The sequence below is a fragment of the Janthinobacterium sp. FT14W genome, assembly GCF_009208755.1.
Taxonomy (GTDB): domain Bacteria; phylum Pseudomonadota; class Gammaproteobacteria; order Burkholderiales; family Burkholderiaceae_D; genus Janthinobacterium; species Janthinobacterium violaceinigrum.
The window spans coordinates 1-56,567 of record NZ_WFLL01000034.1 but is presented as its reverse complement, the minus strand read 5'-3'; the positions used below and the strand labels follow the sequence as shown (position 1 = coordinate 56,567).

The 56,567-nt window shown below is 65.4% G+C and carries 54 protein-coding genes and 1 riboswitch (1 of these 55 running past the window's edge); of the genes, 26 read left to right on the top strand and 28 right to left on the bottom strand.

The features are described from left to right. Positions 1-26 carry the start of a DUF4105 domain-containing protein gene (locus tag GCN74_RS20695; RefSeq protein WP_193317183.1) on the bottom strand. 1,033 nt of this gene lie to the left of the window's left edge, so only the first 26 of its 1,059 coding nucleotides appear in the window; its start codon is at positions 24-26; its stop codon lies beyond the left edge, outside the window. Between the two features lie 183 nt (positions 27-209). On the opposite strand from GCN74_RS20695, the gene GCN74_RS20690 reads away from it, so the two are divergent. After that, on the top strand, positions 210-914 hold the full coding sequence (locus GCN74_RS20690) for a hypothetical protein (protein WP_152258413.1): 705 nt from the start codon (positions 210-212) through the stop codon (positions 912-914). 40 nt (positions 915-954) lie between these two features. Next, entirely contained in the window at positions 955-1,311 is a 357-nt protein-coding gene (locus GCN74_RS20685; RefSeq protein WP_152258412.1) for a glyoxalase superfamily protein, read from the top strand. A 1-nt stretch (position 1,312) separates the two neighbouring features. Here GCN74_RS20685 and GCN74_RS20680 read toward each other — a convergent pair whose 3' ends face one another. Continuing rightward, a complete protein-coding gene (locus GCN74_RS20680) occupies positions 1,313-2,482 on the bottom strand; it encodes a mandelate racemase/muconate lactonizing enzyme family protein (protein WP_152258411.1) in 1,170 nt (389 codons plus the stop codon). Positions 2,483-2,587: 105 nt separating this feature from the next. Between GCN74_RS20680 and GCN74_RS20675 the strand changes: the two genes are divergently transcribed. Beyond that, positions 2,588-3,508 carry a LysR family transcriptional regulator gene (locus GCN74_RS20675; protein ID WP_152258410.1) on the top strand — a complete coding sequence of 307 codons (921 nt, stop codon included), beginning with the start codon at positions 2,588-2,590 and terminating at the stop codon, positions 3,506-3,508. Between the two features lie 42 nt (positions 3,509-3,550). Beyond that, positions 3,551-4,414: a flagellar motor stator protein MotA gene (motA, locus tag GCN74_RS20670; protein ID WP_092794839.1), complete on the top strand. Its 864-nt coding sequence runs from the start codon at positions 3,551-3,553 to the stop codon at positions 4,412-4,414. Positions 4,415-4,495: 81 nt separating this feature from the next. Here motA and GCN74_RS20665 read toward each other — a convergent pair whose 3' ends face one another. The 5 genes from GCN74_RS20665 to GCN74_RS20645 all read right to left on the bottom strand — a co-directional run bounded on the left by GCN74_RS20665 (position 4,496) and on the right by GCN74_RS20645 (position 9,535). Continuing rightward, positions 4,496-4,828 carry a VOC family protein gene (locus GCN74_RS20665; RefSeq protein ID WP_319633478.1) on the bottom strand — a complete coding sequence of 111 codons (333 nt, stop codon included), beginning with the start codon at positions 4,826-4,828 and terminating at the stop codon, positions 4,496-4,498. Between the two features lie 147 nt (positions 4,829-4,975). Further along, positions 4,976-6,442: a PLP-dependent aminotransferase family protein gene (locus GCN74_RS20660; protein ID WP_152258409.1), complete on the bottom strand. Its 1,467-nt coding sequence runs from the start codon at positions 6,440-6,442 to the stop codon at positions 4,976-4,978. Positions 6,443-6,452: 10 nt separating this feature from the next. After that, on the bottom strand, positions 6,453-7,037 hold the full coding sequence (locus tag GCN74_RS20655; RefSeq protein ID WP_152258408.1) for a LysE family translocator: 585 nt from the start codon (positions 7,035-7,037) through the stop codon (positions 6,453-6,455). A 153-nt stretch (positions 7,038-7,190) separates the two neighbouring features. After that, a complete protein-coding gene (locus GCN74_RS20650) occupies positions 7,191-9,008 on the bottom strand; it encodes a DUF4153 domain-containing protein (protein WP_152258407.1) in 1,818 nt (605 codons plus the stop codon). Positions 9,009-9,097: 89 nt separating this feature from the next. Continuing rightward, on the bottom strand, positions 9,098-9,535 hold the full coding sequence (locus tag GCN74_RS20645; RefSeq protein WP_152258406.1) for a hypothetical protein: 438 nt from the start codon (positions 9,533-9,535) through the stop codon (positions 9,098-9,100). Positions 9,536-9,619: 84 nt separating this feature from the next. Between GCN74_RS20645 and GCN74_RS20640 the strand changes: the two genes are divergently transcribed. Continuing rightward, on the top strand, positions 9,620-10,003 hold the full coding sequence (locus GCN74_RS20640; protein WP_152258405.1) for a MerR family transcriptional regulator: 384 nt from the start codon (positions 9,620-9,622) through the stop codon (positions 10,001-10,003). 106 nt (positions 10,004-10,109) lie between these two features. On the opposite strand, the gene GCN74_RS20635 is transcribed toward GCN74_RS20640, so the two are convergent. The 3 genes from GCN74_RS20635 to GCN74_RS20625 all read right to left on the bottom strand — a co-directional run bounded on the left by GCN74_RS20635 (position 10,110) and on the right by GCN74_RS20625 (position 12,709). Next, positions 10,110-10,751, bottom strand: coding sequence for a choice-of-anchor C family PEP-CTERM protein (locus GCN74_RS20635; protein ID WP_226939139.1), 642 nt, complete (start codon positions 10,749-10,751; stop codon positions 10,110-10,112). A gap of 168 nt (positions 10,752-10,919) precedes the next feature. Continuing rightward, positions 10,920-11,414 carry a ribonuclease E activity regulator RraA gene (rraA, locus tag GCN74_RS20630; protein ID WP_152258403.1) on the bottom strand — a complete coding sequence of 165 codons (495 nt, stop codon included), beginning with the start codon at positions 11,412-11,414 and terminating at the stop codon, positions 10,920-10,922. Between the two features lie 44 nt (positions 11,415-11,458). Then, a complete protein-coding gene (locus GCN74_RS20625) occupies positions 11,459-12,709 on the bottom strand; it encodes an MFS transporter (RefSeq protein ID WP_152258402.1) in 1,251 nt (416 codons plus the stop codon). 130 nt (positions 12,710-12,839) lie between these two features. Here GCN74_RS20625 and GCN74_RS20620 point away from each other — a divergent pair, with 130 nt between their 5' ends. After that, on the top strand, positions 12,840-13,610 hold the full coding sequence (locus GCN74_RS20620; protein ID WP_152258401.1) for an AraC family transcriptional regulator: 771 nt from the start codon (positions 12,840-12,842) through the stop codon (positions 13,608-13,610). Positions 13,611-13,679: 69 nt separating this feature from the next. On the opposite strand, the gene fliD is transcribed toward GCN74_RS20620, so the two are convergent. The 4 genes from fliD to alr form a co-directional block, all read right to left on the bottom strand. Beyond that, complete coding sequence (fliD, locus tag GCN74_RS20615; protein WP_152258400.1) at positions 13,680-15,065, bottom strand: flagellar filament capping protein FliD; 1,386 nt, start codon at positions 15,063-15,065, stop codon at positions 13,680-13,682. Positions 15,066-15,293: 228 nt separating this feature from the next. Next, the gene (locus tag GCN74_RS20610) at positions 15,294-15,614 is read right to left on the bottom strand and encodes a PilZ domain-containing protein (RefSeq protein ID WP_226939138.1); all 321 of its coding nucleotides are present in this window, start codon (positions 15,612-15,614) and stop codon (positions 15,294-15,296) included. A 130-nt stretch (positions 15,615-15,744) separates the two neighbouring features. Continuing rightward, a complete protein-coding gene (gene radA / locus GCN74_RS20605) occupies positions 15,745-17,121 on the bottom strand; it encodes a DNA repair protein RadA (RefSeq protein ID WP_152258398.1) in 1,377 nt (458 codons plus the stop codon). Between the two features lie 80 nt (positions 17,122-17,201). Beyond that, positions 17,202-18,305 (bottom strand): alanine racemase, encoded by a 1,104-nt coding sequence (gene alr, locus GCN74_RS20600; RefSeq protein WP_152258397.1) that lies wholly within the window; start codon positions 18,303-18,305, stop codon positions 17,202-17,204. 270 nt (positions 18,306-18,575) lie between these two features. On the opposite strand from alr, the gene lplT reads away from it, so the two are divergent. After that, the gene (gene lplT / locus GCN74_RS20595; RefSeq protein ID WP_152258396.1) at positions 18,576-19,838 is read left to right on the top strand and encodes a lysophospholipid transporter LplT; all 1,263 of its coding nucleotides are present in this window, start codon (positions 18,576-18,578) and stop codon (positions 19,836-19,838) included. A 144-nt stretch (positions 19,839-19,982) separates the two neighbouring features. Here lplT and GCN74_RS20590 read toward each other — a convergent pair whose 3' ends face one another. The 4 genes from GCN74_RS20590 to tsaB are packed head-to-tail and all read right to left on the bottom strand — an operon-like array spanning position 19,983 to position 23,068. Next, entirely contained in the window at positions 19,983-20,918 is a 936-nt protein-coding gene (locus GCN74_RS20590) for a DUF1853 family protein (RefSeq protein ID WP_226939141.1), read from the bottom strand. After that, positions 20,914-21,843 (bottom strand): uracil-DNA glycosylase, encoded by a 930-nt coding sequence (locus GCN74_RS20585; RefSeq protein WP_152258394.1) that lies wholly within the window; start codon positions 21,841-21,843, stop codon positions 20,914-20,916. The genes GCN74_RS20590 and GCN74_RS20585 overlap by 5 nt, the downstream gene beginning before the upstream one ends. Further along, positions 21,840-22,346, bottom strand: a complete 507-nt coding sequence (gene rimI, locus GCN74_RS20580; protein WP_152258393.1) for a ribosomal protein S18-alanine N-acetyltransferase — start codon at positions 22,344-22,346, stop codon at positions 21,840-21,842. The genes GCN74_RS20585 and rimI overlap by 4 nt, the downstream gene beginning before the upstream one ends. After that, complete coding sequence (gene tsaB / locus GCN74_RS20575; protein ID WP_193317181.1) at positions 22,343-23,068, bottom strand: tRNA (adenosine(37)-N6)-threonylcarbamoyltransferase complex dimerization subunit type 1 TsaB; 726 nt, start codon at positions 23,066-23,068, stop codon at positions 22,343-22,345. The genes rimI and tsaB overlap by 4 nt, the downstream gene beginning before the upstream one ends. 117 nt (positions 23,069-23,185) lie before the next feature. On the opposite strand from tsaB, the gene GCN74_RS28855 reads away from it, so the two are divergent. From GCN74_RS28855 to GCN74_RS20540, 8 genes are all read left to right on the top strand, one after another. Next, positions 23,186-23,359, top strand: a complete 174-nt coding sequence (locus tag GCN74_RS28855) for a hypothetical protein (protein WP_193317180.1) — start codon at positions 23,186-23,188, stop codon at positions 23,357-23,359. Further along, positions 23,356-24,585, top strand: a complete 1,230-nt coding sequence (dapC, locus tag GCN74_RS20570) for a succinyldiaminopimelate transaminase (protein WP_152258392.1) — start codon at positions 23,356-23,358, stop codon at positions 24,583-24,585. Before GCN74_RS28855 ends, dapC begins: the two co-directional genes overlap by 4 nt. Before the next feature lie 13 nt (positions 24,586-24,598). Continuing rightward, positions 24,599-25,426, top strand: coding sequence for a 2,3,4,5-tetrahydropyridine-2,6-dicarboxylate N-succinyltransferase (gene dapD, locus GCN74_RS20565; protein ID WP_152258391.1), 828 nt, complete (start codon positions 24,599-24,601; stop codon positions 25,424-25,426). A 121-nt stretch (positions 25,427-25,547) separates the two neighbouring features. Then, entirely contained in the window at positions 25,548-27,095 is a 1,548-nt protein-coding gene (locus GCN74_RS20560; RefSeq protein WP_152258390.1) for an FAD-dependent monooxygenase, read from the top strand. Between the two features lie 137 nt (positions 27,096-27,232). Continuing rightward, positions 27,233-27,586 carry an ArsC family reductase gene (locus GCN74_RS20555; protein WP_152258389.1) on the top strand — a complete coding sequence of 118 codons (354 nt, stop codon included), beginning with the start codon at positions 27,233-27,235 and terminating at the stop codon, positions 27,584-27,586. A 75-nt stretch (positions 27,587-27,661) separates the two neighbouring features. Further along, positions 27,662-28,792, top strand: a complete 1,131-nt coding sequence (gene dapE / locus GCN74_RS20550; RefSeq protein WP_193317185.1) for a succinyl-diaminopimelate desuccinylase — start codon at positions 27,662-27,664, stop codon at positions 28,790-28,792. Between the two features lie 56 nt (positions 28,793-28,848). Next, positions 28,849-29,739, top strand: coding sequence for a 50S ribosomal protein L3 N(5)-glutamine methyltransferase (gene prmB / locus GCN74_RS20545; protein WP_152258387.1), 891 nt, complete (start codon positions 28,849-28,851; stop codon positions 29,737-29,739). A 94-nt stretch (positions 29,740-29,833) separates the two neighbouring features. Next, positions 29,834-31,828 carry an ATP-binding cassette domain-containing protein gene (locus GCN74_RS20540; protein ID WP_193317179.1) on the top strand — a complete coding sequence of 665 codons (1,995 nt, stop codon included), beginning with the start codon at positions 29,834-29,836 and terminating at the stop codon, positions 31,826-31,828. A 38-nt stretch (positions 31,829-31,866) separates the two neighbouring features. Here the strand turns inward: GCN74_RS20540 and GCN74_RS20535 are convergent, their stop codons facing one another. Beyond that, positions 31,867-32,367, bottom strand: coding sequence for a chemotaxis protein CheW (locus GCN74_RS20535; protein WP_152258386.1), 501 nt, complete (start codon positions 32,365-32,367; stop codon positions 31,867-31,869). A 209-nt stretch (positions 32,368-32,576) separates the two neighbouring features. Here GCN74_RS20535 and arfB point away from each other — a divergent pair, with 209 nt between their 5' ends. Further along, the gene (gene arfB / locus GCN74_RS20530; protein ID WP_034749850.1) at positions 32,577-32,975 is read left to right on the top strand and encodes an alternative ribosome rescue aminoacyl-tRNA hydrolase ArfB; all 399 of its coding nucleotides are present in this window, start codon (positions 32,577-32,579) and stop codon (positions 32,973-32,975) included. Here arfB and GCN74_RS20525 read toward each other — a convergent pair whose 3' ends face one another. Beyond that, entirely contained in the window at positions 32,976-34,835 is a 1,860-nt protein-coding gene (locus tag GCN74_RS20525; RefSeq protein WP_152258385.1) for a flagellar assembly protein A, read from the bottom strand. 157 nt (positions 34,836-34,992) lie between these two features. Beyond that, positions 34,993-35,382 (bottom strand): hypothetical protein, encoded by a 390-nt coding sequence (locus GCN74_RS20520; RefSeq protein ID WP_152258384.1) that lies wholly within the window; start codon positions 35,380-35,382, stop codon positions 34,993-34,995. Positions 35,383-35,646: 264 nt separating this feature from the next. On the opposite strand from GCN74_RS20520, the gene ompR reads away from it, so the two are divergent. Together ompR and GCN74_RS20510 are read left to right on the top strand one after the other, a co-directional pair. Beyond that, positions 35,647-36,348, top strand: coding sequence for a two-component system response regulator OmpR (gene ompR / locus GCN74_RS20515; protein WP_223278807.1), 702 nt, complete (start codon positions 35,647-35,649; stop codon positions 36,346-36,348). Positions 36,349-36,361: 13 nt separating this feature from the next. After that, entirely contained in the window at positions 36,362-37,720 is a 1,359-nt protein-coding gene (locus GCN74_RS20510; protein WP_152258383.1) for a sensor histidine kinase, read from the top strand. Between the two features lie 130 nt (positions 37,721-37,850). Here the strand turns inward: GCN74_RS20510 and GCN74_RS20505 are convergent, their stop codons facing one another. Together GCN74_RS20505 and GCN74_RS20500 are read right to left on the bottom strand one after the other, a co-directional pair. Beyond that, positions 37,851-38,330 (bottom strand): Imm26 family immunity protein, encoded by a 480-nt coding sequence (locus GCN74_RS20505; protein WP_152258382.1) that lies wholly within the window; start codon positions 38,328-38,330, stop codon positions 37,851-37,853. 93 nt (positions 38,331-38,423) lie between these two features. Next, positions 38,424-38,729, bottom strand: coding sequence for a hypothetical protein (locus GCN74_RS20500; RefSeq protein ID WP_226939137.1), 306 nt, complete (start codon positions 38,727-38,729; stop codon positions 38,424-38,426). Positions 38,730-38,871: 142 nt separating this feature from the next. On the opposite strand from GCN74_RS20500, the gene GCN74_RS20495 reads away from it, so the two are divergent. Together GCN74_RS20495 and GCN74_RS20490 are read left to right on the top strand one after the other, a co-directional pair. Continuing rightward, complete coding sequence (locus GCN74_RS20495) at positions 38,872-40,029, top strand: iron-containing alcohol dehydrogenase (RefSeq protein ID WP_152258380.1); 1,158 nt, start codon at positions 38,872-38,874, stop codon at positions 40,027-40,029. 65 nt (positions 40,030-40,094) lie between these two features. Continuing rightward, positions 40,095-40,192: riboswitch (TPP riboswitch) on the top strand. 85 nt (positions 40,193-40,277) lie between these two features. Continuing rightward, positions 40,278-42,455, top strand: coding sequence for a TonB-dependent siderophore receptor (locus GCN74_RS20490; protein ID WP_152258379.1), 2,178 nt, complete (start codon positions 40,278-40,280; stop codon positions 42,453-42,455). A gap of 135 nt (positions 42,456-42,590) precedes the next feature. Here the strand turns inward: GCN74_RS20490 and GCN74_RS20485 are convergent, their stop codons facing one another. The 3 genes from GCN74_RS20485 to GCN74_RS20475 form a co-directional block, all read right to left on the bottom strand. Next, positions 42,591-43,148: an AAA family ATPase gene (locus tag GCN74_RS20485; protein ID WP_152258423.1), complete on the bottom strand. Its 558-nt coding sequence runs from the start codon at positions 43,146-43,148 to the stop codon at positions 42,591-42,593. Then, complete coding sequence (pnuC, locus tag GCN74_RS20480; RefSeq protein ID WP_152258378.1) at positions 43,148-43,759, bottom strand: nicotinamide riboside transporter PnuC; 612 nt, start codon at positions 43,757-43,759, stop codon at positions 43,148-43,150. Before pnuC ends, GCN74_RS20485 begins: the two co-directional genes overlap by 1 nt. A 91-nt stretch (positions 43,760-43,850) precedes the next feature. Further along, entirely contained in the window at positions 43,851-44,369 is a 519-nt protein-coding gene (locus tag GCN74_RS20475) for a DUF2867 domain-containing protein (RefSeq protein ID WP_152258377.1), read from the bottom strand. Positions 44,370-44,436: 67 nt separating this feature from the next. Here GCN74_RS20475 and GCN74_RS20470 point away from each other — a divergent pair, with 67 nt between their 5' ends. After that, the gene (locus GCN74_RS20470) at positions 44,437-45,063 is read left to right on the top strand and encodes a TetR/AcrR family transcriptional regulator (RefSeq protein ID WP_152258376.1); all 627 of its coding nucleotides are present in this window, start codon (positions 44,437-44,439) and stop codon (positions 45,061-45,063) included. Between the two features lie 99 nt (positions 45,064-45,162). Next, a complete protein-coding gene (locus tag GCN74_RS28850) occupies positions 45,163-45,438 on the top strand; it encodes a hypothetical protein (RefSeq protein WP_226939136.1) in 276 nt (91 codons plus the stop codon). On the opposite strand, the gene GCN74_RS20460 is transcribed toward GCN74_RS28850, so the two are convergent. Together GCN74_RS20460 and GCN74_RS20455 are read right to left on the bottom strand one after the other, a co-directional pair. Continuing rightward, positions 45,435-46,160 (bottom strand): SDR family oxidoreductase, encoded by a 726-nt coding sequence (locus tag GCN74_RS20460; protein WP_226939135.1) that lies wholly within the window; start codon positions 46,158-46,160, stop codon positions 45,435-45,437. The genes GCN74_RS28850 and GCN74_RS20460 overlap by 4 nt on opposite strands. After that, positions 46,157-47,734 (bottom strand): hypothetical protein, encoded by a 1,578-nt coding sequence (locus GCN74_RS20455; RefSeq protein ID WP_152258375.1) that lies wholly within the window; start codon positions 47,732-47,734, stop codon positions 46,157-46,159. Before GCN74_RS20455 ends, GCN74_RS20460 begins: the two co-directional genes overlap by 4 nt. Before the next feature lie 171 nt (positions 47,735-47,905). Between GCN74_RS20455 and GCN74_RS20450 the strand changes: the two genes are divergently transcribed. The 4 genes from GCN74_RS20450 to GCN74_RS20435 all read left to right on the top strand — a co-directional run. Beyond that, positions 47,906-49,123 (top strand): alpha/beta fold hydrolase, encoded by a 1,218-nt coding sequence (locus tag GCN74_RS20450; protein WP_193317178.1) that lies wholly within the window; start codon positions 47,906-47,908, stop codon positions 49,121-49,123. Next, positions 49,101-50,939: a non-ribosomal peptide synthetase gene (locus tag GCN74_RS20445; protein WP_152258373.1), complete on the top strand. Its 1,839-nt coding sequence runs from the start codon at positions 49,101-49,103 to the stop codon at positions 50,937-50,939. The genes GCN74_RS20450 and GCN74_RS20445 overlap by 23 nt, the downstream gene beginning before the upstream one ends. Before the next feature lie 8 nt (positions 50,940-50,947). Continuing rightward, complete coding sequence (locus tag GCN74_RS20440) at positions 50,948-52,459, top strand: flavin monoamine oxidase family protein (protein WP_193317177.1); 1,512 nt, start codon at positions 50,948-50,950, stop codon at positions 52,457-52,459. Continuing rightward, the coding region (locus GCN74_RS20435; RefSeq protein ID WP_152258371.1) for a type I polyketide synthase at positions 52,446-56,567 on the top strand (4,122 nt) is incomplete at its 3' end. The genes GCN74_RS20440 and GCN74_RS20435, both read left to right, overlap by 14 nt.

The following is a 56,567-nucleotide window of genomic DNA, read 5'->3' as shown; positions in this document are numbered from 1 at the left end:
CGGGCACGATGTGATAAGAAAGTCATGCCCCGATTATACGGGCAAGCGCAGGAACAGGGGCGTTCCGGCAAGCCGTGCGGCAACAGGCCCCGGCAGCATAACCATTGCTTGCCTGCCAATTTATTTCGTGAGAGCATCTTGTCAGAACAAGATGTATAGACAAGGCTGGCTGCCGCCGCAGCGACGCCGCGTCCATCCCAGGAGATCCCTTGCAGCCCCCTACCCTCTACGCCTTCGCGGGCAGCCTCAATTCCCTCTTCATCGTCGTCAGCCTGCTTGGCCTGTGGTCGCAGCTGCAAAAAATCTGGCAACGCAAGCGCGATGCCAGCCTGGCGCACGGCAAGACGACGGACGTCCTGTCCGTCAACCAGTTCACCGTCAGCTTCCTCGCGTATTGCGCATTCTTTGTGTACGGCTATTCGATCACGCCGTTCAACCACTACATCGTCTGGCCCCGCCTGGCCGCCTGCCTGATTGCGCTGGCCATCCTGTATGAAATCGACCGCGACCGCCGCAGCCGGACCTCGCGCAATGCGCTTCTGGCGTGCACGCTGCTGCTGTGCGCGGGCGTGGCAGGGCTGGCCTTCGGTCCCACCTTCAGCGATGAAAAGCGCGTGATCTCGCAAAGCCTGATCGTCGCCGTCACCGTGCTGCTGGCGCAGGGCTATGCGCACCAGATCCGTTTGATCTGGCGCTCGGGCAAGACGGGCGCCGTGTCGCTGAAAATGAGTCAGTTCATCCTGGCCATGGATGGCAGCACCATCTTCTTTGCCTGCGTCATGGGGCTGCAAACGGGCTGGCCCTTGCTGCTGCTGGCCTGCGTCAGCGCCGCGACCAAGCTGGTGATCATGTGGCTGTTCCGCTGGGAGAAGACCAGCGCCGCCGCGCAGGTCAAGCGGCAGGCGCCGGCCTGAGGCTAGAATGGCGCTATCGCCACCGCCTGAAAGCGCCGCCATGCATGCTCCCATCCCCATCCTGCGCAGCTTTTCCGAAGAAAAAGCGCGCGAGTTCTACCTCGGCTTCCTCGGTTTCACCCTGGACTGGCAGCACCGCTTCGAACCCGCGGCGCCCCTGTACGTGCAGGTGACGCGGGGCGAGCTCGTGCTGCACCTCAGTGAACACTACGGCGACGCCACGCCCGGAGCGGCGCTGCTGATCCCCGTCGACGACGTCGCCGCCCTGCACGCGGAGCTGCGCGACAAGGATTACCCGTATGCGCGGCCCGGCATCCGCGACGAGGACTGGGGCCGCATCCTGGAAGTGGCGGACCCGTTCGGCAACCGGCTGCGCTTCTGGCAGCGCGCCGCCTGATTTACTGCCCGCTCAATGCGCGCATGGCCGCGTACAGGTTGGCCTTGCCCTCGAAGCCGATGCCGACGAGCTCCGGCATGGTGATGTGGCCGTTTTCCACCCGCACGCCATCGGGAAAGCCGCCGAAGGGCTGGAATAAATCCGGATACGATTCATTGCCGCCCAGGCCCAGCCCTGCCGCGATATTCAGGGACATCTGGTGGCCGCCATGCGGGATGCAGCGGCTGCGCGACCAGCCGTGCTGCTGCAGCATGTCCAGCGTGCGCAGGTATTCCACCAGGCCGTAGCTGAGGGCGCAGTCGAACTGCAGCCAGTCGCGGTCCGCGCGCATGCCGCCGTAGCGGATCAGGTTGCGCGCATCCTGCATGGAAAACAGGTTCTCGCCCGTCGCCATGGGCTTGTCGTAATAGCTGCGCAGGGTCGCCTGCAGCTCGAAGTCGAGCGGGTCGCCCGCCTCTTCATACCAGAACAAATCGTACTGGCGCAGCGCCTTGGCGTAGGCGATCGAAGTATCGAGGTCGAAGCGCCCGTTCGCATCCACGCACAGCTTCTGCCCATCCTGCAGCACCTCCAGGATGGCGTCGATGCGGCGCAAGTCCTCGTCCAGCGAGGCGCCGCCGATCTTCTTCTTGACCACCGTGTAGCCGCGGTCGATATAGCTGCGCATCTCGTCCTGCAGGGCGGACAGGCTCTGGCCCGGGTAGTAATAGCCGCCCGCCGCATACACGAACACCTGTTTGTCGGGCACGCCCGTGCCGTGGCGCTCGGCCAGCAGCTGGAACAATGGCTTGCGCTCGATCTTCGCCACGGCATCCCAGATGGCCATGTCGATGGTGCCGATGGCCACGGAGCGCTCGCCGTGGCCGCCCGGCTTTTCATTCGTGTACATGCAGTCCCACACCTTGTGCGGGTCGAGGTTGCTGCCGTCCGCCGTCAGCAGCGAGGCGGGATCGGCGTCGAGGATGCGGGGGATGAAGCGCTCGCGCATCTGCATGCCCTGGCCGTAGCGGCCGTTCGAATTGAAGCCGTAGCCGACGACGGGCTTGCCGTCGCGCATCACGTCCGTGACGACGGCCACCAGGCTCAGCGTCATCTTCGTGAAATCGATGTAGGCGTTGCGGATGGGAGAGGAAATGGGAATGGTCTGTTCGCGGATGTCAACGATTTTCATGCGGGTCTCCTGTGGTGAAAACGATGACGCCAGCTTACCCGCGATATAAAGCCATATAATCGATAGAAATTTAAACCATTATTCACTTGAAGTGAAAGATGAACTATGAAAACGGACGCCACCACGGAAATGGCCTTCTTTGTGCTGCTGGCCAAGCTGGGCAGCCTGTCGGCCACGGCGCGCGAACTGGGCATCACGCCGCCCGCCGTCAGCAAACGCCTCGTGCTGATGGAGCAGCGCCTGGGCGTGCGCCTCTTGAACCGCAGCACGCGGCGCATCAGCCTGACGGGCGACGGCGAAAGCTACCTGGCGCAGGCGCGGCAGATTCTCGACGACATCCGCGCCATGGAAGAGTCCCTGGCCAGCGGCAGCGCGCAGCCACGCGGGCTGCTGCGCGTCAACGCCACCCTGGGCTTCGGCCGCACGGTGATCGCCCCCCTGCTGTCGCAATTCGCACTGCGCCACCCGCAGCTGGAAGTGCAGCTGCAGCTGACGGACAGCCCCATCAACCTGGTGGAACAGGCGTACGACCTGGGCATCCGCTTCGGCGACTTGCCCGACACGCGATTGTCGGCGCGGCGCATCATGTCGAACCGGCGCTTCCTGTGCGCCTCGCCCGCCTACCTGCAGGCGCACGGCACGCCGCAGACGCCCGACGAGCTGGCGCACCACCGCTGCATCGTGCACCGGCAAAACGATGACGCCTACGGCATCTGGCGGCTGAGCCGCGGCCGCGCCACGCACACGGTGAAGGTGCGCGGCACGGTGGCCAGCAACGATGGCGACGTGGTGCTGGGCTGGGCGCTGGACGGCCACGGCATCCTGCTGCGCTCGGAATGGGACCTGGCCCGCTACCTCGACAGCGGCCGCCTGCGCGTGGTGCTGGAAGACTACGCGCTGGCGCCCGCCGACCTGTACGCCTACTACCCGAGCCGCCACCAGCTGCCCGCCAAAGTGCGCGCTTTTATCAATTTTCTCGGCCAGCAGTTGCAGCCGGATGCGGCCACGGCCGCCGAATCAGGTTAAACTACAATATTGCGATATGGCAATATTATGAGGGAGTAAGTTTTGCTAGTCATACTCGGATTTATCGTCGTGCTGTTTTCCGTCTTCGGCGGCTTCGCCATGCAGGGCGGGCACCTGGGCGCCCTGTTCCAGCCGCTGGAATTGCTGATGATCGGCGGCGCCGCGCTGGGCACCTTCTTTGTCGGCAACGACGCCAAGGCCATCCGCGCCACGTTTGCCGCCCTGCCCACCCTGTTCCACGGTTCGCAATACACGAAAGCGCGCTACATGGAACTGATGGGGCTGATGTATGAAATCCTCAGCAAGATCCGCAAGGAAGGCTTGATGTCCGTCGAGGACGATATCGACGACCCGTACCGCAGCCCCATCTTCGTGAAATACCCGTACACGCTCGGCGACGAGCACATCCTGGAATTCATCACCGACTATCTGCGCTTGATGGTGTCGGGCAATATGGACGCCTACCAGATCGAAAACCTGATGGATAACGAGATCGAGACCCACCATGAAGATGCGGAAATGCCGATCCAGACGATTTCGCAGCTGGCCGACGCCATGCCCGCCTTCGGCATCGTGGCCGCCGTGATGGGCGTGGTGCACACGATGGCGTCCGTGGGCTTGCCGCCGGCCGAGCTGGGCGTGCTGATCGCGCAGGCGCTGGTGGGCACCTTCATCGGCATCCTGCTGGCCTACGGCTTCATCGCCCCGCTGGCCAGCCTGCTGCGCCGCAAGCACCATGAAACGGCAAAGATGTACCAGTGCGTGAAAGTGACCCTGCTGGCCAGCCTGAACGGCTATGCGCCGGCGCTGGCCGTGGAATTCGGCCGCAAGGTCATTTCCGCCACGGAACGCCCATCGTTCAGCGAACTGGAAAACCACGTGCGCCAGGTGCGCACGAAGAACTGATACGGCCCGTCCGCCTCAGGCTTCCGGCGCCGTCCAGACCTGGTGCCACAGGTGGCCATCGATATCCTCGAAGCCCTGGTCTTACATGAAGCCGTGCTCTTCGGGCCGATGCGGTATGCGGCCCCCGGCGGCCGCGGCCCCGGCGATCAGGCTGTCCACCTCTTCCCGGCTGTCGCAGCTAAGGCAAATGACGATTTCATTGCCCTCCCTTGCATTCGCGACGGGCTTGTCGATCAGGGACTGGAAGAACGGCTCGGTCGTCAGCATGGCCTGGATGGCGCCGTCGACGATGTGCATGTACGCCGCGTTGTCGCCGCTGAAGCGGGGATCGAAGGCAAAGCCGAGAGCGGCAAAGAAGGCCCTGGATTTGTCCAGGTCCTTCACGGGCAGGTTGAGGATGCTCTGTTTGTTCATGGCGCTTCCTTGCTTCCTGGGAGAAGGTGGAATAGGCAAGCGGTGCCTCCTCCCTGCGACGGGTGATGGCATACCCAATTGGCACGCTGGCGAAAAAATCGTTCCTCCAGAATATCCATAAATAATAAAGGAAGGCGCAGGCTATGCTCAGGACTTGCCATCGATGCTGGCGACAGCGCTGGCGCGGGCCAGGCTCGAGCGCGCGCCGGCCACCGCGCGCAGGCGTTCTTGAAGGTAGGCGCTCACGCGGGGATGCTGGCTGAAGGCGACGTTGAAGCGGATGTGCTGGTCGGGCGTGTCGTTGGCCGAGAACGCGGCGCCGCGCATCAACAGGATCTTGTTGCGGTAGGCGTCCTGTACCAGCAAGTCCACGTCCAGCCCTGCGGGCATGCTGCCCCACAGGAAAATGCCTGCGTCGCCGGGCTGCTCGAACAGCACGCCGGCCGCGCTCAGTTGCCGCGTGCTGGCGTTGCGCGCCACCATGATCTTGCGCTGCAGCCGCTCCAGGTGCTTGCGCAGGTTGCCGGCCTTGAGCACTTCCAGCAAAACGTATTCGTTCAGCGCAGGCAAGGTCATGATGGAATGGATCTTGGTTCGCATCAGCGGCTTGAGCAAAGTGGGCGCCGCGGCCAGGTAGCCCATGCGCAGGGCCGGGCTCAGCGCCTTGCACAGGCTGGAATAATAGATCACGCCGTCCAGTCCGGACAGCGACGCCAGCCGCGTGCTGTGGCCCTGCTGGAAATGGCCGTGCACATCGTCTTCGGCGATCAGGAAGCCATGCTGCTGCGCCATGATCAGCACCCTGTGCAGGTTGGCGGCGCTGCTGCTCCAGCCGGTGGGATTGTGCAAGGCCGTCTGCACGAACAGCAGGCGCGGGCGGTGCGCGCGGCAGGCGGCTTCCAGTTCGTCCAGGTCAAGGCCATCGGGGCGGCGCCTGATCGGCACCAGGCGCACGCCGTCCTGGCGCAGCCTGCCGAACATCAGGAAGTATCCGGGGTCTTCCACCAGCACCGTATCGCCGGGCTGCAGGAACGTGCGGCAGATCAGATCGATTGCATGGGTGGCGCCGAACGTGGTGAGGATGTGGCTGGCGTCCGCGGCGATGCCGATGCCGCGCATCAGCAGCGCGATCTGCTCGCGCAGTTCGGCCAGCCCTTGCGGCGGACAGCGCGAGGCCATGCCCGCCGCGCTGCGCGCCAGGCCGCGTTGCACGGCGGCCGCCGGCAGCGCGTCCTGCAGCCAGGTGGGCGGCAAGGCGCCGCTGCTGGCCAGCAGCACGCCCGGCCGCTGGTCGTTCACTTGCTGGCTCAGCCAGACCGGTTCCTGCTCCTGGCCCGCTTCCAGCGCCACCTCGTCGGGAATGGCGCGGCTGGCGTCAACTGGTGCGCAGACGAAGAAGCCCGCCGTGCCGTGCGTATCGATGACACCTGCGGCCACCAGCCTGTCATACGCCACCACCACGGTGTTGGTGCTGACCGCGAGCTGCGTGGCCAGCTGGCGGATCGACGGCAGCCTGGTCCCGCCAGTCAGGACGCGTTGCGCGATCTGCTGGCGCAATGCGGCCTCGATCTGCTTGAACAGGGCGATGGGGGAGGAGCGGTCGATGGCAAACATGGGTGGCAGTCTAGCGTAAAAACATCACGGCGAGGACCAGCAGGATGGCCCCCATCGTCAGATTGAAGATGCGCTGGTTGCGGGGCGCCTTCAGCACGCTGCGGATCGAGACGCCGAACAGCGCCCACATGGCGTTGCACGGCGTGCCCACCACGGTGCCGATCACGGACACCAGCAGCGCGCCGGCAAGCATATTGCCCTGCGCAGGCATGAAGACCGACGCCATGGTGACCGCCTTGAGCCAGCTCTTGGGGTTCAGCGCCTGAAACAGCGCCGCCTGCGCAAACGACACGGCCTTCGGTGCGCTGCTTCCCGCCACCGAGGCGCCGGCCAGCTTCCACGCCAGGAACATCAGGTACAGCGCGCCCGCGATCCGCAGCACCTGCTGCGCCATCGGGTACGCGACGAACACGCTGCCCAGCCCCACGCACATGAGCACGGTCTGCACGAAGATGCCGGCCTGGATGCCGAGGATCACCGGCAGCGCGCCGCGATAGCCGAAGTTGGCGCCGGTGGTGGCCAGCATGACGTTGTTCGGCCCGGGCGTGGCGGACATTACAAAGCAATAACTCATCAGGGGAAGGAGTTCGGTCATGGCAGGCTGTCGCAGCGTGGAGAAGGCCCCAGTCTAGAAGCGCGGCACGCCAGGCACAAGGCACAAGGCAACGCGTACAGCCACATGCTGTATCAGTCGAACGACTGCTACAGCAGCGGTTTTGTCCCGCGCGGCAAGCCCTCTTCCCGCTATTTACGGACCCGGCGCTGTCTCGTCCGGGCAGCTGACCTCGTCCTCCGGCGTATATAACGTCATCGGCACGCGCTGGCCATCGATTTCCAGCTCGCGCACTTTCGGCGGCACCAGCTGGAACTCGCCCGCCTGCAGCTTTTCGCGCAGAGGCTTGCAGCGCAGGGCGTCCACGGGGATTTGCCCGCGCGCGGTCCAGCTGCCATCCTCTTTTTCCGCCAGCAGCACCGACGAGGCGCGCGGGTCATTGCTGATCAACAGCACCTCCTGTTTGCCATCGCCATCGAAATCGAGCAGGTAGGCGTCGCACTGGGGCCCTGCCCGCTTCAGGCAGGCGGGCAGGCGCCAGGCGGGGCCGACTTGCGTCCAGTCCTGGCGCAGGAAACTGTCCGGCAATTTCGCCGTGGCCGGGCGCAGGGTCAGGTTGATCGACACATCGCTGAGCGCGCCCGTCTCATCGAGGCGGTTCTGGCGCTTGAGCATGGCGTCGGCGCGGGCCCGTATGACGGCCGCGTCAGGCCCCGTCGTGCGTTTGCTCAGCTCCAGCAGGGCCGCCTGGCCATAGCGGGCGCCCTGGAAACGCAGGTATTCGAAATCGAACTTGTCCACGCCCACCTTGCCGCTGTCCAGGCGCGCCATCTGGCTGGCCACGGAAATGCGCGCCGGGTCCGCCAGCGGCGAGAACAGGGCGAACAGCACCAGCAGGGTGACGCCGGCCGTGGCCACGTTGACGTTGGCGATCAGGTGCAGCCAGTCGCCATACTTGCTGGCCGCCCAGGCATAGCCGACGGCGTAGCAGGTGGCGACCAGCAGGCAGGCGGCTGCGATCAGGCGGTCGGACGTCCAGCCATGCGACATCACGCGCAGGGTCAGCGCGTAGATGGCGATGCCCACCACCCACGGCAGCAGCAGGCAGGCCAGGCGCGTGCCCAGGCGGATGCCGCGCGCCACGCCATGGCCCACTTCGCCGTTCTGGAAGGCGGCATTGATCAGCACCACCAGCACGCCGGCCATGCCCAGCAGCACGGAAGCCGCATGGCGCGTGGCCCACAGGCGCTCGAAGCCGATGAATGGCAGGGTCAGCAGGAAACCGGAGACCAGCACGGCGGCAATCGGCATCAGCCACGACAGCAGCACCAGCAGCAGGGTGCGGATGCCGCGCACGATGGACGGGCGCACGTCCGTGATATGGATGGCGAACGAAAACGCGAAGCAGATGACGGGAATCACGAACCACGCCTGGCCCAGCAGTTTTTTCAGGAAACTGAGCTTGATCAGCAGGAACAGCTGTCCGCCCAGCCACAGCACCAGCCACAGGCCCAGCACGAACAGCAGGGAAAACAGCAGCTGGATGCCCAGCTTCCAGGCGATTTCAAAATAGGTGGGGTAGCGGGCGATGCGCTGGCCATCCTGGGCGCTGGCCAGCACCAGCGCGTGGGCGATATAGAAGCCCACCACGCTGAAACCGAACAGCTGGGCCGAGACCACGCGCAGCGGCGCACCCGGCTTGTAGTTACCCCAGATCACGTGTTCCGCGCCGCGCGCCACGTCATGCCAGGCCAGCACGGCCATCACGGCGGCCGCGCCCGCCATCCACAGGACGATGCGCTTTGCCGACATATGGCCGAGGCTGGAAACGAGCAAAATGGGCAGCAGCAGGCTGATCAGCATCAACGGTCCCAGCAGATACGCTTCCGTGGCGGGCCATACCTTGTCCTGCGCCGCGCTGTACAGCCAGTACAGCAGCAAGCCTTGCAGCAGGCCCGTCACCAGGCGCGTCACCGCGATGCGCGGCGCCACTACCGGATCGAGCAACGCCATGTTTTTTCCTGCGGCATCCTGCTGCATAGTCATTCCCTTAATAGTCGTTCATTGCTGTAATGCACAACCATTATTGCATTTCGTTATCGTCATCTCAACAACGATTCGTGCGCATGCCCTTCCAGCCCGCCCTCGCCGCGCCGCACTGGCAAGCTTTGCGCGAGGCCAAAGGCCAGCTCCGGCACGAGGAACAGCCACAGCAGGGGCTGGCCCGTCAGCAGCAGCGCCCACGCCATCCAGGTGGAAAACAGGTAGCGCGCCGCCGCATCGTAGCGGCCGAAACGCGGCTGCGGATCGAGCATGCGCAGCACGGACCAGACCAGCACCACGCTGCCCAGCAAGCTGCCGATAAGCAGATGAAACGGTCCGAAGACGGGCAGCGGCACGCCACCCAGGCCCACATTGAGGGCGCTTAAGTGCTCGCGCAGCAGCAAGAACGTCCACGGCGTGGTAAACGGGGCAATCATGAGCACATCATAAATGGCGCTGACGCGCACCAGGCGGCGGAAGGCGGAAACGGACAACATGGCAACTCCTGTCGAATGGAAAGCGCCCATGATCGAGGTTGGAGTACACTCCATGGTCAAGCATTTTATGAAAGAAAAATAACCATGCAGATCGGCGAGATGGCGCAGGCGACGGGCTTGAGCCGCGATACCCTGCGCTTCTATGAAAAGCGGGGCTTGCTGCGCGCGCGGCGCGGCGCGAACGGCTACCGCGACTACCCGCCCGAGGCGGCGGACTGGCTGCGCTATCTGCGCACGGCGCAGCAGCTGGGTTTTACGCTGACGGAAATCGAGGCCGACATGCCGCTGCTGGCCAGCGCCGGCGATCCGGCCACGGCGGACCTGCTGCGCGCGGCGCTGGCGCGCAAGCTAAGTGAAATCGATGCGCGCATCGCGGGATTGACGCAGTTGCGCGGCGAACTGGCGCGGCGGATGGGGCCGCAGGCGGCGGACTGCCCCTTGCGCGGCAATGCCGATGCAGCCAGCTAAAGACTGCCGCGGCGGCTGTTGCCCGATGCGGGCTACGCCCCCCCCAGAATGACAAAAACCGCCTGTGCAACGCAGCAGGCGGTCTTGACGTGGCGTAAAGCCGGGATTACCTGGCGGCCTTGCGGCGGCGCAGGAAACCCATCAGGCCCAGGCCGGCCAGCAGCATGGCGTAGGTTTCCGGTTCCGGCACGGCGGCCGTCACGGACACGTTGTCGATCACGGCGCCCGAGTAATTGTCGAACGGCGTGCCGGCCTTGGCGGCGCTGGCAAACGACAGGGTCGCCAGGCCGGTGGTGGCGGCCGTGAAGCTCAGGGTATTGCTGTACAAGGTGTTCGAGGCGGCAGCCGTCGAGTAGAAATCCCCCACCACGCCGCCGAAATTGACGCTCACGCCCTGGCCTGCGGGGCCGCCGGAATTGCGCGCCATGTCAAAGGTCAGGCTGTAGGTCTGGCCGGCAACGACATTGAAATTTTGCGACAGGAAACCCGGACCTGGCGTACCCAGCAAATCGATGCTGTAGCCGTCGATGGCGTTATACGCATTGCGGATCAGGTCGACGGAGCTGGCGCCCACGGTCCAGCCCGTGATGGCCGACGAACCGCTGTTGACGACTTTAAAGCCGCTGTCGAAGGTGTAACCGGGAGCGACCGTTTCAAAATTGCCATTCGTGATCAGGTTGACGGGGCTGGCGCTGGCGGTGCCGGCAGCAAACAGGGCGACAACTGCTGCGATGGTGGCGATTTTCATGAGCTGATTTCCTTGCCTTATTGGCATTAAAGTTACCTTAAGTGAAATCATATCCCAGCCGGGATGAAAATCAAAGAACTTTGCAAAAATATATTTAATGTGGACAATATGTAACGCTTCCCGGCGCAGTGCGTGCCGCTGCTGCCGCCCTCCCTTGGGAGGAACGGCTCAGTCGAGTTCCTGGCGCGCCACCAGGATGCCGTCCGCGTCCGCGTAGATCCAGTCGCCCGGATGCACGGCCACGCCGCTGAGCTGCACGCGCACGTCGCGCTGGCCGGCGCCCGTCTTGCTGCTCTTGCGGGGATGCGTGGCCAGCGCGCGCACGCCGATCTGGCAGACATTGATTTCGTCGCTGTCGCGGATGCAGCCATCGACGACGATGCCGGCCCAGCCGTTGCTTTCGGCCAGCACGCCCAGCTGGCCGCCCACCAGCGCGCGGCGCAGGCTGCCGCCACCATCGATCACCAATACGTGGCCCTGGCCCGGTGTTTCCAGGGTGCTGCGCACCAGCGCATTGTCCTCGAACACCTGCAAGGTGGTGGCAGGGCCGCAGAAGCGCACGCGCTGGCCGAAGGTGCGGTACACGGGCGGCAGCACGGCCAGGGTGCCCTCATCCAGCATGGCTGCATAGTCGTCGCACAGGTCGGTGGTCGCAAAAGTCATGCTGGCTCCTGGAAGTAAGTAAATAGTGTCGGATGGCAACGATTCTATGCCTTTTGCAGCGCCACGGCACGTGTTTTACCGCCCACGCCCACGGCCGTGGCGATCGCCAGCGCCTGGAACACGCCGATGAAGACGAACAGCAAAGCCGGATGGCCGCCATCCATCAGCGCGCCAAAGAACAGGGGCCCCACGGCCAGGCCGCTGTCGAGGCCCGAATACACGACGCCATACACGCGCCCCGTGGCATTCTTCGGTGCGGCCGCGCGTATCATCAGGTCGCGCGACGGCCCCGCCACGCCGGACGTCAGGCCGATGGCGCCCATCAGCACCACCGCGCCCCAGGCCGGCACGACGGCCATGGCCAGCAGCACGGCCAGCAGCGCGGCGACGGAAAAGGCGATCGCCACGTTGCGGTCCGGCTGCTTGCTGCGCGCGCCCACCACGCCGCCGGCCAGCATGCCCACGGCCGAGGCCAGCATGTAGGCCGTGTAGGCGCTGGTGGCCAGCGCCAGGCTCATGCCGTACAGCTTGACGAGGGCCACGCTGGCAAAGCTCTGGATGCCGCCCAGGGCGATGGCGGTAATGAAGAAGAAGGCAAAGCACATCCACACGGCCGGCAGACGCAGGAAGTCCAGGGTGCCTTCGCCGCCGGCCGGCTGGCCAGGCGCCGCTTTTTTCACGGGTTCCGGACGGATGGCGTGGCGGTTCAGGAACAGGATCAGCAGCACGCCGAACGGCAGCACGGCCGCGCATTGCAAGGCCACCCGCCAGTCGTAGTGCGTGGCGACATACGTCATGAACAGGGGCGCCAGGGCCCAGCCGATATTGCCGCTGATGCCATGCACGGAAAAGCCGTAGGCCACGCGGGCCGCCGAGACGCGCTGGTTGAGTATCGTGTAGTCGGCCGGATGGAACACGCTGTTGCCCATGCCGGCCAGCATGGCGCCCAGCATCAGCGCCGCATAGCTGTGGGCGGTGGACAGGGCCAGCGCCGACACGCCCAGCAGGAAAATGCCGGAAAACAGCACGGCGCGGGCGCCGAAGCGGTCGACGACAAAGCCGGCCAGCGCCTGCCCCACGCCCGAGATGATGAAAAACACCGTCATCAGCAAGCCCAGCTCCGCATACGACAGGCCGAATGCGGGTTTCAGCCAGACGAACAGGGCTGCGAGGATCAGATGGTAGAAGTGCGAGACGCCATGCGCCAGCCCCACCAGGGCGATGACGCGCGCATCGCTGCGCAGCGATGGCGGCACAGGCGGGGGCAACTGCGTTGCCGGCTTAGTTGTTATCATGTCATACCCTGTCTTATACTGGTGAAGCTCAAGTGTATGCAAAATACCATCGTCTGTTTTCCGACAGAACGACATAATTTATCGAATTAAGGCCAAGCTGATGGGTGTACCTATCCTCCACCATACCCGTATGTGTCCGCCACGGGAAGCGCCCAGCGCGACGATCCCCGTGACGATGATCGCGCGCGACCTGCAACCCGATGAATTTTTATTGCCGCACAGCCATCCCTGGGGCCAGGTCACGATGGCCCTCGAAGGCGTGCTGCGCATCACGGCCAACAACAGCAGCTGGGTGCTGCCGCCCATGCGCGCCATCTGGATCGCGCCCAACGTCGAGCATGCCGTTACGATACTGGAAAAAACCCGTTTGCGCCCCCTGTGCATCCATGCCGCGCGCGCGCCATTCGCGGGCCGCGACTGCAAGGTGCTGGAAGTGTCGAATTTGCTGCGCCAGCTGATCATGGCGCTGGAACAGCTGGACCCGGGACAGGAACCGGCGCGCGAGGCGCTGCTGGCCGAACTGATCCTCGATGAATTGAAACGCTCGGCCACGCGCCCCATCCGCGTTCCCCTGCCGGGCGACAAGCGCCTGAAGACCCTGTGCGACAGCCTGATAGAGAAACCGGGCAGCAACCAGACCCTGGAACACTGGGCGCAGCAGGTCGGCGCCTCGGAGCGTACCCTGGCGCGGCTGTTCGAACGGGAATTGGGCATGAGTTTTGGCCAGTGGCGCCAGCAGGTGCGCCTGGCGCACGCGGCGCCCCTGATCGCGCGCGGCGTGCCGCTGTCGCAGGTGGCCGAAGAACTGGGCTACGCCAGCCAGTCGGCCTTTTCCGCCATGTTCAAGAAAACCTTCGGCAGCTCGCCCTCGGCGTTCTTTGCCCAGGGCGGACGCCCCTGAGCGCGCACCGGCCGGCGTTCAGAACAGGGCGCCGCGCGCAGGCCATGCGCCAGCGCGGATCAAGCCGAATCAAGCCATGAAGTCAAATAAAGAGTTCTTGCCCGTGTAGCCCGGCAAGGCCGAATTCGTGCCCATCTGTTCCTGGGCCGAATACGCTTTCACCAGCGCCTGCGCCTGGGCCGTCAGCGCCTTGGCCAGCACGGCTTTCTTGTTGGTGAGCGTGGTGATGTCCTTGCCCACCGTCTGCACTTCCTTGCGGATGATGCTCGATTCGCCCGTCAGCTCGCCGATCTTGCTGGCGAACTGGTCCGCCACACCCTTGCCGTTATTCGTGAACATCTTGCTGACGGCGTCCGGATCGGCCGCGATGGCCGCCTTGAGCTTTTTATCGTCGAGCACCAGCTCGCCGCTCTTGCCCAGGGTCACGCCGGCGCTGCTCAAGACGGAGGCAGGCACGCCCGTGCTGGCCGTGCGCAGCACCTGCTCCATCTGCGAACGCACCTGGCCCAGGGCCGTGTCGGACTTCAAGTCGCCCTGCTGCAGGCTTTGCAGCTTGCTGTTGAGTTCATTGTAGGCCGTGACGAAGCTGGCCACGTTGCTGGCGATCTGGCTGCTGTCCTTGGCGATGACGAGGTCGGTCGTGCCTTTTTTCTTCAATTCGATGGTGGCGCCCTCGACGGCCGTCGTCAGGGTATTCGTGGCGCTCTTGATTTCCTTGCCGTCGACCGTCAGCAGCGCATCCTGCGCGGCAGCCGTCTGCTGCATGCCCTTGCCCGCGCCGGGCGCATAGCTGAGCAGATTGCTGACGGCCGCGTCGCCGGACACGCTGATGCGCATGCTGCTGTCGGCGCCGCTCTTGCCGTTCAGGGCCAGCGAGTAGCCATCGGCGCCCTTCACCACGCTGGCATCGATGCCCTGCTGCTTGAGTGCGGCGGCAATGCCGTCGAGGCTATTGTTGCTGCTGTCGATGGTCAGCGCGATGATCTTGCCGCTGCCGGCTGTAAATTGCTTGCCGTCCGCCGTGCCCACCTCGATCCTGACCAGCGCTGGCGCGCCCGTGCCGATCGCCGCGCTCGAGGATTTCTGCGCTCCGCTGAGCAGGGTCTGTCCCTGCGCCAGCTGCTTGACGTTCAATTCATGGCTGCCGCTGACAGCCTTGTCGGTGGTGGTGGCGCTCAGCACATCCTTGCTGCTCGACGTGGCCGACGTGGCCAGGCCGCTGCCGGCCATGTTCTTGGCCACGGTCTGGAATTTGGCCAGCGCCGATTGCAGCTGGCCCAGGCCCGAGAATTTGGCCTGGTCGCGCGCCAGGCTGGCGTTGAGCTTGACGACGCCCGTGTTCTGCGACTGCATCTGGCGCTCCACCTTCGCGTACACATCGGCCGAGATATTGCCCTGCGTCGTCTGCTGCGTGTTGTTGGTGTAGGCCCTGCTGTTGATGGTCGAATTAAACATGGTAGGCATTCCCGTCGGATGTAAGGTCATGGCACACGGTTCAGCTCCTGACCGCGCTGCGCTGGAAACGGACGCCAGCGCGCGTGGCGCGGCAAGGTCCCTCTTCTGGTTGATAATTATGCAGTATTACTGGAATATCAAAACAGCGAACAGAACAGGTTTTTCCTGACTGCAAACCCATATGCACCATTTTAGCGCATTTCACCTGCCCCTTATCCCGGCCCCGCCTCAGCGCATGAACTTTGAAATGGCGCTGCTGACGGCCATGTCCAGTTGCTGGAAAGTGAGTCCCACCTTGAAACCGGCGCTGCTGAAAATGCAGTGCGAGACGGACACGCGCGCCTCGATGATGTGCGCCGAGCCATCGTAAAACAACTCGAACAGCACCTTGCCCTTCTTGCCTGTCGGCACCGGTTCCGCGATGACGGCCGACATGCCGCCCGGCCCCACATCGAGGGTGCGCGCCGCCACGGGGCCCGCGCCATCGATTACCAACATTGCCTTGGCACGCAATATCTTGCGTGCGCCCTGCCTTTGTTCAACTGACACTGTATTCCGCTTCTCTATCAATTCATTGTCGATACGGATTCACGCTGGAATCCATCGGACAAATATTATAGTTCTAAACGGAAATTCTGTTTGACTTGTCTCAAGCTTGGCATTTAAACCATACCGACTTTTACTCGTGATCGCGCAGCTTGTTGAACGCCTCGTCGATGCGCTCGACGCCGATCACCTTGATGCCCTCGATCGCTTGCTTGGGCAGGTTGGACTTGGGCACCACGGCCAGGGTAAAGCCCAGCTTGGCCGCTTCGCGCAAGCGCTCCTGGCCCCGTGGCGCGGGGCGGATTTCACCGGCCAGCCCCACTTCGCCAAACACGACGAGGCCCCGCGGCAGCGGCTTGTTGCGCATCGATGAGTTAATCGCCAGCAACACGGCCAGGTCGGCCGCCGGTTCCGTGATCTTCACGCCGCCCACCGCGTTGATGAACACATCCTGGTCGAAGGCGGCGATGCCCGCGTGGCGGTGCGCCACGGCCAGCAGCATGGCCAGGCGGTTCTGCTCCAGGCCCACGGACAACCGGCGCGCATTGGGCAGGTGGCTGGTGTCGACCAGGGCCTGGATTTCCACCAGCAAGGGGCGCGTGCCTTCCTGCGTCACCATCACGCAGGAACCGGGCACTTGGTTGTCGTGCTGCGACAAAAACAGGGCGGACGGGTTCGACACCCCCTTCAAGCCCTTTTCCGTCATGGCAAACACGCCCAGCTCGTTGACGGCGCCGAAACGGTTCTTGATGGCGCGCACCAGGCGGAAGCTGGAATGGGCGTCGCCCTCGAAGTACAGCACCGTGTCGACGATGTGCTCGAGCACGCGGGGGCCGGCCAGCGCGCCCTCTTTCGTCACGTGGCCGACCAAAATGATGGTCACGCCCGTCTGCTTGGCTGCCCGCGTGAGCTGGGCCGCGCATTCGCGCACCTGCGCCACGGAACCGGGCGCCGAGCTGAGCGCGTCCGAATACACGGTCTGGATCGAGTCGATCACCACCACTTCCGGCTTCAAATCGGCCAGGGTGGCGAGGATCTTTTCCAGCTGGATCTCCGCCTGCAGTTTCAGTTCCTTGGCGTCGATGACGAGGCGCTTGGCGCGCAGGGCGATCTGCGCACCGGACTCCTCGCCGCTGACATACAGCACGCGCTTATGGTGCGACATATTGGCCAGCGCCTGCAGCAGCAGGGTCGACTTGCCGATGCCGGGATCGCCGCCGATCAGCACCACGCCGCCCGCCACCATGCCGCCGCCCAGCACGCGGTCGAATTCCTCGATGCCCGTGCCGAAGCGGGGCACGTCGATGGCGTCGATATCGTCGAGCGACAGCACGGGCGCCGTCTGCGCCAGCGACATGTGCTGCGGATTCGAATAGCGGTTGTTGCCGCCCGTTTCGGGCAGGCTTTCCACCATGGTATTCCACTGATTGCACGAGGTGCATTGCCCCATCCATTTATTACTGACGGCGCCGCAATCGCTGCAGGTGTAGACGGTCTTGACTTTGGCCATGGTGTACTTTGCTCGGGTAAGGTGAAACAGCTGGTTATATATACAGTAGATTCACAGTATATACAAATCGCCGCCTGCGGTCACGCCTCGTGCACGGGCACGCGGGGCGCCAGTGCGCACATCAGCTCGTAGCCGATGGTGCCGGCGGCCAAGGCCACCTCGTCGATCGGCATGCCCTGCCCCCACAAGGTCACGCTGCTGCCGACCCGCGCGCCGGGCACGTGCGTCAAGTCCACCATCAGCATGTCCATCGAGACCCTGCCGATGAGGCCAGTGCGCATGCCGTCGACCAGCACGGGCGTGCCTTCGGGCGCATGGCGCGGGTAGCCGTCCGCATAGCCGCACGCCACCACGCCCACCTTGATATTGCCCGCCGCTTCGTAGCGGCTGCCGTAGCCCACCACTTCACCGGCGGCAATGTCCTGGATGCCGATGATGCTGCTGCGCAAGGTCATGGTGGGCAGCAAGCCGAACGCCTGTGCGGACGTGCAGCCGGGAGCGCCGCTGGGCGTGCCGCCGTACAGCATGATGCCGGGACGCACCCAGTCGCTGTCGAGCTGGTGCAGCAGCAGGCCGGCCGAATTGCACAGGCTGCGCGGCAATGATGTGCCAACGCCGGCGCCGATGCTGGCCGCACCCGCCTCGAAGCGCAGCATCTGCTGGGCCAGGGGCAGGCGCGTGGGCGCCGCCTCATCCGCATTGGCGAAATGCGTCATCAGGGTGATCGTGCCGATTTGGGGCATGGCGCGCAGGCGCGCATACGCGCCGGCCACGGCCTGCGGCGTGAAACCCAGGCGGTTCATGCCCGTATTCATTTTCAGATGTACATCGATGGCGCGCGGCAGGCGCGCCGCTGCCAGCAAGGCAATCTGTTCTTCGCAATGCACGCTGCCGTTCAAGCCATATTGCGCCATGACGGGCAGATCGCTGGCGTCAAAAAAACCTTCCAGCAGCAGGATGGGCTTGGTCCAGCCCAGTTCGCGCAAGCGCACGGCGTAGTCGACCTCGACCAGCGCCAGGCCATCGGCATCGGCAAAGCCACGCATGGCCCGTTCCAGGCCGTGGCCATAGGCATTTGCCTTGACGACGGCCCACACCTTGGCGCCGCGGGCGCAGGCACGGGCGCGCGCCAGATTCTGTTGCATGGCATCGAGATGGATGGTGGCGATGAGGGGCCTGGGCATAAGCGTGGTTCACGGCGGATGGGAAAGCCGTATTTTACCGGATGGGCCGGATGCGGGCGGCGAGCTGCGGACGGCAAGCCTGCACGGCGATGGGCGCGATGGTCGCCCACGACAGCATGTATAAAATGCTCACATGTATGTGTATTTTTCTACGGCAGAAAAATTAAGCTTCACTTAGGCAAGACTATGCAAAGCGGCCCCGTCCAAACTTGGGGTTTGCCGTTTTTTCGTGGTATAAAGCAAGCCAGATATGATTTCAGGCATTCCAGAATGAATCGTGGTTTTTATACCATCATGGCGGCGCAGTTCTTTTCCTCGCTGGCCGATAACGCCCTCTTTTTTGTCGCCGTCGATTTATTGGTGTCCATGAAATCCCCGGCGTGGATCACGCCGCTGCTCAAACTATCGTTCGTGCTGTTTTACGTGCTGTTGGCCGCTTTTGTCGGCGCCTTCGCGGATTCATTGCCAAAGGGCAAGGTCATGTTCATCGCCAACATGGTCAAGATCTTCGGCTGCGCCCTCGTCTTCTTCCACGTGCATCCGCTGCTGGCCTACGCCGTCGTGGGTTTTGGGGCGGCCGTGTACTCGCCCGCCAAGTACGGCATCCTGACGGAACTGTTGCCGCCGGAAAAATTGGTGGCGGCGAATGGCTGGATCGAAGGCTTGACCGTTACTTCCATCATCCTGGGCACCGTCATGGGCGGCGCGCTCGTCAGCGGCCACGTGTCCGACATGCTGCTGTCCATCGATATCCCGCTGATCGACACGGGCATCACCAACAAGACGGAAGCGGCCTTGTGCGTGGTGGTCGGCATCTACGCACTGGCGACCCTGGCCAACCTGAAGATTCCCGATACGGGCTGCGTGTATCCGCACCAGGAACGCAATCCTATCAAACTGATCACCGATTTTGCCAATTGCTATTCCATCCTGTGGAAAGACAAGCTGGGCCAGATCACCCTGGCCGTGACGACCCTGTTCTGGGGCGCCGGCGCCACCTTGCAGCTGATCGTGCTGGAATGGGCCAAGCAATCCTTGAACATGCCCTTCGACAAGGCGACCAGCTTGGTGGGCGTGGTCGCCATCGGCGTGGCCGCCGGCGCCGTGCTGTCAGCCCGCTTCATTCCCCTGCGCAAATCGCTGACCGTCATTCCGCTGGGCATCGCCATGGGCGTGATCGTCATGATGATGACGCAAGTGCATTCCGTATGGATCGCCTACCCGCTGCTGATACTGATTGGCGCCCTGTCCGGCTTTTTCGTCGTGCCAATGAATGCCCTGCTGCAACACCGCGGCCACGTGCTGATGAGCGCTGGCCACTCCATCGCCGTGCAGAACTTCAATGAAAACCTGTCTATCCTCACCATGCTGGCCGTGTATTCGATCATGATCCGCCTGCACCTGCCGCTGAACATCATCATCACCCTGTTCGGCCTGTTCGTTGCCGGCACCATGTACATGATCATGCGCAAACACAAGTTGAACCAGGCCGAGCACGATAATCTGTCCTTGATTGGCGAGCAAAAACATTAAACCCAGCAAGGGCTGGGGTCAGACCCTCAGGGTCTGACCCCGGATTTCGTTTTGGGTTGAGCGTTTTACATCCGACAACCTGTCCTTGATTCGCGTGCAGCAGCATGAACTTCGAGGTCTGGCCTGGCGGGTCAGTCCCCGGCATTACGCAGGTAGCGCGCCCGTTATTCGCCGCGCGGCAGCCTGCTCCGTCCAGTCATGGGGCACGACGAATCCTCTCTCGCGCTCCACTTCCCAGCCTTCGACAGTATCCACCGTGGCCACCATCACGGGTTGCGCCAGATCAAACAACTGCGCGCGCAAGGCATCCACGTCCAGCACCTCCACGTCGCGCCCCTTGAATGGCGCCAGCCATTGCAGGCGCGGCAGCACGACATAGCGCTGCGCCGGCAGTTGCGCCGGCGTGCACCAGAAGCCGTGTCCGTGATCGTGGGAAATACCGTCCAGGGCGGGCGTGGCGCCCGCCGCATAGAACAGCCAGCCCTTGACCAGCGCCTGCGCCGCGCGCACGGGCTGCGCCAGCAAGCCTTGCGCGGCCGGATGGCGGGACAAGGCCAGCTGCTTGTCCAGGATCTTGCGCATCTTCAAGCCCAGGGTATCGGCCAGGTTGGGGCCGATCAAGTGATTGAAGACGCCGGGATCGGGCGCGCCTTCGAGCAGGTAGAACTTGGTGGCAAATTCCCAGTGCAACAGGGAATCTCCATCACGCAGCAGGAAATCGAACTCGCCCACCGTGTCGTTGCGGTTCACCTGCACTTGCAAGCCATGCGCTTGCAGCAGTCCATGCTGCGCAAAATAAAAGGCCAGCAGCTTTTCAGCATACAGGCCCAGGCGGGAATAGAATTTCGGCCCCAGCGCCGCATCGAGCGGCGACGGGTCCTCTTGCAGCGCCCCCAGCCAGGCGGCAACGGAAGGCGTGACGGGCGCGAGGCTGGCGATGCGCCCGCCCCAGTGGGGACTGGCCGGGTCCAGCAAGTCGGGCGAATCGAGCAGCCAGGCCAGCGCGCGCACGCGGGGGTGCGTCAGGTGGCCCCAGCGGCGCTCGAAGCGGGCCTGGAAAGCGCCGGCGGCCCCGTCAATCACCGTGCGTGCTTTTCGCCAGGCACAGGTCGGCCCAGGCGCGCGCCTTGGCCTTGCCCGTCTCGTCCTGCAGCAACATTTCCGGGTGGAAGGTGGCAACGACGGAAGCATGGCCCAGCTGGCGCACGGTGCCGCGCACGGGTTTCTCGCCGGGATTGATGCCGGCGGCGGCCATCGAACCCAAGGTGACGATGGTGCGCGGCTGCAGCAGGGCCAGTTCGCGCTCGAAGTACGGACGACAGGCGGCCGACTCCGATTCCGTGGGCAGGCGCTCCTGGCCCGCCTCGTCGAGCGGACGGCATTTCAGCAGGTGGGTGACATACACATCGCGGCCGGCATCGACTTCGATGGCTTTCAGCATATTGTCGAGCAACTTGCCCTGTTCGCCCGGCAAGGCGCGCCCTTCCCGTTCTTCCGCGCGCGACGGGCTGCTGGCCAGCATCAGCCAATCGCCCTGGCGGTCGCCACGGCCCATGACGACGCCCTTGCGCGTCTTGCACAAGTCGCAGCGCGCGCACTTGGCGACGGCCGCCGTCAAGCCATCCCAGTCGAGGGCGGCGATATCCGTATCGCTCAGCTGCCTGGCGGGCGGTGGCGGCGGTGCATCGTCGAACCAGGCCGTGTCGTCAGGCGCCGCGGCGGCGGGCGCTGGCGTAGCGGCAGGGACCGGCGTGGCGGCGGCGACGGGCGCAGCGGCAACGGCGGCGGGCGTCTCGGCCCGCACCTCGGCAACGACCTCGGCGGCCATCGCCACGGCCACTTCGCTCACTGCTTCCAGCGCTTCGGCCACAGGCTGCGCCGCGGCAGCTTGCAGGTCCACGGGAGCCGCGACGGCAGTGTCAACGGCCTCGGGCGCGGCGCCGTGGCGCAAGCGCCACAATGGTCCCACGCCCATTTCATCGAGGAAAACGGCGCTGCGGCTCATAAGGTATAACGCATCACGATGGCGTCCTCACGTTGCGAGTTGCTGGCCGGATAGTATCCCTTGCGCCGGCCTATCTGTTCAAATCCGTAGCGCTGGTAAATATCGAGCGCGCGCACGTTCGACGGGCGCACCTCCAGCAACATCGATTCCATGCCCAGCTGGCGCGCGCAGGCGCAGGACTGCTTCAGCAGGAAACGGCCCAGGCCCTGCCCCTGGATGGCGCCCTCGACGGCCACGTTCAGCAAATGCGCCTCGTCGACGACCAGCATCAGCAAAAAGTAGCCGAGCAGGGTGCCGTCCACGTCGCGCAGCACCCAGGCCGGATAGCCGCTCTTGAGGGAATCGACGAAGTTGCCATGCGTCCAGGGATGCGGATACACACGCTGCTCCAGCGCCAGCACCTCCGACAGGTCCGTCTCCAGCATCGGCTGATAGTCGAGGCGCAGCAAGTCCCATGCCGCACTGCCGGCCTGCGTCACTGCGTCCTGGCCCGCCACACTCATTGTGCCGACTCCGCAGCGGCCTTGGCCTGTTGCATGTCGAGCCGCTCCGCGCTCGTGTAGGCGATCTTGTTGCGCAAATACAAAGGCTGCGCATCGGCCGCCTTGACGAAATGGCCGGCCGCAAAGGCGATGCGCGCCAGCTGGCCCACCTGCACGGCGTGCGGCATGATGGCGGCGTCGGCAGTCGCGGCGCACGGCAGCGGGGCCAGGGCGTCCGCATAGGCGCCAAAACCGTTGCCGCAGCCGACGACGTCGCCCTGCGGCAGCACACCGGCCGGCGCGCTCAGGGCCGGCGGCAACACGGCTTGCAAGCCATCCTGGTAATCGTATTGCGCCCAGTACACTTCGCCCATGCGGGCGTCGAGCACGGTCACGATGCGCCGCGCGCCATGCTGCTGGTGGCACGCCAGCGCCATGGCGTCCAGCGTGACGACGGGCACGACGGGCAGGCTGGCGCCGTAGGCCAGGCCCTGGGCGATGCCGCAAGCCGTGCGCACGCCCGTAAACGAGCCGGGGCCGGAGCCGTAGGCGATGGCGTCCACGTCCGCCAAGGTCACGCCCGCTTCGGCCAGCAATTCCTGCACCATCGGCAAGATCGATTGGGAATGGGTGCGCACGCCCGACGAGGCGCGGGACAGGACGACATCGCCGCGCAGCAAGGCGCAGGAGGCGAGTTCGGACGAGGTTTCAATGGCAAGTAAGGTGGGAAGTAAGGTAGACATAGCGTATTTTACCTTGCCGCGCCATGGCGCGGCACTCCCCGCTGCGGCATGCCCGGACAAGCCGGCCAGCCATCCGGCCGACCCCGCTTGCACAGCGGGCCCGCGAGGACGGCTATAATGAAAGACGCAGCTGATTATTTGACCGGCATCAAGCCTGCCGCGCCAAGCAACGGTTCAGTCATTTTCAGCCCTTATTTTCAGCCCTTATTTTCAGCCATTACCAAGTCATTACAAGTTCAGTCATTGCCAAGCCACATCGTCTTTCCACTCTTGCCCTGGTCCGTTCCGTGAATCCACTTCTTGCTAAACTGCAACCATATCCATTTGAAAAGCTGCGCCAGCTGTTTGCCGGCGTGACGGTCAATCCCGACTATGCACCCATCAGCCTGGGCATGGGCGAACCCAAGCACCCGACGCCAGCCTTTATCGAGCAGGCATTGGTCGACAATATTCACGGCCTGGCCAGCTATCCGACCACCATCGGCTCGGAAGCCTTGCGCGGCGCCATCGCCGGCTGGCTGGAACGCCGCTATGGCATCCCCAAGCTCAATCCTGCCACGCAGATCCTGCCCGTGAACGGTTCGCGCGAAGCGCTGTTTGCGCTGGCGCAAACGGTGATCGATCCATCGGCCGGCTCGCTGGTGATCAGCCCGAACCCGTTTTACCAGATCTATGAAGGCGCGGCCTACCTGGCCGGCGCCGCACCGTATTTCGTCAACTCCGACCCGGCGCGCAATTTCGGCTGCGACTACGACAGCGTGCCCGCTTCCGTGTGGGAAAAGGTCAAGCTGCTGTTCCTGTGCTCGCCGGGCAACCCGACGGGCGCCGTGCTCACCCTGACGGACTGGGAACATTTGTTCGCCCTGTCCGAACGCTACGACTTCGTCATCGCCGCCGACGAGTGCTATTCCGAGATCTACCACGGCGACACGCCCCCGCTGGGCGCGCTGCAGGCGGCGCACATGCTGGGCCTGTCCACCATCGAGCGCCCGTATGCGCGCCTGGTGGTGTTTTCCAGCCTGTCGAAGCGCTCGAACGTGCCGGGCATGCGCTCGGGCTTTGTCGCCGGCGACGCGGAAGTGCTGAAAAAATTCCTGCTCTACCGAACCTACCACGGCGGCGCCATGAGCCCTGCCGTGCAGGCGGCCTCCGTCGCGGCCTGGAACGACGAAACCCATGTCGAGGAAAATCGCGCCAAGTACCGCGCCAAGTTCGACGCCATCACGCCGCTGCTGCAATCGGTGATGGACGTGCAATTGCCGGACGCCGGCTTCTACCTGTGGGCCGACGTCAGCCGCACGGGCCTGTCCGACACGGAATTCGCGCAACGCCTGTACGCCGAATATAATGTCACGGTATTGCCTGGCAGCTACCTGGCGCGCGACGCGCACGGCATCAACCCGGGCCGCAACCGCATCCGCATGGCCCTGGTGGCCGAAACGGCCGAAGGGCTGGAAGCGGCCTTACGCATAGTAAAATTCTGCCAGCAGCTTTCCGCATCCGCCTCAATCAACTAAACAAGACATCATCATGAGCCAACAACTGCAAAACATCATCGACCAGGCCTGGGAAAACCGCGCCGAGATCAATCCGGGCAACGGCACGGCCGAGCTGCGCGACGCCGTCTCCCACGTCATCAACGGCCTGGACAACGGCAGCATCCGCGTGGCGGAAAAGACCTCGGGCGACTGGGTCGTCAACCAGTGGGTCAAGAAAGCCGTGCTGCTGTCGTTCCGCCTGGAAGACAACATCGTGCTGCCATCGGATGGCACGATGCAGTTCTACGACAAGGTGCCGACCAAGTTCGCCAACTACACCAAGGAAGACTTCGCCAAGGGCGGCTTCCGCGTGGTGCCGCCAGCCGTCGCCCGCCGCGGCAGCTTCATCGCCAAGAACGTCGTGCTGATGCCGTCCTACGTCAACATCGGCGCCTACGTCGATGAAGGCGCCATGGTCGATACCTGGGCCACCGTCGGCTCCTGCGCGCAGATCGGCAAGAACGTCCACCTGTCCGGCGGCGTCGGCATCGGCGGCGTGCTGGAGCCCATGCAAGCAAACCCGACCATCATCGAAGACAACTGCTTCATCGGCGCCCGCTCGGAAATCGTCGAAGGCGTGATCGTCGAAGAAAACTCCGTCATCTCGATGGGCGTGTACATCGGCCAGTCGACCAAGATCTACGACCGCGCCACGGGCGAAGTGACCTACGGCCGCGTGCCGGCGGGCTCCGTCGTGGTCTCGGGCAACCTGCCTTCGGAAGACGGCAAGTACTCGCTGTACTGCGCCGTGATCGTCAAGCGCGTGGATGCGAAGACCCGCGCCAAGACCGGCATCAACGAACTCTTGCGCGGTATTTGATCACTGCGCAGTGAAGTATCGGCAATACCTGAATGTCCCGCCCCGGCGGGACATTTTCGTTTCTAGAACGCAACTTCAATCGTCCTGCAGCCATCTCCCATCCTGTCCTATACTGGATGGCATGAATACTCCTCCCGTATTGATCGTCGGCGCCGGTCCTACCGGCCTCATGCTTGCCTTGCGCCTGGCGCGCCATGGCGTCGATTGCCGCATCATCGACAAGAACAGCGGACCGGGCCAGGCGTCGCGGGCCATGGCGGTGCATGCGCGCACCCTGGAGTTTTACCAGCAGCTGGGCTTTGCCGACGAGCTCGTCAGCCTGGGGATCAAGATCAACGCCATGCACATCCACGAAGGGGGCGAGGAGCTGGTGAAACTGGCGCTGGGCGAGATCGGCGAAGGCCTGAGCCCCTACCCTTTCGTGCTGAGCCTGCCCCAGGACGAGCATGAACGCTTTCTCATCAGCAAGCTGGCGGCGGCCGGCGTGCATGTGGAATGGAATGCGGCGCTGGACCTGTGGACGCAGGACGATAGCGAAGTGCAAGCCATCGTGCTCAAGGATGGCGAACGGCAATATTGCACGTTCGACTATATCTGCGGCTGCGACGGCGCCCGCAGCAAGGTGCGCGAGATTGCCGGCTTCGACTTTTCCGGCGGCACCTACGACCACCTGTACTACGTGGCCGATGCGCAAGTGGCCGGCAACAACACGGATCTGCACGCCCACCTGGGCGCGAACTCGTTTGCGCTGATGCTGCCCGTGCGCACCAGCGGCATGCAGCGCCTGATCGGCATCCTGCCCGACCGCCCCGATGGCGCGCCGGCCCCCGTCTTCGACGACGTGCGGGAACAGGTGCAAGCCTTGCTGGGCATCCAGGTCGAGCATGTAAACTGGTTTTCCACGTATAAAGTGCATCATCGGGTGGCGGGCCAGTTCCGCGCGCGGCGCTGCTTCATCCTCGGCGACGCGGCCCATTTGCACAGTCCCGTGGGCGGCCAGGGCATGAACACGGGACTGGGCGACGCCGTCAACCTGGCCTGGAAGCTGGCGCAAAAGCTGCACGGCCAGAGCAACGACGCCCTGCTCGACACCTATGAAAGCGAGCGCATCGTGTTTGCCCGCAAGCTCGTCGCCACCACCGACCGCGCCTTCCAGGCCATCGTCGCGCAAGGCATCGCGGGGCAATTCCTGCGCCGCTGGCTGGTGCCCCATGCGCTGCCCTTCCTGTCCGGCTTTGGGCGGGCGCGCCGCCTGCTGTTCCAGACGGTGTCGCAAATCCAGATCAGCTATGAAGACAGCGCCCTGTCCGCGGGCCATGCGGAATATCTGCGCGGCGGCGACCGCCTGCCGTGGTTCTCCGATGGCACGCAAGACAATTTCACCGCCCTGCGCAGCATGGATTGGCAATTGCACATCTATGGCGAAGCGGCACCGGAACTGCTGGACGAGGCGCGCGTGCTGAAGCTGCCCGTGCATTGCTACACCTTCAATGTCGCCGCCAAGCTGGCCGGCCTGGGCCGCGACGCGGCCTACCTGATACGCCCCGACGGCCATATCGCGCTGGCCCTGCACCTGCAGGAAAGCGGCGCCCTGCGCGCCCTGGCCCTGCGACTGGGCCTGCATTTCGGCCCGGCGGAGCCAGGCAAGACGGCGCCGCGGCCCGTCTAGGAAAAATTCCGGGGACATGTTGCAGCGCCGCATCGAGTAGCGCAACGACTGTATAATGGCGGCTAACATCGCATATCGCGCCAGCGCAAGCGCCGCGATCAAGCGAACCGCATTCATTCCCCGTTAGCCCGACCACTATGACCATTACACTCTACGGTATCCCCAATTGCGATACCGTCAAAAAGGCCCGCACCTGGCTGGCCGCACAGCAAATCGAGTTTACCTTCCACGACTTCAAGAAGCAGGGCCTGGAACGCGCCACCGTCGAAGCATGGCTGGCGCAACTGCCGTGGGATGTGCTGGTCAACAAGAAAGGCACGACCTGGCGCGCCCTGTCCGACGAACGCAAGGCGTCCACCGTCGATGCGGCCAGTGCTTTGGCCCTGATGCTGGAAAATCCGTCCATCATCAAGCGCCCCGTGCTGGACAAGGATGGCCTGTTCAGCGTGGCGTTTTCGGATGCGCAGTACAAGACCATTTTTTCAGTTTAAACCCGACACCTGCAAGGCTGGGGTCGTACGGGGACGCCGAGTCCCAAGGGTACGCCCCCGCTCTACACCATGACCATCTCCAAAACCCTCGCCCTGACCGAAAAACTGATCGCCCTGTCCTCCGTCACGCCCGACGACAAGGGCTGCCAGCAGCACCTGATCGATATCCTCACGCCGCTGGGCTTTGTCTGCGAAACGATACAGTCGAACGACGTCACCAACCTGTGGGCGCGCCGCGGCACCACGTCGCCCGTGTTCGTCTTTGCCGGCCATACGGACGTGGTGCCCACGGGCCCCGTCGAGCAGTGGCGCTCGCAGCCCTTCATCCCCACGCACCGCGACGGCAAGCTGTACGGCCGTGGCGCGGCCGACATGAAGACCTCGATTGCCGCCATGGTGGTCGCTTGCGAGGAATTCATCGCCGCCACGCCCGGGCACACGGGCTCGATCGCCTTTCTGATCACCAGCGACGAGGAAGGCCCGGCCACGGACGGCACCGTCATCGTCTGCGACAAACTGAAGGCACGGGGCGAACAGATCGACTATTGCCTGGTGGGCGAGCCGACGTCGAGCGCGCAACTGGGCGACATGATCAAGAACGGCCGCCGCGGTTCGCTGTCGGGCCGTTTGACGATCAAGGGCGTGCAGGGTCACATTGCCTACCCGCACCTGGCGAAAAACCCCATCCACGAAGCGGCGCAGGCGCTGGCCGACCTGGTCGGGGAGCAATGGGATGCGGGCAACGAGTACTACCTGCCGACCACGTGGCAAATGTCCAACATCAATGCGGGCACGGGCGCCAACAACGTGATTCCGGGCGACATGGTGATCGACTTCAATTTCCGCTTTTCCACGGCCAGCACGGCGGAAAGCCTGCAGCAAAGAGTCCACGCCATCCTCGACAGGCATGACCTGCAGTACGATCTGCAATGGACCTTGAGCGGCCTGCCCTTCCTCACGCCGCGCGGCACCCTGTCCGATGCGCTGTCCGCCGCCATCGAGCAGGAAACGGGCATCGTGACGGAGCTGTCGACCACGGGCGGCACCTCCGATGGCCGGTTTATCGCGCAGATCTGCCCCCAAGTGATAGAATTCGGGCCGCCCAATGCCAGTATTCACAAGATCGACGAGCACATCGAACTGCGCCACATCGATCCCCTGAAGAATATCTACCGGCGCACCCTGGAGCATTTGCTGCCCGTCTGAACCTGAATACCGAGGCCCGTCACGGCGGGCCAGAACACCGTCTTTTCGAGAATGCCATGACCCCGAACCCGTTTTCCACGCCACGCGACCTGCTGCGCTACGCCGTTACCCGTTTTAATACCGCCAAGCTGTTTTTCGGCCACGGCAGCGCCGAAGCGTTCGACGAAGCCGCCTATCTGGTCCTGCACACGTTAAAGCTGCCGCTCGACCGGCTGGAACCTTTCCTCGACGCCAAATTGCTGCCGTCGGAAGTGGTCAACGTGATGACCGTCATCGACCGCCGCAGCATCGACCGCGTGCCGGCCGCCTACATCACCAAGGAAGCGTGGCTGGGCACGTATAACTTCTACGTGGACGAGCGCGTGATCGTGCCCCGCTCCTTCATCGCCGAGCTGATCCCCGAGTACTTCTCGCCCTGGGTGCCGGAACCGGACGCCGTGGAAAACATCCTGGAACTGTGCACCGGTTCGGGCTGCCTCTCCATCATGATGGCCGACGCCTTCCCGAACGCCGCCGTGGACGCGGTGGACATTTCCGCCGACGCGCTGGCCGTGGCCAAGCGCAACGTCGACACGTACAAGCTGCAGGACCGCGTCACCCTGATCGAATCGGACCTGTACGCAAACGTGCCGGCCAAGAAATACGATTTGATCATCAGCAACCCGCCGTACGTGAATTCCGCGTCGATGGGCGCCCTGCCCCAGGAATACCTGGCCGAACCGCAAATCGCCCTCGACGGCGGCAGCGACGGCATGGACCTGGTGCGCAAGATCATCGCCGGCGCGGCCGAACGCCTGACGGACGACGGCATCCTGATGATTGAAATCGGCAACGAACGCGCCTACGCGGAAGCGGCCTTCGGCGAGCTGGGCCTGACCTGGCTGACGACGAGCGCCGGCGACGACATGGTGTTCCTGCTGACGGCCGAGCAGTTGAAGCTGGCCTAATTGACTACCGGGGTCAGTCCCTTCAGGATCGACATTCGTCCCTCTGGGACAAATGTCCCCGCCGGGTCTGACCCCAGCCTCTACAAAGAAAAAAATGATACGTTTCCTACAAGTAAGCCTGATGCGCGGCATCAAACCGTTGCTCGAACAAGTCGACGTCACCCTCAATCCGGGCGACAAGATCGGCCTGATCGGCGCCAATGGCGCGGGCAAATCGAGCCTGTTCGCCATGATGCGTGGCGAATTGCACCCTGACCAGGGCGAGATCGATTTCCCCGCCAAGTGGCGCGTGGCTTACGTGGCGCAAGAAACGCCGCCGCTGGACCGTGCAGCGCTCGACTACGCGATCGACGGCGACGTCACCCTGCGCAAACTGGAAGCGGAACTGGCGCGCCTGGAATCGGAACCGGCCACGTCGGAAAACGGCATCGCCATCGGCGAGATCTACAGCGCGCTGGCCGATGCCGACGCGTACACCGTGCAGTCGCGCGGCGAGCAATTGCTGCTGGGCCTGGGCTTCACCCTGGACCAGATGCAGCAACCCGTGGCCAGCTTCTCCGGCGGCTGGCGCATGCGCTTGAACCTGGCGCAAGCGCTGATGTGCCCGTCCGACCTGCTGCTGCTCGATGAACCGACCAACCACCTGGATCTGGACGCCATCATCTGGCTGGAAGACTGGCTGAAGCGCTACGCGGGCACCTTGCTGATCATTTCCCATGACCGCGACTTCCTCGACGAAGTGGTCAACGTGGTCGTGCACATCGACGAGCGCAAGCTGAAGCGCTACTCGGGCAACTACTCGAGCTTCGAACGCCAGCGCGCGGCGCAGATGATCCTGGCCGCCGGCGCGCTGGAAAAGCAGCAGCGCAAGCGCGCCCACCTGGAATCGTTCGTGAACCGCTTCAAGGCGCAGGCCTCGAAAGCGCGCCAGGCGCAAAGCCGCATGAAGGCGCTGGCGAAGATGGAAGAGCTGGCGCCATTGCGCGCCGCCGCCGAATTCTCGTTCGAATTCCGCGAGCCTTTGAGCGCCCCGAACCCGCTGCTGGTGATGGAAGACGTCGATGCGGGCTACAAGATCGAGAACGAAGCGACGGGCGCGGTCACGCATAAAACCATCGTCAACGGCATCAAGTTTTCGCTGCAGATCGGCCAGCGCATCGGCCTGCTGGGCCAGAACGGCGCCGGCAAATCGACCCTGATCAAGACCATCGCCGGCGAACTGATGCCGTTGAGCGGCGACGCCACCATGGGCAAGGGCCTGAACATCGGCTACTTCGCCCAGCACCAGGTGGAAATGCTGCGCCATGACGAATCGCCGCTGTGGCATCTGGCGAAGATCGCCCCCACCGTGCGCGAGCAGGAACTGCGCAACTTCCTGGGCGGCTTCAACTTCCCCGGCAACATGGTCACCGCCTCGATCGCCCCGTTCTCGGGCGGCGAAAAAGCCCGTCTGGCACTGGCCCTGATCGTCTGGCAGCGTCCGAACCTGCTGCTGCTCGATGAACCGACCAACCATCTGGATCTGGAAACGCGCGAAGCGCTGACGGAAGCGCTGGCCCAGTTCGAAGGCACCCTGGTCGTCGTTTCCCATGATCGCCATTTGCTGCGCGCCACCACCGATGAATTCATCATCGTTGCCGACGGCAAGCTGCAACCGTTCGACGGCGACCTGGACGACTACAAGGACTGGCTGTTCAAGACCAAGCTGGGCAAGGGCACGGACGTGCTGCCGGCCGCCGGCAAGGCCAACAAGACCGACTTCCCGGTGACGTCGTCCGTCCCTGCGCCGGCCGCCGCCCCTGCCGCGCCCGTGCGCGACAAGCGCCAGGAAGCGGAAGACCGCCAGAAGGCCGCCGCCCTGCGCAAGCCGATCGAAAACAAGATCAAGCGCCAGGAAGAGCAGATCGCCAAGCGCAACGCGCAAAAGGCGGAAACGGAAGAAAAGCTGGGCGAGCCGACCATCTACGACGCGGCCAACAAGGCCAAGCTGAAGCAATTGCTGGCCGACCAGACCTTCTTCACCAAGGACCTGGCGCAGCTGGAAGCGGAATGGCTGGACTTGCAGGATCAGCTGGAGAAACTCGGCTAAGGCCAAACACCAAGACGACTCATCGGGTCGTCTTTTTTTTAGGCCACCTGCATCGGGCTGGCGCTGCGGATCGCCATCAGGCGGTCGATGTCGACGAGGATCAGCCGGCGTCCCGCCACCGTGCCCAGGCCCAGCAAGTAGTCCGCTTCCGTCTCGCCCAGGCCGGGCACGGCGGCGATGTCGGCGGGCGCCAGGCTGACGATATCGGTGACGCCATCGACCACCATGCCCATCACGCCATTGCTCAGCTGCAGGATGATCACGTCGGTGGACGGGTCGGGTGCGCCCTGGGCGCTGCCGAACGCGGCGCGCATGTCGACGATGGGGATGATCACGCCGCGCGACACGGCCACGCTGTGCAGCACTTCCCCTTCCGAGGAAAAACGGTCGAGCTCCTTGAGCGGGCGCAATTCCCGCACGCAGCGGTAATCGAGGCCGTATTCCAGGCCGCCCAGCCGGAAGCTCAAGTACTGCGTCAGGTAGTGCGCGGTGCCGGCTTCGGCCGTTGCTGCGGCGCCAGGCGTAGTCGTGGGCTGCATGATGATCCTTTCATCCGGTAAGCGCTGCCAGGATGCGCAGTGGCGCAACGATGCAACTTTGGCCCCATGCTAACCAGCATCGCCCTGGGCGGCGTTGAGAAAGCGCAACTTTCCCGGAAGACATCACTGCCTGCCGCCACGGCCTTGCGCCGGCGCAGTCCCGCGCCACTTGCCTTACAATACGGACATCGTTTCCCCACAGGCAGGCCATGCAACACCTCGTCAACCCCGCCGAAGTCGAATTCTCCGCCATCCGCGCCCAGGGCCCGGGCGGGCAGAATGTCAACAAGGTTTCCAGCGCCATCCATTTGCGCTTTCCCATCGCCGCCTCGTCGCTGCCGGAAGCGTACAAGGAACGGTTGCTGGCCCTGCGCGACAGCCGCATCAGCAAGGATGGCGTGCTGGTGCTCAAGGCGCAGCAGTCGCGCAGCCAGGAACAGAACAAGGAAGAAGCCTTGCGCCGGCTGCAGGAAATCATCGACAGCGTGACCTTCCTGCCCGCCGTGCGCCGCGCCACGAAGCCCACGCGCAGCTCGCAGCGGCGACGCCTCGACAGCAAGAGCACGCACAGCGTGCTGAAGCAGTCGCGCGGCAAGGTCACGGATTGATTACGGTGGTGGCGAGTACGTCCAGTCCAGGCTGCCCGTGCTGTCCGCAAACACGGGCTGCGTGGCCGGCGTGGCGCTGCGCAGCAGCGCCTTGATTTCCTTGGGCGGCCGGTCGTAGACCTTGGCCGGCCCGGGCGGCACGACCAGCGCGCGCACGGCCGTTTCGCCATCGATCAGGCCCAGGGTGCAGCGCGTCCGGCCGGCCGCCGCCTGCCGCTCCTGGCGCACTTGCGCCACCAGCGCCAGCATTTGCCCGTGCATGATTTCCGACTGCTTGACGTCCACGCGCAGCCGCGCCACTTCCTTCAGCACGGGGGCGATGCGCGCGGCCAGCTTGTCGTACTGCAACTGCTGCGCCGGCTGCAGCTGCAGCTCGCCGCGCCGCAGCTGGCCCGCCAGGGTCAGGTAGTTGCGCACCTCGGGCAATTGGGCAATGGCATCGATTTCCTGCTGGCGCTTGTGCTGCACCTGCAAAAATTGCGCGGCCTTTGCCAGGCCGTCCGCGATCCTTTGCTCCAGCGGGCCCAGGTCGGGCACGAGGGGAAACAGCAGCATCTCCACCTGCTTGCGGGGACCGGCGCTGCCGATGCGGATGGTGCGTGCCGCCACGGCGCAGCCTTCGGCCAGCTCGATGACGACCTCGTCGGCGATGATCTCGCAATTGCTGGCACTGTCGATCACCACGCGCGTGCCAGCGATGACGCAGCTTTCGGCCCGCTTCAAGTGGATTTCGCCGCTCAGCGCCTGCAGCACGGAACCGGAGGCCACGCCCTCGACGCGCACGTCGCCGTGTTCGTTGAAGGCCGTGCCGCCCACCAGGTTGCGCTTGAGCCATATCAGCCCGCCATGCGAGTGCAGATGGCCATACACGTCGCCATGGATGGTGATGTCGCTGCCGTCGAGCTGGCGCTGCTCCTGCACTTCGCCATATTCCTCGTAGGCGGCGCGCAGCTTCAAATTGCCCGTGGTGCGGCTGCTGACGCCTTCGCGGCTGACGATCTTGTTTTCGATGGAAATCTTGCCGTGCTCATCGACATTCACATAGCCATCCTGGGTGGCGACGACGTAGTCGCCATCGCTGAAATGCTCGACCGCCGTGCCCACCCCCGCCACCGTGGCCAGGTCCAGTTCCAGCGGCGCGGGCGGCGGCAGCGCCTTGCCGGCCAGGTCGTAGCCGGGCAAGCCGGGCGTGCCCGGCAGCAGGCGCAGCAGGCGCGCGTGTTTTTTCACTTGCGGAAAGCGGTTCTTGAAGCTGAGCAAATCCAGCCGGCCATCGGAGCGTTCGCGCGGCGCATCGTCGCGGTGGATGCCTTGCGACACTTCGACCAGTTGCGCATCGTGTCCCGGCTGCGGCGGCAGCGTGCGCGCCACCGTGATGCGCTCGGCCTTGCCGCTGTCGAGAATGGCCCGCACGGCCACAGCATCGATACCGTAATGCACGCCCTTGCCCCACAGGTCGGCCACCAGCTCGTCAAACTCGCGGCGGGCCGGCATCTGGCCGTCCGCCTCAGGCGCCAGCGCTTCAAAGTAAAACTCGGCGCTGTCGCCGCGGATCTTGATCTGTTTATACAGCGCGCGGCGCTGGGGCGGGAATGGCGCCACGCGGACGGCGATGCGCAGCAAGGCGTCGCCCTTGGGCGCGGCGCGGGGCGCGGGGGCATGGAACAGGGTCAGCAGGAACAAGCCGTAATCGAGGCCCGCCAGCAGCTGCCCCGACAGGAACAGCTGGTCGACGGCGGCGCGCAACTGCGCGGGCGCCAGGGACAGGTCGAAATACACGCCCGCGTCGCGCTGGAGCAGGCCATGCGGCAAGCCGCCAGCCTGGACCGCATCAGGAACGGGTGTGTCGTCGTCGCTCACGCCTTGCCTCCCCAGCAACAAATTCAGAGAATTGCCTCAGTGCACTGAACAATATCACGGGGCGTGGCCGTGTGCCTGACTCGGCAAAAATGTGTTTACCAGATGCAAACAGGGCCATGTCTTGCGAGATGGCCCTGTCGGATGGGAGGCGCGAAGCCTAGCGGCGCGGCGGATTCGAATAGATATCCTGGCCCACTTCATTGATCTGGCGGCGCAGGTCGCGCCGTTCGTCGGGCGTCATGCGGCCCGTGCGGCGCGAGGCATCGGCGCCTTCGTTGACGCGGCGCTGCTCTTCGGCGCGCGTGTCGAAGCTGCGTGCGTCACGCTGTTCGCGCAGTCGCGTATCATTGCTGTTACTGCGCTGTACCTGTTCATACCGCTGGGCCTGCATTTGCTGCTGGTCGTCACGGCGAGGCGGCGGCTGGTTTTGTGCCAGCGCCACGCTGGCGGCAAACACGGAGCAAACGGCAAATGCGGACAGCACAGTCGTACGTGCGGCAATAGCTGCGCTGGGAGCGGCGTGAATTTTTTTAGTAAAGATATTCATTGAGTTCCTCTTCCGCGATGCCGTATAAACTTAAAGCTGATTTCCACTGTGGCCCCAGTGTATGATGCTTTACACGGTGCAGTAAGAGTAATTGGGTAAAGTTTGTAACACTTTGTAATGGGTCGCCACAGCCCCTTGCCGACGCCGCGCGAGGCGTTACTATAGCAACTAATATAAGATAACACGACACCCTAAATGACCACAACCTCCACATCCGGCAGCAATACAACAACGCAATCGATCCACGGCCACCAGGCAAAAATCATGGTGGTCGATGACGATGTGCGCCTGCGCGACCTGCTGCGCCGCTACCTGACCGAACAGGGCTTCAATGTCTTTACGGCAGAGAGCGCGACGGCCATGAACAAGCTGTGGCTGCGCGAACGCTACGATTTGCTGGTGCTCGACCTGATGCTGCCCGGCGAAGACGGCCTGTCGATCTGCCGCCGCCTGCGCGGCGCGGGCGACCAGACGCCGATCATCATGCTGACGGCCAAGGGCGAGGACGTGGACCGCATCGTGGGCCTGGAAATGGGCGCCGACGATTACCTGCCGAAGCCGTTCAACCCGCGCGAACTGGTGGCCCGCATCGGCGCCGTGCTGCGCCGCAAGGGTCCCGATGAAATCCCGGGCGCGCCGTCGGAAACGCCGCAAACCTTCGAGTTCGGCGACTTCGTGCTGGACCTGGGCACGCGCACCTTGAAAAAGAATGGCGAAACGGTGCCCCTGACCACGGGTGAATTTTCCGTGCTGAAAGTGTTTGCCCGCCATGCGCGCCAGCCCCTGTCGCGCGAAAAACTGATGGAACTGGCGCGCGGGCGCGAATACGAAGTGTTCGACCGCAGCCTGGACGTGCAGATTTCGCGCCTGCGCAAGCTGATCGAGCCGGACCCGTCGAGCCCGCTGTTCATCCAGACCGTGTGGGGCCTGGGCTACGTCTTCATCCCGGACGGACAACCGCGCTGATCGCTGGCGAGGCATGATGAAGCTTGTTCCCGATATCAGCCTGGCGCGGCTGAAAAGCGGCCTGTTCTGGCGCACCTTTTTGCTGCTCGGCACCTTGACCACGGTCAGCATGATCACCTGGATCGGCATGATTTCCGTCATCCAGCGCGAGCCGCAGGCGCAGCAGATTTCCGCCCAGATCATTTCCGTCGTCACCATCACGCATGCGGCACTGACGCACTCGGCGCCCGAGCTGCGCCGCGAGCTGCTGTTCGACCTCGTCAGCAATGAAGGCATCCGCATCTTCTCGCTGGAAGAGGACGACCGCATCGAGCCGCCGCCCGACAATTACCTGATGCCCGACATCGAGGCGCTGGTGAAGGCCAAGCTGGGCAAGGACACGCGCTTTTCCGCGCGCGTCAACGGCGTGGCCGGCTTCTGGGTCAGCTTCAAGATCGACGACGACGAGTACTGGCTGATGCTGGACCGCGAGCGCCTGCGCGGCCTGACGGGCTTCCAGTGGCTGGGCTGGGCCAGCCTGGTGTCGCTGCTGTCGCTGCTGGGCGCAGCCATCATTTCCAGCCTGATCAATCTGCCGCTGTCGCGCCTGACGGCGGCCGCGCGCGACATCGCCAAGGGCAAGCAGCCGGCGCCGCTGCCGGAAAAAGGCCCGATCGAGATCATCGAGGCGAACCGCAGCTTCAACCAGATGGTCGACGATCTGAAACAGGTGGAATCGGACCGCGCCGTGATCCTGGCCGGCATCTCGCACGATTTGCGCACGCCGCTGGCGCGCATGCAGCTGGAAGTGGAAATGGCAAACCTGTCGGACGAGGCGCGCGAAGGCATCCAGTCCGATATCGGGCAGATGGACGCCATCATCGGCCAGTTCCTCGACTACGCCAAGCCGACGGAAGCGTCGAGCTTTACCGATGTGGACCTGAGCGGCTTGCTCAGCGACATGGCGCGCGTAGCCATGCGCCTGCCCGACGTCAAAATCAACGCCACCATCGCCGACGGCGCGCATGCGATGGGCAATCCCACCGACTTGCGCCGCGTGCTGAACAACCTGATCGAAAATGCGCGCCGCTATGGCAAGACGCCGGGCAGCGATGTGACGGAAATCGACATCGCCTGCCAGGTGCGCACCAGCCATGGCGTGAAAAAGGTGATTATCGAGGTGCAGGACCACGGCACGGGCGTGCCGGCGGAAAAGATCGAGCAATTGATGAAGCCGTTCACCCGCCTCGACACGGCGCGCGGGCAGGCCAATGGCGCAGGCCTGGGCCTGGCCATCGTCGACCGCGTGCTGCTGCGCCATGGCGCCGAATTGCAGGTGCGCAACCGCGAAGGCGGCGGACTGGCGTTTCAGATCAGCTTGCCAGCGGCATAGGCGACGTAGGTCGGATCAGCGAGTGCCTCGCGTAATCCGACCACATTGTTGCCTATTCCTGTCGGATTACGCGCCAGGCGCTAATCCGACCTGCGCTGCCGGCTCCCGCGTCTCCGCCGCCCGGCAACGGTCAAGCGGACGCCTGCTCCTGCGCCAGCAATTTATTCATCAGCAATTCCGTTGCCCCGTAGCCGTACAGGGAATCGCTTTCCATGCCCGGCGTGTCGAAGGGAATCGATTCCTCACGGTCCAGCTTGGCAGGGTCCCCGTCCGCATAGCTGGCGCGCCAGGCGCGCTGCAGGGATTCATTGCGGCGGATAAAGGCCGGCATGGGCCAGGCATCGCGTTCCCAGTGGCGGCTGTCGCCCAGCAGGGGCCAGCGCTCGTTGAGCAGGGCCATGTCGCCCGTGCGCAGGCGGCGCACGGCCTGTTCCGGCCGCAAGCCTTCCAGTTCTTCCAGTGCCGGCAGGCTGTCGCGCTTCGGCCCGAACATATAGGCCAGCATGATGCGTCCGGCAGGCGCCGTGCGCGCCACCACGCCGACGGCATAGCCGCCGCCCGGCAAGGGCACGGCAAACCAGCTGCCTTCGCGGTATGGTAATGATCTCATCGTTGCAAACTCCCCCAAAATCGTGTTCGGGGCACAGTCTACGCGAAGCGGGGCCTATGTGGCGCATGGTACGTCACAGCAACAAACCAATAGTTACAATATTTTCTCGTCATAGTGATACTGGGCAACAATCGGCCCCGCCTTGAACAGCGCTTCCTTCATGGCCGCGTCCAGGCGCGCGTCGCGGCGGCGCATCCATTCCAGCAGCATGGCCGCTTCCTTGCGGCTGGTGTCGCCCGCATGCGCGAGCACGCGGCGCAGTTCCGGGTCCGTGCACGCCTCGAAACGCTGGCCGTTCAAGTCCAGCGCCTGCAGCGCGGCGATGGTGGCGCCGATGGCGCGGTGCATGTCGAGTGCCGTGGCCGGCAAGCCCGTTTCTTCCAGTGGGACGGTGGTCATGCGCATTCCTTTTCGCGTGGTGGTGACATCGGCTGCATTCTCCACCGCGCGGACGAAAAGCTCAAGCGTCCACGGCACGTTTCCCCCCGTTCGGCCATAATCATGGCTCAGCAACAGCCTAAACCTCAGCGGCAGGAGCCCCATGTTCAATTTCGACTTTTACAATCCGACGCAAATCCTCTTCGGCCAGGGCCAGATCGCCGCCATCGCCGGCCTGATTCCGCCACAGGCGCGCGTCCTGATGACCTACGGCGGCGGCAGCATCAAGCAGAACGGCGTCTACGATGAAGTCAAGGCGGCGCTGGCCGGCCATACGGTGCTGGAATTTGCCGGCATCGAGCCCAATCCCAGCTATGAAACGCTGATGCAGGCCGTGGCCATGGTGAAAAGCGAGCGCATCGATTTCCTGCTGGCCGTCGGCGGCGGCTCCGTGGTCGATGGCACCAAGTTCATCGCCGCCGCCGCCCTGCACGAGGGGGAAGCGTGGGACATCCTGGCGAAAGGCGGCAAGATCGTCGAGGCCGCCCTGCCCTTCGGCACCGTCCTGACCTTGCCGGCCACGGGGTCCGAAATGAATGGCTCGGCCGTGATCACGCGTAAGGCCACGCAGGAAAAGCGCTCGTTCATGAGCCGCAAGGTGTATCCGAAATTCTCCGTGCTGGACCCGTCGAAGACCTTTACCCTGCCGCTGCGCCAGGTGGGCAATGGCGTCGTCGATGCGTTTGCGCATGTGATGGAACAGTATCTGACCTACCCTGTGAACGCCTCCGTGCAGGACCGCTTCGCCGAAGGCATCTTGCTGACCCTGATCGAGGAAGGCCCGAAAGCGCTGTCGCAGCCGGACGACTACGACGTGCGCGCCAACGTGATGTGGAGCGCCACCCTGGCCTTGAACGGCCTGATCGGCGTGGGCGTGCCGCAGGACTGGTCCACGCACGCCATCGGCCACGAATTGACGGCCCTGTACGAACTCGACCACGCGCAGACCCTGGCCATCATCCTGCCCAGCATGCTGCGCGTGCGCAAGCAGGCCAAGCGCGCCAAGCTGCTGCAGTACGCAGCCCGCGTGTGGGGCCTGGACGGCGGCGACGAGGAGGGCCGCATCGAAGCCGCCATCGCCCGCACGGAATTCTTCTTCCGCCACATGGGCGTCAAGACGCGCCTGGCCGACTACGGCCTGAACCACGCCAGCGTGGACGCCGTCGTGTCCGCGCTGGAAGCGCATGGCATGACGGCGCTGGGCGAACAGCGCGAAGTGACGCCCGCCGTCAGCCGCAAGGTGCTGGAACTGAGCCTGTAGTTGCGGGCGACACTGTTGTAAAACGGTCAGCCAGGGGGACAGGCGGCCGTGGTTCATGCTAAGCTGTCAACCGCTAGGGGTCCTGGAGCAGTCATCCGGGTGAGAGATACCCTTCGTACCTGATCTGGATAATGCCAGCGAAGGAAAGCGCAAAGTACCTCCCTCCTTTGATAGCTCCTGCGTTGGCGCCAGCCGAACAAGCAGCCTGCCGTGCTCTTTCCCGAGACGGCTTGAACCACGAGCAATCTATGTCCACACCGAATTTATCTGCGCATTTTTCCCGTCCTGTATTGACCCTGGCGATCCTGCACGCGTTTGCCGCGCCCGCCTTTGCCGCGAATGACACCACCGAAGCGGCCGACCCGCAAGCCCAGAGCATGACCGAAGTCATCGTCACGGCCAGCAAGGCGCCGGCCGCCAAGCGCGCGTCCGTGGGCGGCTTCAGTGACGCGCCGCTGCTGCAGACGCCCGCGTCCGTCACCGTCATTTCGCAAAAAGACATGCAGGACTTGCAGATCCGTAATCTCAGCGATGCCGTCAAGCTCGACACCAGCATCAACGACGCCTACAACGCCGTCGGCTATGCGGAACAGTTTTCCATCCGCGGCTTCAAGCTCGACAACAATTCCAGCTACCGCAAGGATGGCGTGGCCATTCCAGGCGACACGCAAATTCCGCTGGAAAACAAGGAACGCATCGAAGTGCTGAAGGGCCTGGCCGGCTTGCAGGCAGGCGTGGCCGCGCCGGGCGGCGTGATCGACTTCATCGTCAAGCGCCCTACCGCCGCACCGCTGCGCACGGTCACCGTGGAAACGCGCGAGCGGGGCACCGTGTACGGCGCCGTCGACCTGGGCGGCCGCCTGGAAGACACGCGCTTCGGCTACCGGATCAACGTGGCGGCCGAGCGCCTGCGCTCCTACATCAAGGGCGCCGATGGCAACCGCAAGTTCATTTCCGGCGCCTTCGACTGGCAAATCTCGCCGCAGGCGCTGCTGCAGATCGATGCCGACTACCAGGACAAGGCGCAGGCGACAGCGCCCGGCTTCCAGCTGCTGAACAACACGACCTTGCCGACCGGCATCAGCGCCGACGCCATGCTCAACCTGCAGCCGTGGACGCGCCCCGTGGAAACCGTCACCAGCAATCTCGGCCTGCGCTTCCAGTACGCGTTCAGCGACGACTGGCACGCCACCCTGTCGGCCAACCAGCACTCGTTCAAGCGCGACGACTACACGGCCTTCCCGTACGGCTGCAGCGCGCAAGACCTGTACCCTGGCTTCTGCGGCAATGGCGACTTCGACGTGTACGACTACCGCAGCCTGGGCGAGACGAAAAAACCGCTGAGCGCGCAAGCCATGATCCAGGGCAAATTCGCCACCGGTTCCCTGCGCCATGAATTCACGGCCGGCGTCTCGACCTTCCGCCGCAAGGACCGTGCCGGCCTGTACGTGTACGACTGGGCCGGCGTGAGCAACATCTACCACCCGCAGATCGTCGACATGTCGACGGGCGTGCAAGGCCCCGTGCGCCTGGTGCGCAAGGACACGGAAAACTCCGTCTTCGTGCAGGACATCGTCAGCCTGGCACCGGACTGGAAACTGCATGGCGGCTTGCGCCATATCAATGTCGACGGCTACCAGTACGTATTGAAGGCCGATACGGAAATCCGCGCCAAGCACGATTTCCTGCTGCCCAACGTCTCGCTCGTCTACACCCCGCTCGACAATCTGTCCGTGTATGCGGCCTATTCGCAAGGCATGGAACATGGCGGCACGGCCGACCGCAAGGCCGTCAACGCCAACGTGGAATTGACGCCCAGCCGCTCGAAGCAGCTTGAAGTGGGCGTGAAGATGGATGTGACGCCGGACTTCATGGTGGCGGCCAGCCTGTTCCAGATCCGCAAGGGCCTGGAATTCAACCAGTACGTCGACAGCAGCAAGAGCGCCTACAACTTCGTGCGCGAAGGCCAGGCGCAGCACCGGGGACTGGAATTGTCGGCCCAGGGCAAGGCATCGTCCAACCTGAGCCTGGGCGCCTCCGTGACGGCCCTGAACAGCCAGCAGTCGGGCACGGGCAATGCGGACCTCGACGGCAAGCGCGTGCCCAACGTGCCCGCCTTCAAGGCGGCCGTGCATGCGGACTACGCCGTGCAGCAGGTGGCGGGCTTGAGCGTCAACGGCAGCTGGGAATATGCGGGCAAGAAAGCATTTGAGTACAACAACACCACCTTCGTGCCGTCGTACCACGTGTTCAACCTGGGCGCCGCCTACGCCACGCGCATCGCCGGCACGCGCGCCGTGCTGCGCGCCGCCGTCAACAACGTGGCAGACAAGTTCTACTGGCGCGACGTGACGCCGGAATCGGATGGCTACCTGTACCCGGGCGCCAGCCGCACGTTCAAGGTTTCGGCGCAGTTCGACTTTTAAACACCTAAGCAAACCTAGTGCGCGTCGAGATCTGCGGCTTCCGATGCGCACTGCCTCGGCGGCCCCTGCTTCGCACAGCTGCGCTTCTCGGGCCAACGGGGGCGCCGAGCCTCGCTACCGCTCGCTACGGTTTTGTCAGGTGTTGCAAGGAAAAGAAATAGCAGGCGCTGCATGCAGCGCCTGCTGCAGCAAAGGCGCCGCCTGTTCCAGGCGCGCCTCCAGGCTGTCGCGCAGCACGTGGTAGACGATGCCGCGCGCATCGAGCTCGTCGAGCAGGTAGCGATAGATCAGCTGGCGCACGGCTTCGGACTCGCGCTGCAAGCCGTCGGCCACCCACGGGCTGTCGGGCGCCGTCACCAAGGTCAGGTCGTACTGCGTGGCATCGGCCAGCGCCGCCAGCGGCGCGTCCGCGCCATTGAAATAATGGCGGCTGTAGACCACCGTCATCAACGGCGTCGTGTCGCAAAACAGGAAGCGGCGGGCTAGCGCGGCAGCGGCCGCTTCCCGTTCGACTTGCGTACGCGCAATGCCAAACTGGTCGGCCGCGACGGGCACCCGGCCCTGCGTCTCGACGAATTCGCGCAAGTATTCCGGCACCCAGACGGTGCCGTGGCGCCCGGCCAGCGCGGCCGCCAGGGTCGACTTGCCCGACGACTCCGCGCCCAGGATGGCCACGCGCACCAGAGGCGCCATCACTTGAGAACCATGGCGCCGGGCGCAGCTGGCGCCGACTTTTTCCACGCCAGCAAGCCGATGACGGCCATGACCACGAAGAAGGCGTACAGCACGGCCGTCAGGGTCAGGCCCTTGTGCACGTACAGCCACACGTACAGCACGTCGACGATGATCCAGGCGATCCAGTTTTCCAGTTTTTTGCGCGACAGCAGGAACTGGCCCACCAGGCTGCCGGCCGTGAGGAAGCCGTCCGCATGGGGCACGTCCGTATCCGTCGTCGTCAGCAGCCAGGCGATGAGCAGGAAGCCGATCAGCCAGCCCGCGGCGCAGGCCAGCCAGCCGCGTCCATCGAGGCGCGTGACGGGCAGGGTCTTGCCGCCGCTGGCCGGATGCAGCCACTGGTACCAGCCCCAGAACGAGACGCTGATGAACAGCAGTTGCAAGGCCATGTCGCCATACAAGCGCGATTCGAAAAACACGAAACCGTAGGCGGCCGAGGAAATGATGGCGAACAGCCACGCCCAGTGATTCTGGCGGATGTTCAGCGCAACGGTTGTCAGTGCCAGGACAAAGGAAATCAGTTCAAGCGGCGTGGTGGCAAAACCCAGCAGGAGAAGCGTATCGTTCATGGGAATCGTGATGAGGCTGGTGGTGCAGTATGCAATACCGGCCATGAATAAGCAAGATTGCCCGCACCGTCACGTTCCCTGCCCAGGCCGCTCAGGCAAAGCCTTGCCTGACGGCCCGTGCCAGCGAACGCCGCACGATCAGCTTGTGGAAAGGCCGGATCAGCAGGATGTAGGCGCGCCCCACCCAGTTGTGGCAGTGCACGACGCTGGCCACGGTCACGCTGCCGTGCCGCCCCGCGTCCCTGTTGCGCAGCACCGACAGGCGGAAGTCCAGGTGGCTGTCATCCTCGCCCAGGATGATCTCGTCGTCGCTGACGGCATAGATGCGGAAGATGCCGATGCGCTTGCCTGGCTTGGCTTCCAGCTGCCTGGCCGTCTGGATGCCGAAGCGCGCCACGATGGCGTCGCGCAGCACCATCAGGCTGCGCGCCCAGCCCGGCTGGCTGCCCAGCAGCTGGCGCGCCAGGCTCTGCATGTCCATCTGGCGCGCCTGCGCAGTAGGCAACCCCACGGCATACGCGTCGGCCAGGTTGCTGCCCGGATACAGGGGGGCGATGCCGGCGCCGGGCGGCAAGGCCACGGCGCGCACCACGTTGCTCATCTCTTGCATATGCTCTCCATGTGTTCAGTGATAACATGGCCATCATACACGACAATGTGAACAGCGATAACATCGAATGACGACAACGAGTACCTATCATCACGGCAACCTGCGCGACACCCTGGTCGCCACCGCCATCGCGCAACTGGCGCAGCAGCACGACGCCGCCCTCTCGCTGCGCGAACTGGCGCGCACGGTGGGCGTGTCGATCGCCGCCGTGTACCGCCACTTCCCCAGCAAGGAAGCCTTGCTGGCCCACGTGGCGGCGGCCGGCTTCGCCAGCCTGATCGCCAAGTGGGAGGCGGAACTGCCGCCGCCGGCCAGCCTGCCCGCCGAGCAGCGTTTTCAGCTGCTGGGCCAGCAATACATCGAATTCGCCCTGGCCGCGCCCGCCCACTACCGGCTGATGTTCGAACACCAGGACGTGCGCCAGTTTCCCGCCCTGCAGGAGGCGGCGCAGGCGTGCTTTCACTATGTGCTGCAGACGGCCGGCGCGGCCGTGCGCGAAGCGGGCCTCGATGCGCGCTGGGACAAGGCCGCCGCCAGCGCCGGCTGGTCGCTGGGCCACGGCTACGTGATGCTGCTGCTCAGCGGCCGGCTGGCCATGACGGACGGCGGCGACGAGCTGTCGCCCGCCATGGTGCCGCGCTTCTTCCAGTTGCCGGTGGAAGCTCTGCGGCAGGCCCCGCATGGGACGCCATGACAGTCATCCCGTTGCGCAGCAGCGGCGATGGGCGAAAATCACGTTCTCGATGGCGGCAATCGGGTAGTCTATGTCCATTTCCATGAAAGAGCGGGGGCAATGAAGCGTGCAGAAATGATCATGGCCGGGACGCAGCAGCTTCCCCAGCCCTTCATCCACGAAGCGGGCGACGGCGACGGTGGCGCACTGCCCATCACCGTCATTCATTACCAGCCATATCCCTTCCGCGCCGCCGCCTTCCATGAACATGGCATCGCCCTGCCCGCCGCTATCGCGCACAGCGTGCCGAAACGGCAAGCGGAGTATTTTTTCGGCCGGCTGGCGGCGCGCGCCGCGCTGGCGGGGATGGCCGTGATTTCCCCGCACCGCCGCTAGGAGCCCTGCGAGGTGGAGGTGACGAAGATTTCGCGCATGCACACGTTCTGCGGCAACTGGTAGGCAAACGCGATGATGCCCGCCACGTCTTCCGGGGCGAGCAGGGAATCGAGCGTGTCCAGCCACTGCTCGAACATGGCGCGCGCCGGCGCCGAGGTGGTGCTGCGCAGCAGGGGCGTCTCGACGACCCCGGGCGAGACGGTGCTGACGCGAATATTGTGCGCAGCCATGTCCAGGCCCAGTGCCGCCGTGTAGCCGTGCACGGCAAACTTGGAGGCGCAATAGCCGGCATGCATGGGAAACGCCTGGCGGCCGGCGATCGAGCTGACATTGAACACCGTGCCGCGCCGCTGGCGCAGCATGCCGGGCAGCACGCACTGAATCAGGTTGACGCTGCCGACGACGTTGGTATTGAGCATCTCGGCAAACTCCGCCGCATCCTGCCCGGCGGCATCGGCCAGCCGCATGACGCCGGCACTGTTGACCAGGCAGTCAGCGGCGCCGTAGCGCTGCTCCGCCAGGTGCACGGCGTCCTGCGCCGCCGCGGCGTCGCCCACGTCCAGCGCGGCGCAGATGGACTGCGGCAAGTCCAGCGCCTCCAGCGCCGCCTCGCGGCGGCCGATCAGCAGCAGCGGATGGCCGGCGGCGCTGAATCGCCGCGCCACCGCCGCGCCGATCCCGGAACCGGCGCCGGTCACCACCACCAGCGGCAGGCCGCTCAACTGGCCATCCTGGCGGGACGCTTGCGCTGCGCGCGGTCCTGCACGTCGGCATACATTTCTTTCACCGCATTGGCGGTGAAATGCGCCATGTATTCGTCGAAGCCGCCCTTGTGCACGATAGGCAGCGGCGGTATCGGCGACTTGCCGAGCAGGGCCTGATACAAGGGGGCGATCGGATCGTTCTTGTGCGCCTGGCGGAAGCCATTGGCCGTCACCGCCGCGTTTTCGGCGCCCGAAATCGATGCGGTAGGCGTCATGTCCTCGGGGCTGACGCCGATCTGCGTCTTGACGAACTGCATGTGCTCGTCGCGCCAGGTACGGACGTACTGATGCATGTACACCACCTGGCGCAGGATGTCGGCACGCGGGTCGCCGTGCTGCTGCAGCAGCGCCAGCACGATCTGCTGCAGCCGCTCGTCGTCGGCCGCCAGCTGTTCGTCCATCGCCGCCAGCTGCAGACGCAGGGATTTGACCAGCGACGGATAGATCGTCAGGAACAGCCCCTTGCGCAAGTTGTGCGAATGCGAGCCGCTGGTGATGCCCAGCGCCGGACGGATGGCGAAATAGGCTTTCGGGCTGAGCGTGCGGACGATGGGACGGATATTGTCGGTCACCACCTGCAGCAGCTTGCTGCACAGGGCCAGCGAGCGCGCGTGCGCGCCGAACGTGGCCTGCTCGTTGCCCAGCAAGGCCACGATGATCTCGCTGGCCACTTCATTGACCAGGCCCACCAGCACTTCGCTGATCTGGTGGTAGGCGCGGAACTGCATCAGGCAGGTCGGGTCCTTGAGGTCGACGCAGTTGACCGCTTCGCGCACCTCGTCATTCTGGATCAGGCGCTGATAGAACGTCGCGGCGTCCTCGCCCGGTTCGCGCACCACGCCAGGCAGGCGCACCTGCTCCATCGCGCTGAGCCAGATCGCTTCGTAATTGCTGTTGACGAAGCTGTGGAAGAATACAAAGCGCTGCGGGTCGTCGAGATCCTTGTCGCCCAGGTCGCTGTGCTGCTCGGTGGCCTCGGCGCGCAGGATGGCGTGCATGCGGGCCGCCTGCACCAGATAATCCTGGAATACGGCCGAATCGCGGATGCTGATGCTGTCGCCCTGCCGGCCGCCCTGGTCCACCTGCACCAGCAGCTGCGACAGGCTGTACAAGGTCTCGTGGAAACGATTGGCCCAGCCGATCTTCAGCGACGCATCGGCCATATGGCCGCGCTTGACGTCGTCGGTGATGCGGCGCGCCAGCACCACCAGGTTGTTCAGGCAAATCTCGGCGCCGCGGAAGATGGCGATGGCCGCGCGGGCCGGCACCTCGTGACCGCTGTTATTGATCAGGCGGTCCAGGTATTTAATACCGTGCAATAACTCGTAGTTCGCCAGCACCGCGGTACAGTCGATCTCGCCATTGGTGGCAAACGCGGCGCGGCGATGGCGGATTTCCTCCTCGTCAAACGACTTGGCCAGCAGCTTGGTAGTAGCGTGCTCCTCGGTGACAGGCAGATTGCTTTTGCTCTGCAAATACGCGCGCACATCGTCCAGGATGACTTGCGTGGCAGAGACGGTTGGGGTTTCCATTGAATTCCTCATAGGCGACATGGTCAGGGCCGCAGGCATCAGCCGACGGGCGAATCGCGGACAAGTATAGAAACCTCGCCCCCGCGCCGAAACTGTCATTTCCTCCAGTTATACGGTGCCCCCATCTGTAGTCCAATGGCCCGCTCCAACCGCCTACACTGGATCACCCGCATGAGTCCTCCATCTTCACGCGACACGCTGCAACAGCTGCGCCAGCACATGTCCCGGCTGTACGGCCAGCCAGTACAACTGAGCCTGCTGGCGGCACTGCTACATGCCTGCCAGCAAATCTACGGCCACCGGACGCAGATATTGCTGCACTGGACGGGACTGCCCTTGCAACCGGCCGGCGACGATGCCTCGGCATGGCTGCGGCAGCTGCTGGACGCGTGCGAGGCGCCCGCGGCCGGCAGCGCCCCCTGCAGCCCGGCGCAGGCCTTGACGCTCGCCAGGATTGAAATCCGCACGCCCCAGCGCAGCGTGATACTGGCGCCGTCCGACCCGCTGCCAAATGACGACTGGAGCATACGCGGCGCGCCGGGCGGCCAGGCCCTGCAGCAAGCCTGGCAGCTGGCCGCCGCCAGCCTGGCGCACACGCTGGAAGCCGAATCGATCGTCGAACTGTCGCGCGCGCTGGGCCTGCCGCGGGCCGTCACGCCGCAGCCGCCGCTGTATCTGGTGCATGGCGCCGACGGCAGCGCCGCGCCGTTTGCCGCGCTGGCAGCCCGCCTGAATTGCCGCGTGTATGCATTCAGCCTGCGGCAGGCCGGCCGCCGCCAGGCCAGCATACAGACCCTGGCGGCGCACTACGTGAGGCTGCTGCTGAGCACTGCGCCCGCGGCGGCCTACCGCATCGGCGGCCATTCCTTCGGCGCCATCGTCGCGACCGAAATGGCGCTGATACTGCGCAGCGTCGGCAAGCAGGTCGAGCAGGTGGTGCTGCTGGACCCTTCGCTGGCCATGGCCGCGCGCGACCGCCAGAGCGACGCCGGCAACGAAATGCTGACCCTGTTTCTGGCCCTGCATCCCGAAATGTCCGAGCAGCAGGTCGCCGGACGGCTCGATACCGGCGAGCTGGCGGCGCGCATCGCGCAGCGCATGCCCAAGGGCCGCATCGATGAAGTGTTAAGCAACCGCAATGCTTGCCTGGCCCTGCTGCAGCGCTACCGGCCCACGCCGGGCGGCGCCGACGGCGACAGCTGCCTGCGCCTGCATGCCCGGCAGCCGTTCATCGCCAGCTGGAACGCGGCCGCCCTGGCCTACCGCCAGCCGGGCATCGAAGTCCCCGGCAACCATTTTTCCATGCTGGCCGAACCCCATGCCGACAGCCTGGCCCAACTGATACAAACGCACCGAGAGTCCAACCATGAGCACACCCTACACTCCTGAATATCCGCACCAGCTGGTCGAGCGCCAGGCCCGCCTGACGCCCGCGCTGCCGGCGCTGTGCTCGGCCAGCAGCACCGTACCGTATGGCGAACTGAATGCGCGCGCCAATCGCCTGGCGCGCCTGCTGCAGGCGGTGCATCAAGTCCGGCCGGGGGAAAGCGTCGCCGTCTGCAGCGCGCATGAGCCAAGCCGGACCCTGCTGCTGCTGGCGCTGGCCAAGTGCGGCGCCGTGTATGTGCCCGTGGATATCGAATGTCCGACCGAGCGCCTGCAGCGCATCGCCCGGCAGGCCGGCGTGCGCCTGCTGCTGACGGCACTGAGCGAGCGCCGCATGGCGGCCGAGACCACGCTGAACGTGCTGCCCTGCGCGCAGGCCGAGCACGACGCCCTCGGCCTGTCGAATGCCGACATGGCGCCGCCCGTGCCGGTGACGGCGCCGCTGTACATCATCTTCACCTCCGGGTCGACGGGCCAGCCGAAGGGCGTCGCGGTCTCGCACGCGGCCGCCTACAACCATTTCAGCTGGATCGTGCGCTACCTGAACGTCCAGGCCGGCGACTGCTGGCTGCAAAGCATACATCCGTGCTTCGACCCGTCGATGCATGAATTGATGGCGCCGCTGATGGTCGGCGCCCGCATCGCCTTCCTGGGCGGCGAGCGCAACATCGACGGCGACCGCATCGTCGACGCCATCGAGCGCCACCAGGCAACCCACATGACCACCGTGCCCACCATGCTCGGCCTGATCCTGCAGACGCCGGGCGTGGAGCGCTGCACCTCCATGCGCGCCATGTGCGTCGGCGGCGAGGTCTTCCGGCCGGCGCTGGCGGCACGCGCCAGCGCGCTGCTACCGGCCGCCGGCATCCATAACGTCTACGGACCGACCGAAGCAACCATCATGGCCAGCGCCTGGCGCTATGACGGCCAGCCCGCCGATTCGCTGCCGATAGGCGAGCCCGTGCCGCACACGCGCTTCTACCTGCGCGACGGGGAAGGCCGGGTGCAGCGGCTCAGTCCTTTCCTCGAAGGCGAACTGTGCATCAGCGGCGCCGCCCTGGCCAACGGCTACGTCAACGATGCCGCCGAAACCGCGCGCAAATTCATTCCGAATCCGCTGTCCGAGCCCGAATCCGCGGAGCTGTACCGGCGCCTGTACCTGACCGGCGACGTCTGCCGCGTCGACGCCACGGGCCAGTTGCATTGCATCGGCCGCGTCGACGACCAGGTCAAGGTCAACGGCCAGCGGGTCGAGCTGGCGGAAATCGAAGCCGTGCTGCTCGACTCCGGGCTGCTGGACGACGTCACCGCCCTGCTGGCGGGGACGCGCCTGGTCGCGGCGCTGGTGCCCCGGGCGGGCGCCGAGGCCGACGTCCGCTGGCTCGACGCGCTGGCCGCCCATGCCGCCCGCGCCCTGCCCCCTGCCTGGCTGCCCAAGCAATACCTGCCGCTGCGCGAGATCCCGCGCCAGGCGCTGAGCGGCAAGGCGGACCGCAAATCCCTGCAAGCCATGTTCGGCGGCGAGGCCGCGCCGGCGCCGGCAGCGGCGCCGGCGGCCGCCTGCATAGACCGGCTGGCAGCGGCCCTGGCCGACACGCTGGGCACGCCCGGCGCCGCCCTCGAGCACGACCTGCCGTTTGCCGAACTGGGCCTCGATTCGCTCGGCGTGCAGATGTATGCGCTGCGCATCAGCACGGACTTCGGCGTGCGCCTGCGTGCCGAAGAACTGTTTGAATTCTTCACGCTGGAACTGCTGGCGCAAGCCATCGCCGCGCGGCAGCATGACAGCGCCGCGTCCGCCGACCACGCCATGGCATAAGGATGAGCATGCAAACCAGCAGCGATATCTGCATCATCGGCGGCGGCATCACGGGCCTGTACCTGGCGCTGCAGCTCAAGCGGCGCCAGCCTGAATTGCGCATCGAGCTGTTCGAAGCGCTGGAAGCGGTGGGCGGCCGCGTGCAGACCGAACCCATGCTGGACGGCGAGTTCCGCGCCGAATTCGGCGCGGTGCGCATCGAACCGGACCTGCAGCCCCTGATGGACGATTTTGTGCGGCAGCTGGGGCTCGCCGTCACCCCCATCACGTCGCACGAGGCCTGCTCGGCCATCCGCCCGGACCAGGCGCGGCTGACGCCCGCCGAACGTGCCGTGGTGCAGCAGGCCGCCGGCGGCGACGTCGCCTGGGCGCTGCTGTGGCACGGCATCGCGCAGGTCCTTGGCGACCAGTGGCCGCTGGCCGCCGACCGGCTGGACCGCCCGGGCCGCGCCGCCGACAAGGCCCGCTTACGCCGCCTGGCGCAGTTTGGCGGACGTCCGCTGTACCGGCAGGGCATGTGGAACGTGCTGGCCGAGGTACTGAGCCATGAAGCCGTCGAGTTTACGCGCGAAAAAGGCGCGTTCTACAACTTCAAGAACCAGAATCCCAATGCGGCCGACTGGATCTGCCAGCTGCTCGACATGCGCCTGATGCAGCGCCCGTCGTACATTCCGCACGGCGGCATGCAGGCGCTGATCGATGTGGCCGAACAGGCCGTGCGCGCGGCCGGCGTCGGCATCCACGTGGGCCACCAGCTGCTGGCCTTCGGCGAGGGCGCCGATGGCGGAGTCGATCTGCAGCTGCGGCATGCGGGCGCGCCCGTGACCTTGCGCACCCGGCGCCTGATCCTGGCCCTGCCGCGCAGCCCCCTGGAATCGCTGGCCCCCTCGCTGCCCGCGCCCGTGCAGGCCTGCTTGGACGCCGTGCTGTGCTTTCCCATCGTCTGGGCCTCGTGCGTGATGGCCGATCCCTGGTGGGCGCCCGGCGCCGCGCCCGGCAGCGGCGAAGGCGCCACGACCCGCGCCGCCCACTTCGAATCGCATCCGGACAAGCCCGAAGCCTACGGCCTGGCGATGTTTTACAACGATGACCCGTGGTGCCATTACTGGGCCAACCTGAGCGATGCGCCGGGCGCGCGCTTCCCCCACAAGGACCGGCCGGTACGCAGCAGCGACCAGCGCCTGCGGCAGGCGCTGGTGCGCACCCTGCAGCAGACCTTTGGCCGCGACGACGAGCCGCACCTGCTCGAATGGGGTTTGTGCGACTGGAGCGCGGCGCCTTTCGGTGCCGGCGTGCATTTCTGGAAACCGGGGCGCGATTCGGAACAGGTCATGCAAACCCTGGCCGCGTTCGCCATCGGCCAGGACGGCCGCGCGCCGCAGGTGCATATCTGCGGCGAAGCCTATTCCGACTTCCAGGGCTTTTTCGAAGGCGCGCTGCGCTCGGCCCAGCGCGTGCTGCAGGCGCTGCCGGCAGCCGCGCCTTCCTCCCATCAAGGATCTGACCATGAACGCCATTGACCTCCCCTCCCCGAGCGACATCGCCATCGTCGGCATGGCCTGCGAACTGCCCGGCCCGGCCGACACCCTGGCCGGCTACGAGCACGTGCTGATGCATGGCGTCGACGCCACGGGCGCCTTGCCGGCCGAGCGCTTCGACAGCGCCACCCGCGACGGCCTGGCCGCCGCCGCCCGCCATGGCGGCTATCTGCGGCGCTCGCCGTGGCTGTTCGACGCCGGCAGCTTCGGCATCGCGCCCAAGGAAGCCGCCTACATGGACCCGCAGCACCGCCTTCTGCTCGAATGCGCCTACCACGCGCTCGAGGATGCCGGCCTCGATCCGGCCGCGCTGCGCGGCAAGCCATGCGGCGTGTTTGTCGGCGTCAGCACCAGCGATTTCGGCCGGCGCATGGCCGCCAGCGGCGACTATAACGGCTACCTGAGCCGCGGTGCGCTGGGCAGCATGGCGGCCGGCCGGCTGTCCTACCATTTCGGGCTGGAAGGCCCCAGCCTGGTGGTCGACACGGCCTGTTCATCGTCGCTGGTAGCGCTGCACCAGGCCGTTTCAGCGCTGCGCGAAGGGCGCTGCGGCATGGCCATCGTGGCGGGCGTGTCGCTGATCCTCGCGCACGATTACAGCGCCGACCTCGCCGCTGCCGGCATGCTGGCGGCCGACGGCCGCTGCAAGCCCTTCACCCGCCATGCCGACGGCTTCGCGCGCGGCGAAGGCGTCGGCGCCATCGTGCTGCTGCCGGCCGCCGATGCGGCATCGCGCGGCATGCGCGCGTACGCCCACGTGCTCGGCAGCGCCATCAACAGCGACGGCCGCAGCAACGGCATCACCGCGCCATCGAAGAGCGCCCAGCGGCGCCTGATGGAACAGGCCCTGCGCGACGCCGGCCTGACGCCGGAACAGGTATCGCACATCGAAACCCACGGCACCGGCACGGAACTGGGCGACCGCATCGAACTGGCCGCGCTGGGCGAGGTCTTCGGCCAGCGCGACACGCCCCTGTTCCTCGGCGCCGCCAAGGCCAACATCGCCCACTGCGAAGGCGCGGCCGGCATTGCCGGCATCATCAAGATGGCGCTGTGCCTGCATCAGCGCCGCATCGCGCCGCACTGCCATGCGCACGACATCGACGATGCCGTCGCCAGCGCCTTGCCGCATGCCGTCCTGCCCGCGCAAGCGCTGGCCTGGCCCGGCGACAGCCGCCGCATCGGCGGCGTCAGCTCCTTCGGCATGAGCGGCAGCAATGCGCACGTGCTGCTCGGCGAAACCGGCCGTACGCCGGCGCCGGCCATGACAGACGGCCCGCAGCTGCTGCAGCTGTCGGCCCGCAGCACCGACGCACTGCAGGCGCTGGTGCAGTACTATGCCGGCTGGCTGGCGCGCGCGGATGCGCCTTCCGCCGCGGCCGCCTGCCAGCATGCGCTGTTCCATCGCCAGCTGTGGAACCAGGCGCGCCTGTGCGTCAGCGGCGACAATGCCGCCGATCTGGCGGCGCAGCTGCTGCGCCGCCTGGACACGCCGCTGCGGGCGCGCCCGGCAAAGGCAAGGGTCGCCCTCGTGTTCACCGGCCAGGGCAGCCAGTACACCAACATGGCGCGCCAGCTGTACCTGCAAAACACCCTGTTCCGCTCGCTGCTCGATCCGCTGGCCGCCCGCCTCGACCGCCTGGCGGGCGACGCCACGCCCATCCTCGACACCCTGTTTGCCGGCGCCGCCGAGCTGCGCCAGCCGAGCGGACGCGAACGCCAGCGCAGCGCCCAGCTGTCGCTGTTCCTGATCGAGTATGCGCTGGCCGAATTCTGGCGCGCACTGGGCCTGCGGCCGGTAGCAGTGCTGGGCCACAGCGTTGGCGAATACGCCGCAGCCTGCGTGGCCGGCGTGATGGACTTCGACGTGGCCGTGCGCATGCTGCTGGCCAGGGCCGACGCCATGGAGGCGGCCTGCGCCGCCAGCGACTCCGCCATGCTGGCCGTGGCCGCCACGCCGCAGCAGCTGGCGCCACTGCTCGAACGCATCTGCGCCGCGGAAGCGGCGCTCTGGATCGCCGTGCGCAACGGCCCGCAATCGGTGGTGGTGGCGGGCCACGCCGCGGCGCTCGCGCAACTGTCGCAGGCCGCCACGGACGCCGGCCTGGTTTGCACGCCGCTGGCCACCCGGGGCGCCTTCCATACGCCGCTGATGGCGCCGGCGGCAGAACAGTTCACTGCCAGCTGTGCGGCGATGGCGCCGGCGCTGCGCGCGCCAACCGCCGCGATACGGTTTTACAGCTCGGTGGACGGTGACGATCCGGCCGCGCTGGAACATGGCGTCGACCAGCTGCGCTACTGGAGCGGACAGATTCAAACGCCCGTCGACTTTGCCGGCGCCATCGCGCGCCTGCTGGCGGACGCGCCGGACCTGGTGCTGGAAATCGGCCCGCGCGCCGTGCTGACCTCGCTGGCCGCCAGCGCCGCGCGCCTGTCCGGCCGCGCCATCCCCTGCCTGCCCAGCCTGGACATCCGCCACGACGACGTCCCCACCGTGCTGCGCGCAATGGGCATCCTGAACGAACAGGGCGCGCTCGATCCGCGCCAGGCGATGCAGCAATTCGCCGCCCAGGGCGCGCATCCGGTGCCGGACGGCCTGCCGCTGTATCCATTCCAGCGCGAGCACTTCCAGCCGGCCTCGTGGCATGCCGGCCTGCCGCTCCAGGGCGCCGCCGCAACGGCGCCCGTGCCGCCGGTCGCGGCGCTGGCGATACGCCATGAACTGAGCCTTGATCCCCAGGCCGGCGACAGCTGGCTGCAGCAGCACGTCATCCATGGCGCTGCCGTCCTGCCCGGCATGTACTATCTGTCCAGCGCCTTCAGCCTGGCGCAACGCTGGCTGCCGCAGGCGGCAGGCGCCGCCGCGCGGCAATTGACGCTGCAGGATCTGCTGATCCACCAGCCGCTGGCGCTGGCGGCCGGCACCGCTACCCCGCTGACGGTGGAAATCGGCGGCCCCGATGCCAGGCAGGCGTATCAGCTGCGCTACAGCGCACCCGCACAGGCGCGGGCGCTGCACGCGGAAGTGCGCGCCTGCTGGAGCGCCGCGCCGCGCCCCGACGGCGCGGACGCTCCGGGCGCCGCGGCGCGGTGGGACGATGCCGCGCCCTTCTATGCACACTACCGCGAGCGCGGCGTGAGCTACGGTCCCCTGTTCCAGCGGGTACAGGCCAGCCACCGGGTATCGGACCGCGAGCTGTGGGTCCGCATCCTGCCGCCGGACGCGCCCGCGGCCAGCCTGCCCGTGTGGCATGCGGCCCTGCTCGACAACTGCCTGCATGCCCTGGGCATCTGCGCCGGCGATCCGGCGCAGGCCTATGTGCCGGTCTCGGTCGGCAGCGCCTGGTTCGACGCCGGCGCGCTCTGGAATGCCAGCATTTTCTGCCAGGCCGTGCTGCGGCCAGCGCCCGCCGGCTTCCTCGATGGCGAACTGCGGCTGTATTCCGAGCAAGGCCGCTGCATCGGCGTGCTGGGCGAAGTCAGCTGCGCGGCCCTGGGCCTGGGCGCGCCGGACGTGCCTGCCCCCCTGCCGCTGCATGCGGTCGACTGGGTGGCGCACCCTGTCCCTGCGGGCGAGCCGGCCCGCGCGGCTGCCGGCGAACAATGGCTGGTGGCCGCGGCAGCCAGCAGCACCTTGCCTGCGGCATGCGTGCAATGGCTGGCCGAAGCCGGCGTGCATACGCGCCATGCCCAGTGGGACGCCGATGGCAGGCTGCATGGCGCGGAATCGGCTGCGGCCCCGCTGCGCACCATCCTGATCCTGCTGGACCCGGCCCACCCGCAGCCGGCCGATGCCGCCGCGCTGGCACGCTGGGTGGGCAGCTGGCGCCAGGCGCTGCAAGTGCTGCTGGACCGGCAGCCGGGCCAGCCCCTGCAGCTATGTCTCGCCGAGATCGCCATCCATGCCGATGACGAAGCCGCGCACACGCGCCGCGCGCTGGCGCAGGCGCTGGCAACGAACTTGCGCAGCGAACTGCCGGCGCTCGACGTCAGCTGGGTGGACAGCGATGCCGGCGGCGACGCCATCGCCGCCGCGGCCATCGCCGTGCGCGCGCAGCCAGCGGGGCTGGCCGACGGCAGCATCGCCGCC

Bases quoted from the DNA above. Each gene is read 5' to 3' on its own strand.
- GCN74_RS20510 (WP_152258383.1), top strand. From the start codon at position 36,362: ATGATGAAGCTTGTTCCCGATATCAGCCTGGCGCGGCTGAAAAGCGGC.
- rimI (WP_152258393.1), bottom strand. From the start codon at position 22,346: ATGAGTGTGGCGGGCCAGGACGCAGTGACGCAGGCCGGCAGTGCGGCA.
- arfB (WP_034749850.1), top strand. From the start codon at position 32,577: ATGCAACACCTCGTCAACCCCGCCGAAGTCGAATTCTCCGCCATCCGC.
- GCN74_RS20685 (WP_152258412.1), top strand. From the start codon at position 955: ATGCATGCTCCCATCCCCATCCTGCGCAGCTTTTCCGAAGAAAAAGCG.
- lplT (WP_152258396.1), top strand. From the start codon at position 18,576: ATGAATCGTGGTTTTTATACCATCATGGCGGCGCAGTTCTTTTCCTCG.
- ompR (WP_223278807.1), top strand. From the start codon at position 35,647: ATGGTGGTCGATGACGATGTGCGCCTGCGCGACCTGCTGCGCCGCTAC.
- GCN74_RS20445 (WP_152258373.1), top strand. From the start codon at position 49,101: ATGAGCACACCCTACACTCCTGAATATCCGCACCAGCTGGTCGAGCGC.
- tsaB (WP_193317181.1), bottom strand. From the start codon at position 23,068: ATGTCTACCTTACTTCCCACCTTACTTGCCATTGAAACCTCGTCCGAA.
- GCN74_RS20680 (WP_152258411.1), bottom strand. From the start codon at position 2,482: ATGAAAATCGTTGACATCCGCGAACAGACCATTCCCATTTCCTCTCCC.
- GCN74_RS20655 (WP_152258408.1), bottom strand. From the start codon at position 7,037: ATGACCGAACTCCTTCCCCTGATGAGTTATTGCTTTGTAATGTCCGCC.
- GCN74_RS20485 (WP_152258423.1), bottom strand. From the start codon at position 43,148: ATGGCGCCTCTGGTGCGCGTGGCCATCCTGGGCGCGGAGTCGTCGGGC.
- GCN74_RS20440 (WP_193317177.1), top strand. From the start codon at position 50,948: ATGCAAACCAGCAGCGATATCTGCATCATCGGCGGCGGCATCACGGGC.
- GCN74_RS20490 (WP_152258379.1), top strand. From the start codon at position 40,278: ATGTCCACACCGAATTTATCTGCGCATTTTTCCCGTCCTGTATTGACC.
- GCN74_RS20625 (WP_152258402.1), bottom strand. From the start codon at position 12,709: ATGATAACAACTAAGCCGGCAACGCAGTTGCCCCCGCCTGTGCCGCCA.
- GCN74_RS28855 (WP_193317180.1), top strand. From the start codon at position 23,186: ATGAAAGACGCAGCTGATTATTTGACCGGCATCAAGCCTGCCGCGCCA.
- dapD (WP_152258391.1), top strand. From the start codon at position 24,599: ATGAGCCAACAACTGCAAAACATCATCGACCAGGCCTGGGAAAACCGC.
- GCN74_RS20505 (WP_152258382.1), bottom strand. From the start codon at position 38,330: ATGAGATCATTACCATACCGCGAAGGCAGCTGGTTTGCCGTGCCCTTG.
- GCN74_RS20645 (WP_152258406.1), bottom strand. From the start codon at position 9,535: ATGTTGTCCGTTTCCGCCTTCCGCCGCCTGGTGCGCGTCAGCGCCATT.
- GCN74_RS20500 (WP_226939137.1), bottom strand. From the start codon at position 38,729: ATGACCACCGTCCCACTGGAAGAAACGGGCTTGCCGGCCACGGCACTC.
- rraA (WP_152258403.1), bottom strand. From the start codon at position 11,414: ATGACTTTTGCGACCACCGACCTGTGCGACGACTATGCAGCCATGCTG.
- GCN74_RS20660 (WP_152258409.1), bottom strand. From the start codon at position 6,442: ATGTTTGCCATCGACCGCTCCTCCCCCATCGCCCTGTTCAAGCAGATC.
- pnuC (WP_152258378.1), bottom strand. From the start codon at position 43,759: ATGAACGATACGCTTCTCCTGCTGGGTTTTGCCACCACGCCGCTTGAA.
- GCN74_RS20520 (WP_152258384.1), bottom strand. From the start codon at position 35,382: ATGAATATCTTTACTAAAAAAATTCACGCCGCTCCCAGCGCAGCTATT.
- GCN74_RS20540 (WP_193317179.1), top strand. From the start codon at position 29,834: ATGATACGTTTCCTACAAGTAAGCCTGATGCGCGGCATCAAACCGTTG.
- GCN74_RS20635 (WP_226939139.1), bottom strand. From the start codon at position 10,751: ATGAAAATCGCCACCATCGCAGCAGTTGTCGCCCTGTTTGCTGCCGGC.
- GCN74_RS20640 (WP_152258405.1), top strand. From the start codon at position 9,620: ATGCAGATCGGCGAGATGGCGCAGGCGACGGGCTTGAGCCGCGATACC.
- GCN74_RS20650 (WP_152258407.1), bottom strand. From the start codon at position 9,008: ATGGCGTTGCTCGATCCGGTAGTGGCGCCGCGCATCGCGGTGACGCGC.
- radA (WP_152258398.1), bottom strand. From the start codon at position 17,121: ATGGCCAAAGTCAAGACCGTCTACACCTGCAGCGATTGCGGCGCCGTC.
- GCN74_RS20665 (WP_319633478.1), bottom strand. From the start codon at position 4,828: ATGAACAAACAGAGCATCCTCAACCTGCCCGTGAAGGACCTGGACAAA.
- prmB (WP_152258387.1), top strand. From the start codon at position 28,849: ATGACCCCGAACCCGTTTTCCACGCCACGCGACCTGCTGCGCTACGCC.
- GCN74_RS28850 (WP_226939136.1), top strand. From the start codon at position 45,163: ATGAAGCGTGCAGAAATGATCATGGCCGGGACGCAGCAGCTTCCCCAG.
- GCN74_RS20585 (WP_152258394.1), bottom strand. From the start codon at position 21,843: ATGAGCCGCAGCGCCGTTTTCCTCGATGAAATGGGCGTGGGACCATTG.
- fliD (WP_152258400.1), bottom strand. From the start codon at position 15,065: ATGTTTAATTCGACCATCAACAGCAGGGCCTACACCAACAACACGCAG.
- GCN74_RS20475 (WP_152258377.1), bottom strand. From the start codon at position 44,369: ATGCAAGAGATGAGCAACGTGGTGCGCGCCGTGGCCTTGCCGCCCGGC.
- GCN74_RS20450 (WP_193317178.1), top strand. From the start codon at position 47,906: ATGAGTCCTCCATCTTCACGCGACACGCTGCAACAGCTGCGCCAGCAC.
- GCN74_RS20560 (WP_152258390.1), top strand. From the start codon at position 25,548: ATGAATACTCCTCCCGTATTGATCGTCGGCGCCGGTCCTACCGGCCTC.
- alr (WP_152258397.1), bottom strand. From the start codon at position 18,305: ATGCCCAGGCCCCTCATCGCCACCATCCATCTCGATGCCATGCAACAG.
- GCN74_RS20555 (WP_152258389.1), top strand. From the start codon at position 27,233: ATGACCATTACACTCTACGGTATCCCCAATTGCGATACCGTCAAAAAG.
- GCN74_RS20455 (WP_152258375.1), bottom strand. From the start codon at position 47,734: ATGGAAACCCCAACCGTCTCTGCCACGCAAGTCATCCTGGACGATGTG.
- GCN74_RS20495 (WP_152258380.1), top strand. From the start codon at position 38,872: ATGTTCAATTTCGACTTTTACAATCCGACGCAAATCCTCTTCGGCCAG.
- GCN74_RS20620 (WP_152258401.1), top strand. From the start codon at position 12,840: ATGTGTCCGCCACGGGAAGCGCCCAGCGCGACGATCCCCGTGACGATG.
- GCN74_RS20535 (WP_152258386.1), bottom strand. From the start codon at position 32,367: ATGCAGCCCACGACTACGCCTGGCGCCGCAGCAACGGCCGAAGCCGGC.
- GCN74_RS20675 (WP_152258410.1), top strand. From the start codon at position 2,588: ATGAAAACGGACGCCACCACGGAAATGGCCTTCTTTGTGCTGCTGGCC.
- GCN74_RS20470 (WP_152258376.1), top strand. From the start codon at position 44,437: ATGACGACAACGAGTACCTATCATCACGGCAACCTGCGCGACACCCTG.